At 43.5% G+C, this 57671-nt stretch carries 41 protein-coding genes (1 of these 41 running past the window's edge); 28 read left to right on the forward strand and 13 right to left on the reverse strand.

Annotation, left to right across the window (positions count from 1 at the left end; genetic code table 11):
• Positions 1-227 precede the first annotated feature (227 nt).
• The gene (gene tgt / locus JMX83_RS06225) at positions 228-1379 is read right to left on the reverse strand and encodes a tRNA guanosine(34) transglycosylase Tgt (protein WP_201599723.1); all 1152 of its coding nucleotides are present in this window, start codon (positions 1377-1379) and stop codon (positions 228-230) included.
• Positions 1380-1634: 255 nt separating this feature from the next.
• Here tgt and JMX83_RS06230 point away from each other — a divergent pair, with 255 nt between their 5' ends.
• The gene (locus tag JMX83_RS06230; protein ID WP_201599724.1) at positions 1635-2291 is read left to right on the forward strand and encodes an SOUL family heme-binding protein; all 657 of its coding nucleotides are present in this window, start codon (positions 1635-1637) and stop codon (positions 2289-2291) included.
• Positions 2292-2401: 110 nt separating this feature from the next.
• On the opposite strand, the gene asd is transcribed toward JMX83_RS06230, so the two are convergent.
• Complete coding sequence (gene asd / locus JMX83_RS06235) at positions 2402-3535, reverse strand: aspartate-semialdehyde dehydrogenase (RefSeq protein ID WP_201599725.1); 1134 nt, start codon at positions 3533-3535, stop codon at positions 2402-2404.
• A 450-nt stretch (positions 3536-3985) separates the two neighbouring features.
• On the opposite strand from asd, the gene JMX83_RS06240 reads away from it, so the two are divergent.
• Positions 3986-5116 (forward strand): endonuclease/exonuclease/phosphatase family protein, encoded by a 1131-nt coding sequence (locus tag JMX83_RS06240; RefSeq protein ID WP_201599731.1) that lies wholly within the window; start codon positions 3986-3988, stop codon positions 5114-5116.
• 534 nt (positions 5117-5650) lie between these two features.
• Here the strand turns inward: JMX83_RS06240 and JMX83_RS06245 are convergent.
• The gene (locus JMX83_RS06245; RefSeq protein ID WP_201599733.1) at positions 5651-7045 is read right to left on the reverse strand and encodes a peptidylprolyl isomerase; all 1395 of its coding nucleotides are present in this window, start codon (positions 7043-7045) and stop codon (positions 5651-5653) included.
• Between the two features lie 157 nt (positions 7046-7202).
• Positions 7203-10247 carry an LPS-assembly protein LptD gene (locus tag JMX83_RS06250; protein WP_201599735.1) on the reverse strand — a complete coding sequence of 1015 codons (3045 nt, stop codon included), beginning with the start codon at positions 10245-10247 and terminating at the stop codon, positions 7203-7205.
• 379 nt (positions 10248-10626) lie between these two features.
• Between JMX83_RS06250 and JMX83_RS06255 the strand changes: the two genes are divergently transcribed.
• Positions 10627-11742 (forward strand): aminoglycoside phosphotransferase family protein, encoded by a 1116-nt coding sequence (locus JMX83_RS06255; protein WP_406947618.1) that lies wholly within the window; start codon positions 10627-10629, stop codon positions 11740-11742.
• Positions 11743-11791: 49 nt separating this feature from the next.
• Positions 11792-12535 carry an N-acetylmuramate alpha-1-phosphate uridylyltransferase MurU gene (gene murU / locus JMX83_RS06260; protein WP_201599753.1) on the forward strand — a complete coding sequence of 248 codons (744 nt, stop codon included), beginning with the start codon at positions 11792-11794 and terminating at the stop codon, positions 12533-12535.
• 194 nt (positions 12536-12729) lie between these two features.
• Here the strand turns inward: murU and JMX83_RS15350 are convergent, their stop codons facing one another.
• From JMX83_RS15350 to JMX83_RS06290, 7 genes are all read right to left on the reverse strand, one after another.
• Positions 12730-12861, reverse strand: coding sequence for a hypothetical protein (locus JMX83_RS15350; RefSeq protein WP_263281220.1), 132 nt, complete (start codon positions 12859-12861; stop codon positions 12730-12732).
• Positions 12862-12953: 92 nt separating this feature from the next.
• Positions 12954-13970: a cytochrome d ubiquinol oxidase subunit II gene (gene cydB, locus JMX83_RS06265; RefSeq protein WP_201599754.1), complete on the reverse strand. Its 1017-nt coding sequence runs from the start codon at positions 13968-13970 to the stop codon at positions 12954-12956.
• Complete coding sequence (locus JMX83_RS06270; RefSeq protein WP_406947619.1) at positions 13970-15469, reverse strand: cytochrome ubiquinol oxidase subunit I; 1500 nt, start codon at positions 15467-15469, stop codon at positions 13970-13972. The genes cydB and JMX83_RS06270 overlap by 1 nt, the downstream gene beginning before the upstream one ends.
• Positions 15470-15921: 452 nt before the next feature.
• Positions 15922-18393, reverse strand: a complete 2472-nt coding sequence (locus tag JMX83_RS06275) for an esterase/lipase family protein (protein WP_227675760.1) — start codon at positions 18391-18393, stop codon at positions 15922-15924.
• A gap of 370 nt (positions 18394-18763) precedes the next feature.
• Positions 18764-19942: a tetratricopeptide repeat protein gene (locus JMX83_RS06280; protein ID WP_201599755.1), complete on the reverse strand. Its 1179-nt coding sequence runs from the start codon at positions 19940-19942 to the stop codon at positions 18764-18766.
• 218 nt (positions 19943-20160) lie between these two features.
• Entirely contained in the window at positions 20161-20799 is a 639-nt protein-coding gene (coq7, locus tag JMX83_RS06285; protein WP_201599869.1) for a 2-polyprenyl-3-methyl-6-methoxy-1,4-benzoquinone monooxygenase, read from the reverse strand.
• A 189-nt stretch (positions 20800-20988) separates the two neighbouring features.
• The gene (locus JMX83_RS06290) at positions 20989-22320 is read right to left on the reverse strand and encodes an MFS transporter (RefSeq protein ID WP_201599756.1); all 1332 of its coding nucleotides are present in this window, start codon (positions 22318-22320) and stop codon (positions 20989-20991) included.
• Positions 22321-22774: 454 nt separating this feature from the next.
• Between JMX83_RS06290 and JMX83_RS06295 the strand changes: the two genes are divergently transcribed.
• The gene (locus tag JMX83_RS06295; RefSeq protein ID WP_201599764.1) at positions 22775-26206 is read left to right on the forward strand and encodes a BamA/TamA family outer membrane protein; all 3432 of its coding nucleotides are present in this window, start codon (positions 22775-22777) and stop codon (positions 26204-26206) included.
• A gap of 100 nt (positions 26207-26306) precedes the next feature.
• Positions 26307-31301 (forward strand): translocation/assembly module TamB domain-containing protein, encoded by a 4995-nt coding sequence (locus tag JMX83_RS06300; protein WP_201599767.1) that lies wholly within the window; start codon positions 26307-26309, stop codon positions 31299-31301.
• 129 nt (positions 31302-31430) lie between these two features.
• On the opposite strand, the gene hemP is transcribed toward JMX83_RS06300, so the two are convergent.
• The gene (hemP, locus tag JMX83_RS06305) at positions 31431-31589 is read right to left on the reverse strand and encodes a hemin uptake protein HemP (RefSeq protein ID WP_227672156.1); all 159 of its coding nucleotides are present in this window, start codon (positions 31587-31589) and stop codon (positions 31431-31433) included.
• 314 nt (positions 31590-31903) lie between these two features.
• Between hemP and JMX83_RS06310 the strand changes: the two genes are divergently transcribed.
• From JMX83_RS06310 to JMX83_RS06400, 19 genes are all read left to right on the forward strand, one after another.
• Positions 31904-33016: an NUDIX domain-containing protein gene (locus JMX83_RS06310; protein ID WP_201599769.1), complete on the forward strand. Its 1113-nt coding sequence runs from the start codon at positions 31904-31906 to the stop codon at positions 33014-33016.
• A gap of 432 nt (positions 33017-33448) precedes the next feature.
• Positions 33449-34642, forward strand: a complete 1194-nt coding sequence (locus JMX83_RS06315) for a lipocalin family protein (protein ID WP_201599771.1) — start codon at positions 33449-33451, stop codon at positions 34640-34642.
• 343 nt (positions 34643-34985) lie between these two features.
• A complete protein-coding gene (locus tag JMX83_RS06320) occupies positions 34986-36428 on the forward strand; it encodes a glyceraldehyde-3-phosphate dehydrogenase (protein ID WP_201599773.1) in 1443 nt (480 codons plus the stop codon).
• Between the two features lie 290 nt (positions 36429-36718).
• Positions 36719-37921 (forward strand): Obg family GTPase CgtA, encoded by a 1203-nt coding sequence (gene cgtA / locus JMX83_RS06325; RefSeq protein ID WP_201599774.1) that lies wholly within the window; start codon positions 36719-36721, stop codon positions 37919-37921.
• A gap of 78 nt (positions 37922-37999) precedes the next feature.
• Entirely contained in the window at positions 38000-39172 is a 1173-nt protein-coding gene (gene proB / locus JMX83_RS06330; RefSeq protein ID WP_201599775.1) for a glutamate 5-kinase, read from the forward strand.
• A gap of 204 nt (positions 39173-39376) precedes the next feature.
• Complete coding sequence (hemE, locus tag JMX83_RS06335) at positions 39377-40513, forward strand: uroporphyrinogen decarboxylase (RefSeq protein ID WP_201599776.1); 1137 nt, start codon at positions 39377-39379, stop codon at positions 40511-40513.
• Positions 40514-40661: 148 nt separating this feature from the next.
• The gene (gene argC, locus JMX83_RS06340; RefSeq protein ID WP_201599777.1) at positions 40662-41729 is read left to right on the forward strand and encodes an N-acetyl-gamma-glutamyl-phosphate reductase; all 1068 of its coding nucleotides are present in this window, start codon (positions 40662-40664) and stop codon (positions 41727-41729) included.
• A gap of 103 nt (positions 41730-41832) precedes the next feature.
• On the forward strand, positions 41833-42699 hold the full coding sequence (locus tag JMX83_RS06345; protein ID WP_201599778.1) for a hypothetical protein: 867 nt from the start codon (positions 41833-41835) through the stop codon (positions 42697-42699).
• 160 nt (positions 42700-42859) lie between these two features.
• On the forward strand, positions 42860-43255 hold the full coding sequence (locus JMX83_RS06350) for an ATP-dependent Clp protease adaptor ClpS (protein WP_227675762.1): 396 nt from the start codon (positions 42860-42862) through the stop codon (positions 43253-43255).
• Between the two features lie 628 nt (positions 43256-43883).
• Positions 43884-46430, forward strand: a complete 2547-nt coding sequence (gene clpA / locus JMX83_RS06355; RefSeq protein WP_201599780.1) for an ATP-dependent Clp protease ATP-binding subunit ClpA — start codon at positions 43884-43886, stop codon at positions 46428-46430.
• 167 nt (positions 46431-46597) lie between these two features.
• Positions 46598-47335: a uracil-DNA glycosylase gene (locus tag JMX83_RS06360; protein ID WP_201599781.1), complete on the forward strand. Its 738-nt coding sequence runs from the start codon at positions 46598-46600 to the stop codon at positions 47333-47335.
• 12 nt (positions 47336-47347) lie between these two features.
• Positions 47348-47908 (forward strand): tRNA adenosine(34) deaminase TadA, encoded by a 561-nt coding sequence (gene tadA, locus JMX83_RS06365; RefSeq protein WP_406947620.1) that lies wholly within the window; start codon positions 47348-47350, stop codon positions 47906-47908.
• A gap of 188 nt (positions 47909-48096) precedes the next feature.
• A complete protein-coding gene (gene cmk / locus JMX83_RS06370) occupies positions 48097-48864 on the forward strand; it encodes a (d)CMP kinase (RefSeq protein WP_201599783.1) in 768 nt (255 codons plus the stop codon).
• 290 nt (positions 48865-49154) lie between these two features.
• A complete protein-coding gene (rpsA, locus tag JMX83_RS06375; protein WP_201599784.1) occupies positions 49155-50843 on the forward strand; it encodes a 30S ribosomal protein S1 in 1689 nt (562 codons plus the stop codon).
• A gap of 324 nt (positions 50844-51167) precedes the next feature.
• A complete protein-coding gene (locus tag JMX83_RS06380) occupies positions 51168-51473 on the forward strand; it encodes an integration host factor subunit beta (protein WP_058024195.1) in 306 nt (101 codons plus the stop codon).
• 57 nt (positions 51474-51530) lie between these two features.
• Positions 51531-51938 (forward strand): lipopolysaccharide assembly protein LapA domain-containing protein, encoded by a 408-nt coding sequence (locus tag JMX83_RS06385; protein ID WP_201599785.1) that lies wholly within the window; start codon positions 51531-51533, stop codon positions 51936-51938.
• Between the two features lie 77 nt (positions 51939-52015).
• On the forward strand, positions 52016-52714 hold the full coding sequence (gene pyrF, locus JMX83_RS06390) for an orotidine-5'-phosphate decarboxylase (RefSeq protein WP_201599787.1): 699 nt from the start codon (positions 52016-52018) through the stop codon (positions 52712-52714).
• A 149-nt stretch (positions 52715-52863) separates the two neighbouring features.
• Positions 52864-53661 (forward strand): metallophosphoesterase, encoded by a 798-nt coding sequence (locus JMX83_RS06395; RefSeq protein WP_201599789.1) that lies wholly within the window; start codon positions 52864-52866, stop codon positions 53659-53661.
• 164 nt (positions 53662-53825) lie between these two features.
• Positions 53826-54662 (forward strand): histidine phosphatase family protein, encoded by an 837-nt coding sequence (locus tag JMX83_RS06400; RefSeq protein ID WP_201599872.1) that lies wholly within the window; start codon positions 53826-53828, stop codon positions 54660-54662.
• A 142-nt stretch (positions 54663-54804) separates the two neighbouring features.
• Here JMX83_RS06400 and rpsT read toward each other — a convergent pair whose 3' ends face one another.
• Complete coding sequence (gene rpsT, locus JMX83_RS06405) at positions 54805-55071, reverse strand: 30S ribosomal protein S20 (protein ID WP_058024191.1); 267 nt, start codon at positions 55069-55071, stop codon at positions 54805-54807.
• A gap of 463 nt (positions 55072-55534) precedes the next feature.
• Here rpsT and JMX83_RS06410 point away from each other — a divergent pair, with 463 nt between their 5' ends.
• The 3 genes from JMX83_RS06410 to mfd form a co-directional block, all read left to right on the forward strand.
• A complete protein-coding gene (locus tag JMX83_RS06410; RefSeq protein WP_201599790.1) occupies positions 55535-56236 on the forward strand; it encodes an NAD-dependent epimerase/dehydratase family protein in 702 nt (233 codons plus the stop codon).
• Positions 56237-56332: 96 nt separating this feature from the next.
• Complete coding sequence (rraA, locus tag JMX83_RS06415; protein WP_201599875.1) at positions 56333-56848, forward strand: ribonuclease E activity regulator RraA; 516 nt, start codon at positions 56333-56335, stop codon at positions 56846-56848.
• Positions 56849-57055: 207 nt separating this feature from the next.
• Positions 57056-57671: the beginning of a transcription-repair coupling factor gene (gene mfd / locus JMX83_RS06420; RefSeq protein ID WP_201599791.1), read on the forward strand. Its footprint extends 3095 nt past the window's final position; only the first 616 of its 3711 coding nucleotides appear in the window; its start codon is at positions 57056-57058; its stop codon lies off the right edge, out of view.

The following is a 57671-nucleotide window of genomic DNA, read 5'->3' on the forward strand; positions in this document are numbered from 1 at the left end:
TTAGATGCGTATAGTTCATGGTTGCAATCTCACTTTGGTCGGTGGATAAAGACTTTGATGCTAGCGCATCTAGGTCTTTTTTTCACCTTGCATTTGGTATTGCACTTCATGTGTTAATCTAAGATTTAAATCATTAAGTGATAAAAGCAGCACACATAAAAAAGGGCTTAAGATAATTCTTAAGCCCTTTTCATATTTCTAATAATATCAATAAACACTAAAATGGATTAACGTAAATTTAACTCAGGAACGGTTTGTCCACGCTTACTATAAAATTCGCTAACGAATTCATCAAACCGATCTTGCTCGATAGCATCTCTGATACCTTGCATCAAACGCTGGTAATAGCGTAAGTTGTGAATGGTTGCCAATTGTGCACCCAGCATCTCTTTACATTTATTAAGATGATACAAATAAGCACGGCTAAAGTTTTGGCAGGTGTAGCAGTCACATTCAGGATCTAATGGGCCTTCGTCGTTACGATACTGGCTATTACGAATACGTACCACACCAGCATTGTCTGCATCGCCCGTCACGAAATAATGACCATTACGCGCGTTACGAGTTGGCATCACACAATCGAACATGTCCACACCGCGGCGTACGCCTTCAACTAAATCCTCAGGCTTACCAACGCCCATTAGATAGCGCGGCTTATCTGCTGGCATATCATCAGGGAGATAGTCTAGGACATCTATCATCTCTTCTTTAGGCTCACCAACCGAAAGACCGCCGATGGCATAACCATCAAAGCCAATATCTAGCAGACCTTCGAGTGATTGCTGACGCAAATCAGGATACATACTGCCTTGTACGATACCAAATAATGCGTTGGTGCTGCCCAGTCTATTGTGCTCATCAACGCAGCGTTGTCCCCAGCGTAATGATAGCTCTAGAGACTTTTTCGCTTCATCATGAGTCGCTGGATAAGGCGTACACTCATCGAACTGCATGACGATGTCTGAGTTCAAGCTGTATTGAATTTGCATGGATTTTTCAGGAGAAAGGAATACTTTGGCGCCATCGATAGGCGATTTGAAGTTAACCCCTTCTTCGGTAATTTTACGCATGGCACCCAGACTGAATACTTGGAAACCGCCTGAATCCGTCAAAATAGGCTTGTCCCAATGCATGAACTTATGCAAGCCGCCAAATTTGTCGATCACTTCCGTGCCTGGGCGTAACCAAAGATGAAAAGTGTTGCCTAAAATGATATCAGCACCGATGGCTTCGATATCACGTGGCAGCATACCTTTGACCGTACCATAAGTACCAACAGGCATAAAAGCAGGCGTTTGCACATCGCCATGATTGAGATGAACGGTGCCGCGGCGTGCACGCGTTGCACCGCTGGCTGTTTTATGTAAGACAAATTGCATATGTTAACCGATATATGAGCTATGAAAATGGCGCTAATTATAGCATTGTTAGGGATTTTTTGGATATTGATATTCAGGCCATCAATATAGCCAGTCAGTGCATTTTTTGATTGATGTAATATTGTTATAACCAAAAGACACAGACAGTGCTTCAAAACACACAGACAACCCTTACGTTGCGCTGGTAAAGTAAAAGTCATAATGATGACGTATTTAGAACCATCAGAGCATACTTTAAGAAAATGGAGAGGTTATATGAAAAAGACAGGTTATCTACTATTAGTTGGCGGGATATTATTGATATCAAAAGGGGCAATGGCTGCTGATCCAGAAGAGCCGGAGTATACGTTATTGGCACAATCAGATGACTTTGAGTTACGTCGTTATGATGAGCAGTTAATCGCCCAAACGTGGGTAAGTGGTGATCAACGCGCGGCGAGTCGTGCAGGTTTCAAAATCCTAGCGGATTATATTTTTGGTAATAATACCGCACCAACTGGTGGTAGTAGCAAAATTAGCATGACAGCGCCTGTTACTATGCAGCCTGATAATAAAGGGGATAGTGAGTCACAGAAGATCGCAATGACCGCACCAGTCAGTATGCAACAAGATGACGGAAAGTGGCGCGTACAATTCACGATGCCTAGTAAATACACGATGGAGACGTTACCAAAACCGAATAACCCAGAGGTCGAAATCATCGAAGTACCCGCTCAAAATTATGGCGTTATCAAATTCTCAGGATTTACTGGAAGTGATAAAGTAGATAAGAAGACACAAGAATTGAGAAATTGGATGCAAAGCAAAAATTTAACGCCTACAGGTGATCCAGAATTGGCACGTTACGATGAGCCATGGACATTGCCATTTTTACGTCGTAACGAGGTAATGATTGCGTATGAGCAAAAGTAATACAAGGGTATTAGGGCATATATTCATTGTTCTTAGCCATTTAGATTATTGATCGCAAAAAAAAGACAGCAATGGCTGTCTTTTTTGTATCTGATATTTGGTTATTCGATTTAGTTTTTTTGCTCACGAATGATATTCAGCATACGGCGCAATGGTTCTGCTGCGCCCCACAGTAGCTGATCACCAACGGTAAAGGCACCTAAATACTCAGGGCCCATTTTAAGCTTACGTAAGCGGCCTAATGCAACTGTTAATGTACCAGTCACTGCGACTGGCGTTAAGCGATTCATAGTGGCTTCTTTGTCGTCTTCGACCAAGTCTAACCACTCGTTGCCGCTATTTTTTAGGGCGGCTTCAATCTCTTCTAGAGGGATGTCTTTTTTGAGCTTGATGGTTAGACCTTGCGCGTGGCAACGCATTGCCCCGACACGTACACACATACCATCGATAGGAATCGCGCTAGCTTCGTCATTACCAAGGATTTTATTGGTTTCGACGCCGCCTTTCCACTCTTCTTTTGACTGTTTGTTCTCTAACTGCACATCGATATAAGGAATCAAGCTACCAGCAAGCGGCACACCAAAATATTGTGTAGGGAAGTCTGCTGAACGCTGTGTCAGAGCGATTTTCTTATCAATATCAAGAATGGCGCTAGCAGGGTTGGCCAGTTCATCTTGTACAGCGTCATGCAAAACACCCATACCTGAGATAAGCTCACGCATGTTATTGGCACCAGAGCCACTAGCCGCTTGATATGTCATCGCGCTGACCCATTCGACCCAGCCTTTATTGAATAGCTCACCAATAGCCATCAGCATCAATGATACGGTACAGTTGCCACCGATAAAGTCTTTTTTGCCGTTGGCTAGGGCGTCATCAATGACGCTGCGATTGACTGGATCAAGAATGATGATGCTGTCATCTTTCATACGTAGCGTACTTGCTGCATCAACCCAATAGCCAGTCCAGCCGCTATCACGTAGTGGTTGGTGAACTTTTGAAGTGTAATCACCACCTTGGCAAGTAATAATCACATCACAAGCAGCGAGTGCTTCAATATCATGAGCATCTTTTAGTTGGCCAGTTTCAATACCGTCGAACTTTGGCGCATCACCACCAGCATTACTGGTTGAAAAGAAGACAGGCGTAATACCGTTAAAGTCATTTTCTTCTTGCATACGTTGAATCAATACTGACCCTACCATGCCGCGCCAGCCTACCAAGCCTACTGTTAAGTTACTCATGAAATTCAGTCCTATTTACAATTATTTGTTGCATCACCAACCGATAACAATGCCGTGAATGGTACAAAAAAGCAAGGCGTTTTGGCTATTATTTACTCGTTTTATATATACTATTAACTATGTGTACTATAACTTTACGTTATTATTAGAGTCTCACTTAGGTATTGGCAAAATATATTTGGTTGCCTGTAAAGGATAAGGCTCTCGATAAAATACTTATTATTTTGATTGGGCAGGTATTGTAAATTTTTATGGCAGTTGTTGCAGAATCGCGACTCATATATAGGCGAAAATCTTATGAAATGCTAAAGTAAGCTTCTAGCATTAATACTTGACGTCAGTTCAGTTAGAATTCAGTTCATTTAAAACAATCATGTGTGTTGTCATGGAATGAATGGCATATGTCATCATTGGCCCCATTATCAGCTCAATAAACGGTTATTACATACTATGGATCTCTCACTATTATATTACAGCTTACAATGGCTAGCAGGATTCATCGCATTTGTAACGATTTGGGGTTGGGTGCCCCTTGATAATTGGTGGGTACGTGGCGTCGAATTCCCACGCATTCAGATAATGGTGCTTGGCATTATTGCTTGGATTGGCATGATCATGTTTTTCTCGGAGTGGCAACTGGGTCAATGGTTGTTATTTATAGTGCTTAGTATCACGTTAGCGTTCCAGTTAAGAATGGTATTGCCGTATACCAAGCTATGGAAAAAAGAAGTGCAAAAAGCAAAAGATAAGCCAGAAGGGCAAGTACATCAATTGAAAATCATGGTCTCAAATGTATTAACACCCAATGATGAAACACAAAAATTGGTTGATTTGGTCAAGCATAGACAGCCCGATATTTTAATTACGCTTGAAACTGATAAAAAATGGGAGAAAGCCTTACAGCAAATTGAATCTGATTATCCATACACAGTGAAGGTTCCGCTGGACAATCTATACGGTATGCACCTGTACTCTAAGCTTGAGCTCATAGATCCTGAAGTGAAGTACCTAATGATTGATGACATACCTTCTATTCATACGCAGTTACGTCTGCAAGGTGGTCGAGTGATTTGGCTATACTGCTTGCATCCTATGCCTCCAAGTCCAACTGAGGCTGATAAATCTACCACGCGTGATGCTGAGCTGTTAATGGTTGGCAAGCACATCAAAGAAAATGAGCAAACCGCGATATTGGCTGGTGATCTCAACGATGTGGCATGGTCAAAAACCACGCGCCGCTTTCAGCGTATTTCTGGGCTGCTAGATCCTCGTATTGGTCGACACTTTATCAACACCTTTCATGTCAAATATCCGTTTCTGCGTTGGGCATTAGACCATATTTTTCATAGTGCTTGCTTTACAGTGGTTGATATCAGACGTATGCCGTCTATAGGGTCTGATCATTTTCCTGTAATGACGACTTTACAATATGAGCCAGAAGAAACGAGTAAGCAGGAAGGCAATGCGCCTACTGCAGAAGCAGAAGATGTAGCAGAAGCAGATAGCAAGATTGAAGAAGGTAAAAAAGAAGGCAAGAAAATGTCAGATGAACGCAGAGAAGCGCAAGGCAGTTTTAGTTGAGAAGGAGTGCGACGTATAGGTTAAAGTTTACTCTTATAACGTAAGCATATGCTTACGTCAAATAAGGTTTTTAGCTTCTATTCGTACCAAATTGATTGTCCTATAATACATTCATCAACACAAGGATACGCAAGGATGCAGTGTTGAGACGGTATCAATAAAAGAACAGGTCAGCCCGCTGTCTTATACGTTACTGTTTATGACTTAGGATGAGTCAACATGGAAGAGAGATAATAACAATAACATGAAGCACTGAAGCCCCGAACCAATCGCCCTAGGTTCGGGGCTTTTCTTTGTGCATCATTTGTCGATGTGTAATATTCCTACCATACACAGCTAAATAGATTGGTTTAACCGTCTATTAAGTTAATTGTACTTAGGCGGTTTGCTATCCATTATTCTAATTAACTGGCAGTCAATTTCTAAATAAAAAAAGGGTATATGCATTGGCATATACCCTTTTTCTGTGCAAGCTAATCAGTATTATTAGCGCTCAGTGTATTAAGTTATGACCAAGCAGTTAAACGTAGGTCTTTAACCGAGTACTTGGATGTAAGCACCTGCACGCAATTCTTGCAACCAGTCTTCTTGTGCTTGAGGCGCTAGGCGTTGATATAACGCTTGGCGTGCCATATTGCGACGATATTGCTCGCTGACATCCTGCTGACGCTTACCGTCAACTTTTAGGATATGCCAACCGAACTGAGTTTTGAATGGAGCAGAATAGTCACCAACGGCTGTGTTTTTCATTGTGGCCTCAAACGGACCCACCATATCTTCTTCACTGACCCAATCAAGATCACCACCGCGGCCAGCCGATCCTGGATCGTCTGAATAGGTTGATGCTAGGGCAGCAAAATCAGCGCCATTGCGCAGTTGCTCATACAAATCATTAATTTTCTGTTCAGCCAGTGCATCTGTCTGTAACTCATCGACTTTTACCAAGATATGACGAGTATGCCACTGTGGAATCAGCATGGTATCACTGGCTTTTTTATCAGCCAGCTTAACGATATCAATACCTTCAGGCGTTAGTAGCGGCTCACTGACTGCACCAATATCGAGATTGGTAATTTTGCTTGATAGCTCTGTCGGTAGGGAGGCCGCTTTGTGAAAGCCCATATCGCCACCTTGAATAGGGATAGGATAGCTACCTTGGCTTGCAGCAACAGCTTCAGAGACATTGACATTTGGTGCAAGTAAACGAGTACGCAAATCCTGTGCAACTTTTAGCGCTTCCTCACGTTGAGCTGCTGACAGACGGCTGTAGTCATCTATATAAGGAACGCGTACATGCACAGTTTGGTATTCACTTTGGTTCAAACGTTTTGCTTCAGGCGACGCCAAAAATGCATCAATATCTTGCTCGCTAATGCGTACTCGGCGACTGATTTGACGCTGCTGCAGCTCTTGAATAGCAGCATCTTCGATCAGTTGAGCACGTAATGCGGCATAACTACCAGGACGCGCGGCATCTAAGCGTTGCTGTAATGCTGAGATGCTATTAAGCCCTTGAGATTGAGCAATTTGAGCAAGGCGTTGATTGATCTCGGTTTCATCAGGAGATAAACCGACACGCTTGACCATTGATAGTTGCAATTCACGCAAGATAAGCGCGTTTAGTACCTCTGACTGCAGTTGCGCTGAGTTTGTAATAGGTTCTCCTGCTGCTCGTGCGCGGGCTTGGGTTTGTGTAATGGCATCGACCAATTCACTTTTTAGGATAGCGTTTTCATTGACTAAAGCGACAATACCATCGGTGCTATTGGCAGGTGTCAAGCGACTTACTGCATTCTGATTAGCAGTAGTCGAGGCTTGTGCTGTGGCAGGTTTCACAGTCGCTGCTTGAGCACTTAATGTCAGTGCAAGACTGGCACTCATAGATAGCAGTACAGCGCGGCTGGTTTGACGTAAAGAAAAAAATCTCATGATGCTCCTCATCAATGTCATCGCATCGGATGGTAGTCGGTCAACGCAATCCAATACTTAATAATCAAATATTTGACAGCGTGGCCCATAGTAGGGTTATAGATAATATCTTATAAATATTTGTGCAAATAGTGCTGTAATCTAGCAAAAAATCTCGTTAGTCTTTCCATGCAGTTTGGACAGGTTCGAAGCCTAATATCTTGTCAGAGAGCAACCGTGTTAGGCGGCTACTGCCACTGCCAAGCCCATTTAATCTAATTTCTGCCATAACAGCTTGTGTTGGTTCGTCTTTGACGTTTAAGTCATTATAGTAACGGCGACCGTAAACTGCAAAGCCAAAACAGCAATCTTCATAATCAACGCCGATGAGTGAATCGAGCATCTTGTTACGATTATAGTCATATTGACCTTGAGCCAATATCCGCCAGCTATTATTGATAGGGAAAACGGCAGAGGCGGTAAATGCGGACAATGGCAACTGATCAGTGTTTTCATCACGCTGACGCTTGACATAGCCCACATTGAACAAGCTATTGTCTGATGGCTGATAACGTAACTCAGTCGTGATATAGTTCAAATCATAGTCGTTAGTCAGCGCACCGCTCACATCAACCCAAAAATTGTTATAAGGTTGGGTGCTGGTATCCCATACCATGCCTGAGGAAGAAGAGTTGAATACTCTTTGTTCATCATCAAGCGTGACACGACCATCATCTATATAGAACTGTTCTGCAATGCTACCATCAAAACGTGTCACACCCGTTGCATCGATGTAACGATAATTGACACCAGGCGTGATAGAGTGCAGATCTTGCAAGCGATCATGGCCTAAGAACCAACTGTCTGAAAATAGCTGCTCATAGTTAATAGACGCAATACGAGTATTGAAGTTAGGAATATCATTTTGATTTTTATACGGTGAATAAGTGTATTTCACCCGTGGACTAAGCAGGCGATAGCCACCCATGGTGTCATCAAAAGCACCGAAGGGTGAGCCTGCTTGGTAGAAATTCAGACCTGCATCAATACTGGCTTGCGGAACGAAGACTGATTGGCTACCATCTCCTTCACTAATGTTATTGTCTGCCAAGCTGTCTTCATCATAGGAAGTATAAAGATGCTGTAGGCTTAGCTTCGGTCTGATATAGCCCCAAGACTTCTCCATCGGATAGACGGCACTTATTTTGTTATAAATGCGTGCACCGCTTTTTTCATCCTCAGAGCCATCATCAATAGACTTCTTAAAATAGGCAGAATCATGTACACCAGTGATATCAAAGTTCTTCGCCCACGGCAGTCGATAGTTGAGCTTTAGTTGTGGTAGGCGTGAATAGGGTTTGTCTTTATCCTCTAGAGCCTCACCATTATCAGTAAACGCATCTAACGTTTGAAAGGTTTCTACTTTTAACTCACCATCGACGTAATCATTATAATAATTAACTCGAGCACGCCTTGGTAGATTGATCGTGTTATCTGATAAACCTAAAGTGTCAAAATCGTTAAGATAGTCTGCGTCTGATACATAGCTATATTTGGCATCACCACTTAACCGCGGAATACTTTTGGATGACCAATAATGATCATAAAAAAAGCTTTTACGATCTTCGTCATTATATTCTTTGTCATTGGGCAGGTATGAACCGTTAAAAATGCCTTCTCCATAGTTTTCGGTCAAATAACGGAACTCACCTGAGACCATAGGATTACGGTCGGTGTATACATGCGTATTGAGCGTGGCATCGTAGTTGGGCGCTAGGTTGAAGTAATAAGGAACATCAATCTCAACACCGCTCTCACTACTCACGCTAGCACTTGGTAATAAAAATCCGCTACTACGACGACTGTCTATTGGAAAGTTAAAGTAGGGGAGATAAAAGACGGGCACGTCAGCAATGCGAAAAGTCGTATTATAGGCTTCACCGCGTCCTGTATCAGTATTCAAATCGATACTTTTGGCATCAAATTGCCATTTACGATTCGTGGGTGGACAGGTGCTAAACATCACCTCGTCCAGCTCGTACTCACTATCATTAGGCTTGTTCAAGCGCTTAGCGTAGCCGTGTGCTTGTAGTTCAACACTAGCAAAAGCCACATCGTTGGCTGTTGATTGTCCAGTTTCAGTGTTATAGTTTAAGCTGTCTGCAACCCCAATCAGACCACCTTTTTTTGCTTTCTCATTAAAGCTGGTTTGAGCGTTACTCGGTGCATTGCTACGTGGCAGTGATTGTCCTGTCGCCTGATCGGTAAACATGACTCTACCTTGTGCAGCAGCCACCCCATTGCTTAGATCAATCACAACTTTTTCTGCTTCGATATGCTGGGTGCCTTGATCGACTTTCACATTACCTGATAGCTCAGCATAGTTGATATTATTGTAATAGCCGTAGTCTGACTCTGTGAATAAAGGTGCTTTATTGTTGGGAATACTGTCAACATCAGGCACTGGTTGTCCATTTGCACCGCCAGCCTCATTCACAGCACGCTGATAATTAGGGTTGCTCTTTGGATAGACCCATTGACCTTCACAGCGTTGTGCACTATCTATAGCGTTTGGTAATAATCGTAAGTTCTTACCGACTTTTGGAATAGTCTGCGCTGTAGGCGCTAAAGTACTCTGTATGTTATCTGACTCAGCATTTTCTGTATTATCCACGTCATTTGAGACAGGAGTCTCTGGTGTGAGCTCATAGAATTCTGCCAAACGCACTAAGCTGTCTTGAATGCTCTCATCACTGATATCTAGCTGACGGTTATCCGCTACGGTATCTTGAGACGTGACCATAGCATTAGCGCGTGTGTCGCGGCTTACCTGATCGCTATCCGTCATATTTGATGATTGTATCGAGGCGGTATCAGAAGACTCATTAATCTCTGTGATATTCAAAACATCATCGGAGGCGCTGTCTTCTAACGTAGTATCGCTTGCGAAACCTGTGTCATCAAAATCAGAGGCAGGAGTCGCTCTTTGAGAATTATCGACCTGTGAGCGCGCGTCTTTATAACGTATATCGTTGTAATCACTGCTTTGAGTGACATTACTGTTATTGGTATCAGAGAGGTAGCTGCTCGTACTACCAGCACTTGATGGCTCAGTTGTCTGTGTGTCAGCATCGTTGATGGCAGCACTAACCGTTAGGCTAGATAAGCCTAAGGCACCAAATAAGATCAAACGAATGCTTTGGTAAAGCGGAGAATATAACAAGGGCACACCTATGATTGCAGAGCCTATTGGATTGCGATACTGAATTGCATAGTCGTATTATTCAACAAGACAGAGTTGTTAATGAACGGCTAAAAAATCACTCATCGATAGCGTCATCTCAAGAATTTGGCTGTTTTACATATAATGACGACTAATCATAGTCAAAAAAAACCAAATCAGCTACACTATTTACCAAAATTTATAATATAGCCAAGCTGCTTTTAAATGAGCTAAAAGATTCAGCTTAGCGTTAAATTATTGAATGATATCTTGATATGTCTACTGACGCAGTTGTTGCGGCTTAAGATATGACCATTTTAGCAAGTATTTGCCTGACTTATCACTACTTTAATTATTTATGATTTATATTTAACCTACGATGCCCCTTATGACTGATAAAACCACTATAGAGCCTGACATGACCGATAACAATAACGACAATCGCCAACAACAACTCGAGCATTGGTTGCAGCAAGTATTTGTAGATAAGACCTTTAATCTAGAAAGTTTACCGGGTGATGCGAGTGCACGCCGCTATCATCGTATTCAATTGCTAGAGGCTGATGGGTCAGGAGATACGCGTTATATCGTCATGGATTCTGCTGATGAGCAGGATGCCATGCGGCAGTTCATTAATGTTGCCAAGCTCATGTCGCCTGCAATCAATGTGCCGACGCTCATCGCACAAAATCTAGAAAAAGGTTTTTTGGTGCTACAAGACTTTGGTGTAGTAGAGTTTGCTCATTTGCTGACTGATGCAACACCAGAGCAAATCGATGACTATTATCAGCTTGCCATGCAGACGTTAGTAGCGCTGCAAACGGTGACAGTCGAGACTGCAAAATTTCAGTATCAGCTGCCAGATTACGATACGGCGTTATTAGATCGCGAAATGAACCTGTTTAGCGAGTGGTTTATTCCTTATATCGGCGTAGAGCTGAATGAGAAGGTATGGGAAAACTTGAAATCGGCACTGATGAATGAAATCCTGCTGCAGCCACAAGTCATTGTGCATCGTGACTATCATAGTCGTAACCTCATGCAAGACCAAGCGGACACATCGCGCTTAGGTGTGATTGATTTTCAGGATGCCGTAATCGGCTCTTATACTTATGATTTAGTATCATTGGTACGCGATGCTTATGTTGAATGGCCAGAGCGTCAAGTATCTGCATGGATTAACGACTTTTGGCAGCTACAAAAGCAACAATCGCTAACCACAGCCGATAATGTGGTTCAGCTTGAAAACGACGTCAATGTAATGGGCGTACAGCGTCATTTAAAAGTACTAGGAATTTTTATTCGATTATCTGAACGCGATGGCAAAGATCGCTATTTGGCCGATATTCCCAAAGTCATGCGTGATTTAATTATTGAGTTAAACTGGCTGGCTGAACAAGGTAATGATGAGGTCAAGTATGCCGTCCTACCTTTTAATCAGTGGCTAAAAGATGCTGTCGTACCTGCATACAAAGGTAAGTTTGCTTCAGCCTAGATGATGCTCAATCAAATTAATGATATAAATAATAAAAATAGGAGTAAGCATGTCTAGCTCTACGATTACACAAGCCATGATTTTGGCTGCTGGTAAGGGCACACGTCTGCGACCATTGACACTAGAAACGCCCAAGCCTTTGGTTGAAGTAGGTGGACAGCCACTTATTGTCTGGCATATTAAAGCACTACAAGCCGCAGGTATTACCGATATCACGATCAATGCATCATGGCTGGCGGATAAGCTGATGGATACCTTAGGCGACGGTGCGCAATATGGGGTCAAACTACATTGGTCAATAGAAGGTGATGAACCGTTAGAGACGGCAGGTGGCATTTTTCAGGCATTACAGTCAGGAAAGCTGCGAGACGAGCCATTTATTCTCGTCAACTCTGATGTTTGGACGACCTATGATTTTGCTCAGTTGCGAGACTATACATTAGGAGCAGATCAGCGCGCGCATCTATTGTTGATTGACAATCCAGAGCACAATGATGGTGGTGATTTTGCTATCAATAATGGTCTTGCCAGCGAGCAGCCAGTTGGCAATGCGGACAAATTCACTTTTGCTGGTATTAGCGTGATGTCTCCGACGTTGGTAGAGGGGCTCGTATCAGGACAGCCTGCTGCATTGGCACCATTACTTAAGCAAGCGATGATTAAATTTCAGATTACTGCTGAAGTGATTACCGACAACTGGATCGACGTTGGTACAACTGAGCGCTTGGCACAAGTGAATGCGTTTATTGAAAAAAACGATGCCGATAATCATCAAGGTCGAGTAAGTTCATAAGATAAGCAAAAATACACTGGTAAACACAAAAAAGCAGCGTTGATTATTCAACGCTGCTTTTTTACACAGATGATTTCTATATCGTATCCAATCTTTATCAATAGAAATGAAGAGTGAATACAAGGGCTAGCAAATTGAGAGCGTAGCACATAGGTAACGACATTATCTGGTAACAGTATTGTCTGATAACCGTGTTAAACGCCCATTGCCAGCTTAATCAATTGGGCAATCGTAAAAATCGTCAAAAATCCTGCGGCATATAAGCCCAGGAACCAAGCCCATTGTCTTTGCTTTTTACTCAAATGTTTTTTACTGAGATTTTTCATAAAGACCTCTTGTCTGACAAATTGAGCACAGGTGCCACAAAAATGTGTAGCACCTGCTTATCTCATTACTAGCTGCTTGTCATTTACGATGACTAGTACATATGTTCGTGATCAGTTTTGCCCTTGAACACATAGTACGCATAAGCAGTATAACTTAAGATGATAGGTAACATGATTACCGCACCCACCAACATAAATGATAGCGATGTATCGGCAGCCGCAGCCTCATGTAGAGTCATCTGATAGGGCACGATATAAGGGAACATCGCCACACACACCCCAATATAACCCATCAAAAACAGCGCGACAGTCAATAAGAAAGGACGGTATTCACGCTCTGTAGTCAAATCTTTACGCATGATAAAGAACAATATGAGTGCAATAATCGGCATCGGCGCTAAGTAAGGCAAGCGTGCTAGGGTGAACCAATTTTCAAGCGCTTCAATGTCTGAGAAGTACATAAAGATCGTCACGATAATCATTGCGACAACCAGTGCTGACAATAACCACCCTGAGATTTTTCTTGCCCAGACCTGCAAGTCATGTTCTGTCTTTAAGATCAGCCACGTCGAGCCTAATAGCGCATAACCAATGATGACCGCAATACCACTGACAATCGAAAAGGTCGTGAGCCAGTCAAAGGGACCACCCGTGAACAGACGATTACTGGCATCAAGACCATGTACCAACGAGCCAAGCATCACCCCTTGAAAGAAGGCAGCAGTGATTGAGCCGACAAAAAACAAAGAGTCCCATATGTAGCGATGCGTGCTAGATTTGAAACGAAACTCAAACGCCACGCCACGCAAGATCAGACCAACCAGCATCAAAAATACAGGCAAGTACAGCCCTGTCATGATGATGCCGTAAGCGACTGGGAAAGCTGCGAATAGACCGCCGCCACCCAATACCAGCCACGTCTCATTACCATCCCAGAATGGGGCGATAGAGTTCATCATGCGGCTACGATTTTTGTCTGAGCCTGCAAATGGAAATAAAATACCACAGCCTAAATCAAAGCCATCAAGCAGTACATAAATAAAGACTGCAAGCGCAATCAATCCACCCCAAATTAAGGGTAAGTCTAATACATCACCGAAATTAAACATTAGCGTAACCCTCCATCATCGATGTCATCTGCTGGTGTGTCGATATCTTGCTTGGTAGTGTGACCAGCAGGATCATTATCTCCGCTCAGCGTGCGACCTTGACCTTCGGTTACTGAATGCTCGTAGAAATTATCTTCGGCAGGATCGGTATAAGGTTTTGGCCCTTGACCAATCAAGCGCAAGATATAAAAGCTACCTGCACCAAAAACAAAGGTATAGACGATAATAAAGCCGATCAATGTGGTGGCAACTTGTTGGGCCGCTACAGGTGACATGCTTTCAGCTGTACGGATTACACCATAGACTGTCCATGGCTGACGACCTGTTTCGGTGACAAACCAACCGGCAAGTAGCGCGATAAAGCCAAGCGGCGTCATCATCATCCATGCACGGTGGAACAGCTTGCTGTCAGGATTGAACTGCTGTTTTTTAAAGTATTTATAGACACTAAATAGACCCACAAGCACCATTAACATACCAATGCCAACCATAATACGGAAGGCCCAAAACACAATAATAACGTGTGGTTGGTCTTCTGGTGCCCAGTTTTTGAGACCCTTCACTTCACCATCTAACGAATGGGTGAGGATCAAACCTGTGACATAAGGGATTTTTACTTCGTATTTATTGGTTTGATTTTCTTGATCAGGAATCGCAAAGAGACGTAATGCCGCGCCGCGCTCATCTTCCCAAATACCTTCCATGGCTGCGACTTTGGCAGGCTGATGCTCGAGGGTGTTTAGCCCATGCTCATCACCGATTAATACCTGCGCAGGTGCCACAAAAATCGCCATGATCATCGCCATGCCCAACATCACGCGGCCATGTTTTCGGTGTTCGATGTGTTTTTTGGATTGTAGATAATAAGCACCAATACCACCGACCACAAAAGCAGTCGTCAAGAAAGCAGCGGTCATCATGTGTGCGTAGCGGTAGGGGAATGAGGGGTTAAAAATAATCTCAAGCCAGTTGGTTGGATAGAGCAGACCATCAGCACCGACCATGAAGCCTTGCGGCGTCTGCATAAAGCTGTTGGCGGCCAAAATCCAAAACCCTGAGATCAACGTACCGATAGCGACGGTTGCAGTAGCTACAAAGTGCATGCGCTTACTAACGCGGCCCCAACCGAAGAGCATGATGCCCAAAAAGGAGGCTTCTAAGAAAAATGCAGTCAGTACTTCATAAGCGAGCAGTGGGCCTAAGACGTTACCCGCCTTATCTGAAAAGACTGCCCAGTTGGTCCCGAACTGGTAAGACATTACCACCCCTGAAACCACACCCATACCAAACACCACGGCAAATATTTTTACCCAGTGTTTGTAGACTTCCGCAAAAACAGGATTGCCTGTTTTTAACCAGCGAAACTCAAGTACGGTCAGCCAGCTGGCAAGTCCAATAGAAAAAGCGGGAAAGACGATATGAAAAGAGACAACAAAAGCGAACTGGATGCGCGCGAGGGTCAGCGCATCGAGCTGGTCAATCATAAACGTAGCGAACATAAACGGTTACTCTCATCTGTTAGCTGAATAGCGCTGGCTTCCGTACAACGCTTAAGTAACTGTCCGTAACTGTACATAAATCAAGGTGACAAAGATTACGGGCAATGGCTCAATGACGCAAAACTTTACTTTAGCAACATTAGGCATAAATTGTGGCTAAGCTTGCGACTCACTGTTTAGCTGAATTGAATAATTTATGTCCCTATAAATTCATATATTACAGTCATGTGCTATATATATTATGCGCTTCCCTAGATAGTCACGCAACCCATGCCGTTAGACAGCTACATACCTAGGAGTCATTAAAACAATCATAAAACACCCTTGAAAATAAAATTAACCTTATTAATAACAATGACTTGGGAATAGCGGATATTTTTCATAAAACATCTGTTCTGTTTATCACTTGGTGTCCCATGCATTAAAATGTTCCCCAATAACAAAAACATACATCATTCTTGTAACTGTTTATGCAAAATCCGTCGCAGCGTCAAAATAGTTTGTGGATTGGTTTGAATACTATGACCGCCATTGATAACGGTTTCAGAGGCGGCGCCATCTAGGTGAGCACTGGTATAGGGAACAATGCCATCTGATAAACGTTGGGTTAGGGCCTGACTGATATTTTTATCAACAGTGACGGCAGCGACCAGTGGCTCAGGAGGCAGCTCTGATGTGTCCTCTGACACGCTGACACTTGCGCGCTCGTCTTTAGCGTCTTCTTCTACCGCTTGCGATAAATCAATTTTGGCACCGTCAGGCTGTGCTTGAGCCAGTCCTTTGGTGATATCAGCATCATTGTTGGCAATAATTGAATGATAAGTCACACGGCTATTGATTGTCAGATCTTTGGTTAATTCGATAAAAGAAGACTTGTCACTGAGCTGACTGGCACCATTTTGTAGATATAAAGCGCCTAATGGGTTTTGCGCCAGATCCCCTTGCGTGGCAATCGTCGCTAAGTTATCAGTCACGGTCTTGACCAAACCGACTGGTAAATAAACAATACGGCGCAGCGCCCGCGTAAACCAGCGGTCTGCATAGTCAGTGCCGCGAAAAGGTGCAGATAAAAAGACAGCGGTGTCTACTTGTGGCAAGGATTGTAGCTCAAACCGTTTTTTTAATTCCTTTTCACCAAACGATTCTTTTAGTGCATCGCGGATTTGCCGTTTCTCGCTACTAGAGAGAATGTCTTGATCATCAAGTCTGTCCAAATCATCGACCAAATTGTCATCGGATAGCATCATGCGCGCGATAATGGCTCCCATGCTGTGGCTAATGATCACGCTGTTTTTACTGGCGCGATTTTGTCCTGTTGGGTCCGTCTGCTCGTAGGTCGTGTTGATTAATTGCTGAATCTGATAGCGGTTTTCTAAAATAGGCAAGTTGGTTGGATAAAATATTTGCCAAACTTGGTAATTGTCGCGCAGCTTATCATCATTGAGAATATCGTTGGTGAGATTGACCCACGTGGCTGGGCTAGAGGCCAGACCATGCAGCATAATGATGACACGTTTGTCAGGGTCATAAGGTTCGAGCATAAACAGTTTGGGTAGACGAGCATCTGGCTGGCGCGTGATGAGGTTCAAATAACCCACACTATCCAACTGGTTTTCTGCCAGCCACATTCCATACCCTGCTGAGAAGTTGGCTGCTAATGGATAGTTATCGTTAAGAATATTGACGGTTTCAGTTTGGTATGGATTGTATAGATGGATATCGAGCTGGCGACTGCTCAGCACATCCAGCACGCTATCACCACTTGGTTTGATCAAACCAGTCAGCAGTAGATGACCGGTAGGGTAAATGCGTGAGCTTGGCTCGCTATCCTTTGTATTGTCACTCTCATTGGCTAATCGACCCGATAGTGATGATGACAATAACTGGCGAATCGTGGTGGTGTAACGATCATCCAGAGAAGCAACTAAGCTGATACCTAAACCGGGACGTTTGCTAACAGAGTTCAGCCCAGAGAGACGTAGCTCGTAAGTAGAAACTAAGTCGGCTAGCGCAGAGTCTTGCTTATGAGCATTTTGCAAATAGTTGTTTTCATTGGGCAAATAGATGCCGAGGTCATAATCATCTACTTGTACTTTCATGACCTTGACTTGGTCGATCGCTTTACCTTTTAGCGGGGCTCGGTTGGCAATCGCTGCTTGATCGCTGCTATCGCGCTTGGCAGAAGGGATGGTTAAGTATTCTACTTTTGTGCCATTCATCAGTTTATCTGAGTTTTCGGTCGATCGATAAAGCTGCGTGATGACATCATTGCTGGCAGCGTTGTAGATATCTTGGGTCTGAATATCGTTGTCAGTTGGGATGCGGGTTTGCGTGTGAGCACTACTATAGCTTTCATCAGCACCCTCAAAATCATGAGTCAGACTGTCATAAAACAAATAGGTATAGCTATATTTAACCGCATCAAACAGTCTATCCTGATAGTTGTTTAAGCAAAGATTGGTCTCTTCTTGCTGCGTTTTGGCATCATCGTCGCTCAAAGGCGCATTGGCATAGTATGGGTCAAGTGGTGGACGGGCAAGTGCATTGCGGCAGTTTTGTGAATCAGCAAGCTGGCGCGCCTTTGCGTAGTGCAGTTCTGCAAAAATCGCCAGTGCAGGTCGATAGTGTTTATTTAAAATGCTATCCGTGAGCTGAGTCAAGCACAAGTCGAACTGCTGCATACAAGCTTGCTCGTTAAGACCTGCCGATAGCAAGGCAGATGCCGTATCGCTGCTTAGTTGATTGTCAGTGACGATATTACCGCGCTGTGCTGAGATGGTCTTGGCCGATGCTTGTTTTTCCACCGAGACGACACTACAGGCTGGTAGCAGCATTGCCGCTGTCAGTAATGCGACTGAGGCGATAGGCAGCATTTTTTTATTGGCTTGCGTTACCGTGTTTTTGCTAGTGCTAGCAGAAGTCATAGGTCAGTCCGGTAAAAAAGTAGTTATGAGAAAACCAGCAATGGAAGTGCTCTTGGTTATAATAGAGTTTAGCGTAACTTTTGATATTAGACTATTTTATTTGAAGGGTTATAACCAAGCGTTATGTATCGAATGACTTTTTCAAATGATGGTTATTGTTTTGAAATAGGCTTAAACTTTTGGTTAAAAAGGGCGTTTATTTAGATAAAGTAGAAAAAGACAAGGTTCTGTGCAAGCAGGTTTCTATTAGGCACAAAAAAGCTAGACACAAAAAAGCGCCTTTGCTTTATATTCATAAAAACAAAGGCGCTAGGTATTCTAAGGCTATAAAACTATTTATTCATCTTTAGTATAGACAAACAATATCAATTTAGGCACCTGGTTTGACATTGATATCTGGTGCAGGGATGTCCCAAATGTAGAATTTGCCATCTTCAACCAGTTTGATTTGCTGAGGAATCACGGTGTTGTTAGGGTATTTTGCTTCAAGACGACGTAGGCGCTCTAAAGCGTTAGCACGGCGATCACTAAGTAGGTCTGACTGTGCCAAGCTTTGCTCTGCTTCGGTATAACCTAGCGATACGGCGCGGTCTAGATATTTTTGGCCTTCTTTAAACCCGCCACCTTCTGATAGCATCATGCCATATAAGAAATTGGCTTCACCGCTATCTGGTTGAATTTTGATGGCACGGTCAACATACTGTCCGCCGCGTACCGTGTAGTCTGAGCCTAAGTCTAGATTACGACCCATACCGTTTAGCTTGGCTGCGCGAATCAATACATCGTAAGACGCATTTGGTGATTTGGCGTAAGGCTCGATCCAATCGGCCAATACTTTGATTTTTTCGCGAGTATAATGGCGCTGAGTGCGGTTAGGGAAGTTTGGTGGATAGTGACGAGCATTCGGTGAGACGTCTGCGATGAAATCATCAAGCAAGCTGACGTCGAGCTTGTCAGTACCTAGGCCTTTTTGTTGTGGAATCAAGACGGTTTTGATAAAGCTCACATCTGAGAGCTGTACTTGTGGCGTTGGAATATTCGAGAGCTGACCACTGCGCAGATCAATACCAGTCGCAGTCATCGGGCCTGGCTCGTAGACGCGAGTGGTACCGCTGATCACAGGGGCGTTAGCTGGATTCATCATTTGCGATGCTGGTGGCTGAGCGGCGCTGATGGGTACACGATTTGGTTGAGTACTGTTTGATTGCATCATCTGTGCTGCCTGTGCCGTGCTCAAAGGCGTACGGTTAGGCTGAGTGTTGCTTGACGGCATCATTGGCGGAGTACCAACTGACTGAGCGCTATTAGCAGGCGTAGCATCTGTTGTGCTTTGAGCTGTGCTGGCCGTTGCACCTGGCCTTGCCAGACGAATCACACGTTTGCTGGAATCTATAGCGCTCGGTACAGCAGGTGTTGATGTAGCAGTAGTGTCGGTTTCTGCGGCATTCACAGGCGCAGAAAGCATCATTGCACAGGCGGCTGCAAGCGCAGTCAAGGTTGCAAGCTTCGGTGACTTGGGAGACGCGCTATTAGAGAGAGTTGCTTTCATAAAAATCATTACCTTATTTAATTTATTTAGTCGTTATTTATTCATTAATCGGTTGATAGTCAGGATATATTTTTGCTGCAAAATCGTACAAATTTTTAATACCCTAGCAAATTAAGCTTTGCGCTATCTGTGGTAGGATTGTTACTCGCTGGTGTTGAGCAAATCTAGCAGTGTTAGTTAGACCAGCCATGCCATCGACGAATTTATTATATTTACCTCTACAAATGATAAGCGGTCGCCTTCATACGGTTGGCCATCCAGCGCATCGTCTGACGTACAGGTGGTGACAATGCAGCGCCGCCACTTGCCAGTGCGAGCTCGCGATGGTGTCGCTCTTCGATATCCATTTGTGCCAGTATTTCTCTTGAGCGTTGATCATGTTCGGGCAGTTGATTGATATGATCTTGCAGATGCTCGCTAACTTGTGCTTCTGTCTCTGCGACAAACCCCAAACTAAACTCATTTGAGATGGCGCCTGCAACTGCGCCTAGGCCAAAAGACATCCCATACCAAAGCGGTGTAAACACACTCGCATGGCTACCCAGCTCATTTAAGCGCGTCTCGCACCAGACCAGATGATCGACTTCTTCTTCAGCAGAGTTTTGCATGGCTTGCTTGACGCCACTGTCTTTGGCAGCAAATGCTTGTCCATGGTAGAGACCTTGCGCACACACTTCCCCAGTATGATTGATACGCATCAATCCTGCGACATGACGCGCCTCTGTGATGGTCAGTTCAGGAATCTCGTCACTACTTACTGGCAATGGGCGCGTACTGGGGTTTGAGTTTGGCACGACAGCTCGTAATGCTTTGTCGACCCCAAGCAATAGCTGATCGATTTTGGATAAAGGACGCAGGGCCATGGTTCACTCCTGATGGCGTTAAATTCTATCAATAAAATAAGACTAGTGACTGCTCTAGGGTAATAATCCTATGCACAGATCTTATGCACATTACTATAGCAAACAATCCAAATTATCGGCATCAATATTATTACTTTGATAACGTATCGATTGCTATCGTTATTTAAGCTCGATATGGCTTATTTATATAACCACTTCATCATTGGTTTGGATAACCGCCTGTTTGATATGCCTATTTAGCTTAAGGTATAAGAAGATACCAAAAGCAATATTGAGCACACCTGTTACCAAAAATAGCTGCGGTAGACTTAGCCCTAATGCATTTAAGATGACAATCGCAAAAATCGCTGATGTGACCATAAATATCGCATTGAATATGTTGTTGGCACCCACGATACGCGCGCGATGGCTCTTTGGCGCATAGGCCTGCATTGAGGCATATAAAGGCACAATATATAAACCGCCACTGAATCCCAATAAGAACAAATCAGCAAAGACGCGCCAGCTCCCACTGACACCAAATAAATCACTGATGCCAAGCAATGTGTCATTATTCACGTTTATGTTTAGGCTTGAAAGTGAAAAGTACAAATCAATAGCAAAGATACTCAATCCAGCAATACCAAAAGGCAATAGGCGCAGGCTTACTTGGTTTTTGGTCAATGATTTGCATAATAGTGAGCCTATCGACACGCCTACCGAAAACAGCGTCAACAGAAAAATCACCACCGACTCATCACCATACAAAATGACTTTGCTGAACTCTGGCACTTGGGTCAAAAACGTCGCCCCATAAAACCAAAACCAGCTGTTGCCAAGAATGACAAAAAACAAAAATGGCAAAGAGTAGAGATAGCGCACCGTAGACAAGCTGGTGGTAATAATATTCCAGTTAATCTTAAGATCAGGCTGCATAGCTGGCATGTTAGGAATGTAACGTGCTGCTAGATAACCCAGCACAGCAACGACCAATACGGTGGCGCTAATCCAATACAACGAGTGTGACAGCTGAGTTAAAATGCCAGCGACAATCATACCAACAAGAATAGCTAGAGAAGTACCCATTTGAAACAGACCGTTGGCACCGACCAGCTCATCTTCTTTCATCGCCTGTGGCAGATAAGCGTACTTAATCGGTCCAAAAAAAGTCGAATGCGTGCCCATCAAAAACAACGCGACAAATAAAAGGGTGTACCATTCAAAAACAAAACCAACCGCAGCGATTGCCATGATGACCAGCTCAAGCACTTTGATAAACTGCGTGAGCTTGGATTTTTCATACTTATCAGCGATTTGTCCTGCCAATGCCGAAAACAAAAAGTAGGGCAGTATGAATAACATCGCGGCCAAATTGTTTAAAATACTGACTTCGACGCCCAATTGACTGGCAGCGGTATAAGTCAGAACCAGTATGAGTGCTTGTTTAAAGATATTGTCATTAAACGCACCCAAAAACTGGGTAAAAAACATGGCGCTAAAACGGCGGCGCTTAAATAGCTGAAACTGATTGGACATGAACGTTCCTACAGATGAGACGCGGCTGATAAAGTAAGAAGAGGCGCTAAACGCAGCTTATAATGCGATAGCAATCATCAATATTATCAAAAACTTATCAAAATACAGCATAGGTTTTATCAATATTAAGCCGTATAATAGCAAGGCTTAGGTAAAAATACATGAAACCTGCGCTATGATTTCATAATTAACTAAGTTATGATTTGTAAATTTTATGTGGTTGCATTAAAAGGTGCGAGCGACGGTAAAGGTGAAGGCTTGCTATCAATCAAGACTGTTTGTATGGTGTCACCCATCGAGTGCTGAGATTTAATATGCGCTAGAGACTTCCATCATGACAAGCAACGTAGTAAACCATTAATTTCAGCCCACTGCTATAAGTTTATTCACCGGTCAGACTTGGCGATAATCATCGTTAATAATAGGATGCCGCGTGAAGGGATAGGACGTAAACATGACCCAGCCGCCTTCAACTCGAGCACGCAACATATTAATGAGGCAGCGTGACAGCGTGAGTATTCAGGACGATATCAGCATCAAAAGCACTCATGTCGGTACTCCCCGTATTCATTTTAAGCGCTCAGCGCTCTGTACCGCGCTAGCTACTAGCCTAGTCAGTGTTGCACCTGCGGCATTGGCTGAGACAACCAATACAAATATCACCAATCCATCGACCAGCAATCAAGTCGCTAAGACTCAATCAGCTAACAATCAAACGGCTAATAATACATCAGGCGCACTATCAGATGATGATACCCAGCTCGATGCTGCCCTAGATGCACTACGTCTAAAAAAGGCGGTGGAGCAAGGCATTATTGATCAGTCGGTCTTGGATGACTATAGCGAACAAACACTAGGTATCAAAAAATCAGGTGCTAACTCGTCATCTTCTCAGAATGACAGTGCCCGAAATAATAATCAGAATAGTGGCCTGCAAGATTCAAATCGTTTCGACGAGGATATGTACGCAGAGGGCATGCAGGCAGATCTATCTAACGATGATTTGTTGCAACAAGCAACGATGATACAGCAGCAAGGCTATCAGATGATGACGCCTGAGCAGATTGATCGTGAGTTGGCTGCGATGGATTTGCAAAATGCTCAAGATATCGACAGCATTAACAACGACAGTGCTTTTGATGCGCCAATTGCCACACTAAACGACACAGCGCCGCCCATTGGTCTAGATGTTGAGTTAGATGCGACCGACTTATCTGCACCTAGCAATCTTGACACATTAGGCAAAAGTGAAACAGCAGCAGAGCAGGCAGCCACAGCTGAAATTATGTCACGTCCCATTAACGTGAGTGACTCTGTCAGTAGTGGCAATGTCAATGCAGCAAATGGCATCAATGACGAGATAATAGCGGATAATAGCGATATAACCGATGGCGGTAACATGCCTTCAGATGTGATTGATCCTGAAGACTACCTGCCTGATTATCAGAATGATACTCAGGCTGTCAATCAAAGCATCGAGCAAGCTGACCAGTCAAAGCCACTCGCACGTAATAAAAGCAACATTGTTAAACGTCTTTATAACCGGTTGTTCAATGGCGGCGCAATGGCATTGCCTAGTGTGGAGACCACGGTTTATATACAACAAGCCGCTGGCGAAGACACGGCTAATGGTCAGCCAAAACTCATCAAAGCTGACGACGATATTCAGCCAATGAAAAACATCAAAGCGGCCCTCGATGACACCTCAGTGCGATCGGTCATTGATTTTACAGCGGCGCTGCCACGTCTGCGCCAAACAGCATTGGATGCTGCCAAAGCAGTGGGTTACTATGATGTGACGCTTAGTCTACGTCAGCCTACGCGTGATACGATCAATGTGGTTATCGAAGAGCTGGGCGAGCCTGTTATTGTAGACAGCCGTATCGTTGATATCCGCGGTGAGGGCGGTGAGCAAGAAGAGTTTGTCGCGCTTGAAAAAGAATTACCACCGCAAGAAGGTGATATTTTTAACCACCGTGTCTACAAGAGCAGCAAAGCCGCGCTTGAGTCTTTAAGTAATACTTATGGATATTTCGATCAATATTGGTTGAACAAATCTGTCGATATTATTTTACCAGACAACAAAGCGGATATGTCTTTGGTCTATAACACAGGCGACCGCTACGAGTTTGATGATGTTGTTTTCTTTACCTATGACAAAGAAACCAACACGCTGACACAAGACCCTGACAAACTCCCAGTAGAATTGTCGTTATTGCAGCAGTTGTATGAGTTTGCGCCAGGCGATCCTTTCTATCGTCCGTCAGTGACAAAGTTTAGTAATGACTTATCAGCGACTCGTTATTTTAATATGGTCAATGTCGAATCGATATTACCGCCAGATGACCGGAGTGAGGCCAGTACATTGGCATTTGATAATGCACCTGCCAATAGCAATGCTATATTGGATGAGGATGTTGATAATGATGGCATCTCAGATATGACTGGAGATAATGCTACTCTAGCAGCATCCAATAATCGTTTGGCTAGTACAGAAAATACGGGTAGTAGTACTGGCGTATCTAGTGAAAGTGCGCTTGGTAACGGTAGTGGAGAGACTGTCAATGAAGCTGATATTGCTGCTATCGAGTTTGAGGCTGATGAAGAAACGCTTGATAAGCTACAAGCCGTTAAGCAAAAAGCAGAGCGCCTAAGTAACTTACCTGATAATCGCGTGCTAGATGAAAAAGACCAAGAAGCTGATAACTTATTAGGAAAAATTAGTGATTCAATTAGCAATGTTGCCCAAAAAATATTCCCTGATGATGCAGACTTCACCGTTGATGAGGATTTCGTACCGCCAACGCTGGCAGGACGTAAAACACCGCAAGACGTTGTGACCAGCAAAAAAGTGCCATTATACGTTTTTGTATACGCTGATAAGCCACGTGATGCTCAAGTTGGTTTGGGTTATGGTACTGACACAGGCGTTCGAGCAACCGCCAAGATCGATTATAATTTGCTTAACCGTCAGGGCTATCAAGCAGGCGCAGAAACGGAAGTATCCAGAATCAGCAAAAACGTCGCTGTCTATGCAAGCCGCCCTTGGAATCATCCGCTCAATGATAAATTAGATGGGCGTCTGACTTATGAAGAAGAGGTCATTGACCAAGGCAAAGGTAATTTTGATTTATCTACCACCACATTAAAAGCCGCTCTGGCCCGCAACATCCGTTGTGACAATGGCTGGAATCGTAGCTACTCTGTACGGTATCGTTTGGATGAGCTAGAAACGGGCGTTGACGGCGCCGCGCGTGATGATTTACCTATTCGCTTTACCTCCTCAAATCCTAAGCAGCAAGCATTATTGTTTGGCTATGGTATGAATAAAACCGACACGGATAGTGCGACCAATCCAACGCGCGGTATGCGTCAGTATTATTCGATTGAAGCAGGTGCTGACAAAGCGCTGAGTGATACTGATTTGGCCATCGTGCGTGCTGGCGTGAGCGGACTTTATAGCTTTGGCGATGACAAAAAGCACCAAGTGCTTGGTAGTCTGAATGGTGGTTATATTTGGGCAGATGATTTCTATGATGTGCCTTATAAATTGCGCTTTTTTGCAGGTGGCGACCAAAGCATCCGTGGCTATGACTACGAGAGCTTATCGCCACTAAATGATAAAGGCTATCTGACAGGCGGGCAAGTACTAGCGGTTGGTAGCGCAGAATACAACTATGAGTTCAAACCAGGCTTTCGTGGCGCATTCTTTACCGATGTTGGTAATGCGTACGACAAAGACTTTGATGCTGAAACCAAAGTTGGCGTTGGTGTCGGTGTGCGCTGGGCCTCTCCTGTTGGGATGGTGCGTGTCGATGTCGCCGCAGGTGTGACAGAAGACAATATTCCTGTGCGACTACACTTCTTTATTGGCTCACCGTTGTAGATGCTCGCTTTATCAGTGTATAAATAGATTGCCTAAACCGTTTTATTCATTACTTACCGTACCGATTGCTGGTCATCACTTTTTAACGTAGTTGAGTGTCATGCTGACAGAAAATACCCCGCCTAACAATGCACCAGATGAAGATCCAGCACAGCGCGATGCTCGTGCCGTTAGGCGCTGGTATCCGCTATCATTTTTACTCAAGCTACTGGTACTGATTCTTATCGTACTAGCGATTATGTTTGCGATATTTTTTTATGCCGCAGGCACGGACTCTGGCACCAAGTTTATTTTAGAAAAAATCAGTGCTGAGACGGGTATCGATTTCAAATATGGGCGCGGTAATTTGCGTGATGGTATTTGGTTGACTGATATCGATATAGAGGCAACTGAAGACCTTGAGGTATTAGTAGACAAAGCTTATGTCAAAATAGGCTGGCGCGCGGTATTTGCAAAAGAAGTGCATCTGAGCGATGCCGATATACAGACCATCGAAATTCTCAATAAGAAACCACCGACTGGCGAACCGTTTGATTATAAAACCCTAAAGTTACCAGTCAATCTACGTTTCGATCAAGCAAAAATTAAGAAAATCATTTATAAGCAAGTAACCAAAGATCCTATTGTTATCAATAACATTACGGCTCGTGATCTGACTTGGGTTGGTAGTACCGTCACGGTAGGTCGCGGTGACTTACAGTATGCTGATATCGTCAAAGTCAGTGCCCTACAAGGCGAGATTGACTTGCAAGGCGACTATCCGTTGGATTTGAGTGCGATTGCAGAAGTCAGTGCGCTTGAAAAAGCATACATTGATCCACTGAATATTACGGCAACCGGTACGCTAAAACGTACGGTTGGGCAGGTGCGTAGCCGCTATAACGATAGCGATGTTAGTGGCGATTTTGTCGTTCAGGCGCTGGATACAGGATCACCGTTTCAAGCAAAACTACAGTGGGATGATATTTTGGTCCCTTATGCAGACGACCAAAACATTCGTCTGCAAAGTGGTATGGCGACTGCATCAGGGGTCATCTCTGAGATACGACTTCGCATCAATACGGAATTGACTGCCAAAGACATTCCGTCCGGTCATTATCAAGGGCGCGCGGTCATTGCAGACAGTCAGTTGCGTATTGATCGTTTAGAAGCTGACGTTCCATCTGGGCGTTTGGTAATACAGGGTATATTAGGTTGGAAAGATAGCTTTAATGCGACGCTGCGTGCGGCTGGTAGTAACTTTGATATTCGCCGTGCTATTCCTGATGACTATGCTGATTTTAAAGCGTATGCTCCGCAAACCCTTAATGGCAGGTTATCGCTACGCTATCAGCAGCAGAACAGCAAAGGTAATACACAGATTGATGCAGATTTGCGTCAGCGTGATGGTGAACATATCAATGCCAATATGATCCGTGGTAAAACCTCTGCTAAGTCTAAGCAAGTGGCACCTTGGTACGTTGATGCCACATGGCAAAATTTGATCCGCCGTGATGTGCCCAACATCGGCAATATTGATAGTCCTCGCGGTCAGGCCGATGTCATCGTTCGTGGTTCAAACCTATCCGTTGATGCCAATGCCGTTATCAATGAACTCAATGCTGCACCTAAAGGCAACTATGATGTGCGCTTGCGTAAAGCAGGTGACGTTATTGATATCAACCGACTCAATTATGATGGCATCGTAGGCGATCTGTCAGGCACCGGACAAATTCAACTAGCAAATAAAAACCGCCCACTGACGTGGCAAATCGATGCAGCGACCAAGGGTTTATTACCTAAAAAGTACCGTAGCGATTTACCACTTGAGCGTTTAACAGGGCGCTTGAGTGCTCGTGGTCGATTGCTAAATATCACCAAAAATGGGGTGAGCGGTCAGCGCCATGTGATTACTGTCAATAATACCGACTTACAGACACAGCTTGATGCCACGCAAAACGGTCGCGCAATCGGTATAGCAGGTAGTGGTGATGCCAGTGTCGATATCGTGGGTGGTGAGTTGTCTGTATTTGACGCCCGTTTTGATGGTCAGATCGATACAGCAGACGTACCAAAAGGTCGTCTATCAATCGACGCAGCGGGTACGCCTGATCTGATTAGTATCCGCAAACTAAATTATAATGGTGAGGCTGGTGCAGTGAATGCCAAAGGCGTCATTGATTTACGTAACAATATTGGCTGGACCGTCGATGGTCGCTTTGACAACTTCAATTTAGGTTACTTTTTACCCAATAATCCAGCAATCATCACAGGTGATCTAAAAACCAGTGGTGAATGGCAGGCTGCGCCTAAAAACAGCCCAAATACCGCAGGTACATTACAGCGTTTTGCCGTGAATTTTGATGGGGTCTTGGATGCCGAGCAATTACCAGCAGGTAAGCTCAATGTTGAAGCTAGCGGTGATAGCCAACTGATTCGTATCAAGCGCTTCCGCCACGTGGGTGCAGCAGGTAGTATCGATGCCACAGGAACGGTCGATGTGCGTCAAGGCATCGCGTGGGACATCAATGCGGTGATGGATCGCTTCAATATCGGATATTTCTTAAAGGATACACCAAGCCTTATCACGGGTACTATCGATACGGATGGGCGCTGGGGCGATACACAGCAAACGATCAATATCAAACAAGTCAATCTGAGCGGTATGCTGAAAGGCCAGCCACTTAGTGCTAAAGGTAGTTTGGCCGCAAAACTGCGCTTGCCAAAAGACTTAGCCAGTTACTTCAAACGTCTACAAACACAAGATGCCCAAGCACAGTATAAGCAAGTGAATGCATTGATCGATAGTTTAAATGCTGACAACTTGATACTGCGCTGGGGTGACAACTATGTCACTGCTAATGGCAATGCCAAACAGCTACAAACCAAAATTAATATCACAAGCTTAGATCAGTTGTCGGATAAGCTTGCTGGCAAAGTAACTGGTGGAGCGACTTTGTCTCAACCAGCAGGTCAGGCACTACCAACGATTTATATCGATTTGGTCGGTGAGCGGATTGCACTACCGGGCTTTATTTTGCGTCAAGGTCGTATACGCGGCAAGCTGGTTAATCTAGCCAATAGTCCAAGCCAGCTTATCGTCAGCGCTGAAGGTCTGGATGCTGCGGGACAAAGCTTCGATAGTGTTAAAGCATCATTTAATGGTACTGAAAAATCTCATGTGGTTGATCTCAATGTGGCCAATAAGCAACTGGACATTGGTGCCAGACTAAAAGGTGGGTTCGATCGAAACACACTACGCTGGTCAGGGGTCATCGGTAAAGGCCGCGTTAAATCCAGATACGCTACCTTAAATCAATTACAGCCAGCACAGCTGATTGTGAATTTGCCTAATAATCAAAATGGCAATAATACAGATCTCAAAGTACAGTTGGCTGCACATTGTTGGCAGGCCGCGGACCAAACGGGCAAGCTATGCTTACGCAAGAACTTAGTTGCTTCTCCAGCCAGTGGTGAAGTCGATGTGGCATTGCAGAATTTAGATACGTCATTATTTTCAGTATTCTTACCAAAGGATATTGATTGGCACGGCAAGATTAATGGTAAAGCCATTGTCGGTTGGCAACGTGGTCGTCCGCCAACCATTAACACGACACTATATTCAGATAATGGCAAAATTGGCTTGATTCAAGACGGGGATAGCACGCCTGTGACACTGCCTTATAAGCGTGTTTCACTAATCGCCTTGTCGGTGCCGGAAGGTATCAAGCTGCGTACCGACATCAATACGGGTCGCGGTGCTCGCGGTTATGCTGAGGTCGTTGTTGATCCTTATAAAACACCGAAACCAATCTCTGGTGCACTCGTGTTAAATGAGCTTGATTTGGCCATCTTTAAGCCTTTCTTCCCGGGCATGCGAGTACTAAAAGGCAACGTTACAATGGCAGGAGGACTGGGCGGTACGCTAGATAAGCCGCAGTTTTATGGTGATGTGAAACTTTCTAACGGTCGCATCGCCATGCTAGACTTGCCAGTGAATCTGACCAATGTCAACACACAGGCCAAAATTCGCGGTACGCAGGCGACTATTGATGGGACGTTCAAAAGCGGTACAGGAACAGGCACACTGACTGGCACGGTCAATTGGCAGCAAAAGCTACAAGCCAAATTGAGTGTTGTTGGTGAAGGGCTCGTGATTACGCAGCCGCCTTTACTAGTGGCTGAGATCAATCCTGACATTGACATTATTGTACGCCCAGGCGACCGCTATGTGGACATCAAAGGGGCAGTCAGCGTGCCATCAGCGACCATTCGCCCACCAGAAGCCAGCGAAGACATTGTGACTCAGTCTGAAGATGTAGTTGTGCTGGATCGTCGTTTGATTGGTAACATCGATGACGTATTGGCAATGTCAAAACCTTGGTCTATCAATGCTGATATCGGTGTCGATTTAGGCGATGATATCAACTTCCGTGGTTTTGGTGCCGTCATTCCGTTGGCTGGTGCGATTAACATCAACCAAAATGGCACGGGCATTATGCGCGCAAAAGGAGTGGTTCAGGTCTCGCGTCGTACCAATATTAATGCTTTTGGTCAGAGCCTAGAGCTCAATTATGGTCAAGTGCGCTTCAATGGCGATGTTATGAAGCCCAGCTTGAGTATTGAAGCTGCAAAAACCATCAATGGTAAAACAGTGGGTTTTCGTGTGAAAGGTACGACTGAAAGCCCAAATATCATCGTCTTTAATAATGCAGGATTGACCCAGCAGCAAGCGATGAATGCGCTGGTGACAGGGCGAATCGATAACAAGAGTGCGACTCAAATCAGTGAGCAAGGGTTCAAGTCACAAGTGACCAATAACTTGGCAGCCGCTGGACTGAGCTTTGGTCTTAGTGGAACGCGCAGCCTTACCAATCAAATTGGACAGGTTTTTGGCTTACAGAGTTTGACCGTTGATGCCTCAGGCAGTAGTGAAGATACCAACGTCAATGTCACCGGTTACGTGACTCCTGACTTGTATATTCGCTACGGCGTAGGTGTTTTCAATGCTCAAAACAGTCTGTCTGTTCGCTATCAGTTGACTCGCCGTATTTACGTAGAAGCCAGTTCGGCCGCCGAGAATGCGGTAGACGTGGTCTATAGTTGGCAGTTTTAAATGACGTATTTAGTAGACGGTTAATTTATAACTGACATTATTAGAAAGCGATTTTTATCATTGCTATCCAACAAAAAACGCCTTGTAACGAAGGCGTTTTTTTATAAGTGTATTGAGCTTAGTGTAAAATTATTTGGTCAAAATTAAGCGGTTGTTACGAGTCAGACGTAGTCGATACTCTTCGCCTTCATGCTCGATACGTACTTCTTTGGTCAGGGCAAATAGATGCTGTGACTGTAGCGTTGGCAGACGATTTTCACGGCAGTTTAGATAACGAGAGATAACCATACTCATGGTGAATTCCTTTTGATAAGAAGTGGCTTAATAAATTAGCTATGTTCCAATGAACTTTAACGATAATAATTATCATTTAGATTGAATAAATTTGCAAGGTAATTGATAAAATAAAATGCAGTCATTGTGTAAACTTATATAAGGCTGGCGTCACAAACTGCCACAAAACGTCAATACTTGAATTTTTACCTATATAAAAATATTGAGAGACTGGCTGGAATGATATGAAATCCATGCAGGCTCATCAGAATATACAAGCAAACAATTAAAAAGTAGCAAAAACAGACTTAACAGTAGAGGACAATGCTATGCTGAGTGAAACCAACAATCAGGCAAAAATTAAAAACATCACCATCGTTAATGTTGCGGTTGCCGTTATTCATTATGAAGACAAGTATTTACTGGGGTTCCGAGATGCGGCCCAGCATCAAGGCAATCGCTATGAGTTCGTAGGCGGTAAGATAGAGGCTGATGAGTCAGCAGAGCAGGCATTGATTCGAGAGGTCGTTGAAGAAACAGGTATTAGTATTGCTCAAAATATTATCGTCAAGCTTGGGCGTTTGCATCACGACTATGGTGACAAGCAGGTAAGCTTGCAGGTGTACAAAATTGAGCTAACCGCACAGCAGTATGATCAGCACAAAGACTGTGAATATGGCCTAGAAGGGCAGGCAATGACTTGGGTTGATAAGTCTAAGTTACTAGCAGGAGAGTATCATCTGCCCGCTGCCAATAAAACTATTTTGGAGTGGCTAAAGCTTCCTACAAAAATAGCGATTACGTATCCACTTGCGCATTTTTCTGCACAGCCAAATTCAGCAGCAGCATGGGTGCACTATCATCGAGAACAGTTGGCACCAGAGTCTTGGGTTTATATCCGACTAAAAGCGTCTGAGTCAGAATATATTGCCGAGCAGCTAATGGATGTGCGTCCAGATATCCTAGCGATTTTGCCGTACGACAATGACTACCAGCACTCCAAAACGACAAGTACAGATGCAGTGGTAGAGGCAAAAACCAATCGTTCGATTGTCGCTAGACACCTGACGCATTCGGTATTAATGGAATGGTTCAATGTTACTCAAGATATTACAGAGTCTGAGCAGTTGCTCTGTATCTCAAGTGAGTATCCATTGATAGTCAGCTGTCACGATATTACCAGCATTCTTGCCGCTAATAAACTTGCGAGTATGCGCATACAGCAGCAGTTGCCGCCAGTGATTGGCGCTTTTTTGTCTCCTGTACTTACAACTCAGACGCATCCTGATACGGTACCACTTGGCTGGGAGGCGTGGTCAGCTTTGGCGCAGTTAGCTGACATGCCAGTCATTGGTCTAGGCGGCTTGGCCCCTGTCATGATTGACCAGACATTAGCGCACGGCGGTGTCAGTGTCGCAGGTATTCGTCAGTTCCACGAATAAAAAACCAGAAATGAGTGCCAATTAAGCAGCAGTACCATTCACTTGACTATGTTTGCTTATTAAAATAAGTAAGTATAAATAACTGATTTTTAAGTTATTTATCCAGTCAGTAACTATGTGATTATGATGTGTGCATACCAATGCATAAACACATAGTTATTTACAAACCGTTGCGTTTCCCTACATTGCACTACTGTTTTAATAGTCCAGCTGCCCTTAACATATATTGCATATCTACAGCACATTGATTCTGATTTTTATCAGTGAACTGATTACTAACGAATTTATCAAAAATTATAATAAAAAAGAGCGTTTGTAGCAGCAGAGTTTGGATCGATAATTAATTCTAAAACTCAGGTTCATTATAGAATCAATTCGGATAAATGATGTAGATAACGTATTTTAACAGTCACTATTAATAATGGTATCCCTATGAAAACCAATAAGTTACCTGATTCAGCATGGTCTGACTCACGGGCAGCTGGTTCTCAATCTCAGCAGCCTATACAGTCAAACAGCTATAACAACGGTCGTCATGCACAACAGACAAAAAATGCTAGTAATGATGCAGACTATAGCCACAAAAAACTGAGCAATGAAAACTTGAACGGCGAATATTTGCACCATCTGGCAGAAGATATGTCTTCGCAAGACAGCTATTTTGGATACAAAAGCGCCGACAAAAGCCTTACTAAGGCAAAAGAGTCCGCTATGAGTAACAGCAAAACAAATCAACATCTGAAAAATAGCGATAAAGAACAATTCAACATTGCTAATGGCTACAAGCGATCAGCAATGCTGAATAAAGACGAGCCGCTAATCTCTGAGCTTGTAGACGACCAAGCAAGTAATTTGCAAGACAGCGCTAAGCAAATCCTCGATACATCATCAACCACTATCAACTCGTCATATAAAGACATACCGGAGCGTATATTTATGAATGGACTTATCAAGCATACAGGCATTGCGTTAGCGATCATCATACCGCTAGCGGCATTTTCAGCCTATGCTGCAACGCCGCCCACTAATATGGCTACTGCTAGTAATATGCAAGATAATGCGATGAGTAGTGAGACAACGACGCAAATGTTATCTGTTAAGCCAAGCGATATTATCTATAAGTCTGCAAGCACGCCAACGACAGTGGATAGTGTCGATCTCAATGAATACGCTGGGACATGGTATGAGATCGGACGTTTACCGATGTATTTTCAACGTAAATGCGCAGGCGATGTAACGGCAAACTATACGCAAAAGACTGATGGCTCAGGCATTGTCGTCACTAACAAATGCGTGAGCGAGGATGGTTCAGGTATTACGGCAGAAGGTTTGGCAAAGCCAGTAGATGAAAGTGGCAGCAAACTAAAAGTGACGTTCTTACCGAAATGGATACGCTGGATTCCAGTGGGCCGTGCTGACTATTGGGTGCTAGCACGTGATGCAGATTATAAAACTGCACTAGTAGGGACACCTGATAAAAAATACTTATGGTTATTAGCACGTTCGCCAAATATCAGTCAGGAAACGTATACTAAATATCGTCAGATTGCCCAGCAACAAGGATATGATTTGAAAGAGTTTACATTGACGTCTCAGAGCAACCAAACGGTGAACTTAGCTCAATAATAGATACAATGAAAATTATTGCTTCAATTAATTAAGCGCTATGGCAATTATCATTTAAATAACGTTCTAATAAGGCAGCATATATGGCTGCCTTTATTTTTATCTTTGTCTATATATGAGTCTGTATATAACAACAAAACCTATTATGCACACTAGCTAATCGGTTACTACTGGCAAAATGAGGCATTTTAGGCTAAAATCTAGGCGATTTGAATACTCTGACGTCAAGAACTGATATTGATAGTGGTTGATTATCCTATTAAAGTCACCACTTAGAGCATACACGACCTATCTTATTTATATTTCTTCATATTTTATCGATCATACATTACTGACCATAAGGATGTTTCTCGTGAGCAACGCTGATACCTTACGCCAATTACATCAAGACCACTTAAAAAACTACAACAATCAAGAGCAACAAGCCATTGAGCTTATGGGGCTATTGAGCAAGCTCTATAATGAGCAAGACGTACAAGTGACTTTGTTTGGCGAAACGCTAGACGCTACTTCAGTTGGTCAAATACTTGCACTACATCAAAAAGCAGCATTACGCGACAACGATGCCAAAGCTATCGATATCGCTGATACTCTAGCTATGGTGAAGGCGATCGCAGAGAACAAAGATATCCAAGCTACTCGTATCGATGTTGGTCAATTGATTGCTAATGATACCGATGTACAAGCCGCTCTACAGTCTATAAACAACGCTGGTGCGGTGAATGGCGCAACGGACGTTGTACTATATGGCTTTGGTCGTATCGGTCGTATTTTAACCCGTCTACTATTGTCGCAAGCGTCAAGCGCGAAAGGTCTACAACTAAAGGCAATCGTTGTACGTCCAGCCGCTGCTGGTGACTTGGCTAAGCGTATCTCATTGCTTGAGCGCGACTCAATCCATGGTAGATTCTTAGGCGGCATCACTATCGATGAGGATAATAACGGCATGATCGTTAATGGTCGTTTTGTACAAGTCATCTATGCTAAAGACCCAAGTGAAATCGATTATACTGCTTATGGTATCGACAATGCGCTAGTTATCGACAACACCGGTATTTGGAAAGACGAAGCGGGCCTTGGCAAGCATTTACAGTCTACTGGCGTGAAAAAAGTACTATTGACTGCACCTGCTGGCGGCGATATTAAAAACGTCGTTTATGGTGTGAACAATGATACCGTTGGTGACGATACGATTGTTAGTGCTGCGAGCTGTACGACCAACGCCATTACACCGACACTAAATGTATTAAATGATGAGTACGGTATCGTAAACGGTCATGTAGAGACGATTCACTCATTTACCAATGATCAGAACCTAGTTGATAACTATCACAAAGCAGACCGCCGTGGCCGTAGTGCGGTGATGAACATGGTTATCACCAGTACTGGTGCGGCAAAAGCCGTTGGTAAAGCATTACCAGAATTGAACGGTAAGCTAACGGGTAACGCTATCCGTGTACCGACACCAAATGTCAGCCTAGCCATCTTGAACTTGAATCTAAAAACAGCACCAGCAAGCGCTGATGCGTTGAATGAGTTCTTGCGTAAGATTGCTAACAGCAGCACGTGGCAGTCGCAAATTGCGTATACCGATTCTACAGAAGCCGTATCTACTGACTTTGTTGGTACCACCCATGTCGGTATCGTTGATGCCCAAGCGACTATTTTGACTGATAACCAAGCTATCGTCTATGTTTGGTATGATAATGAAGTCGGTTATAGTACTCAGGTGTTGCGTTTGGCGACGCAGATGGCAGGAATCAGCTACGCTCAGATTCCAGCATAAAACTCTAAATACAGTAGAGCAATAACGTCATACTAAGCTTCTCAAAGCATAATCACTTTAAAGATTATGCTGCAATAGACTCTACTTTGCATAGCTTGGTATCACTTTAACTGTCATACTTAAACACCCGATAGTCCGATTGATTATCGGGTGTTATTGTCATCATGGGCACTAAGTAAAATTACTATTTATAAAGTGTTCGTTGTGCCGCAACAATATAGCAAAACCCTAAAATACAACCGTTGGTTGTAACCAGTTTATAGACTGGATTGTGAATTAAGGAACGTAAGATGCGATTTATTGATGAAGCCGTCGTAACGGTAAAAGCAGGTGACGGTGGTAACGGAATCGCCAGTTTTCGCCGAGAAAAATATGTCCCACGTGGTGGACCTGATGGTGGCGATGGCGGTAAGGGCGGTGACGTCTATGTCATTGCAGAGGATAACACCAATACTCTAGTTGACTATCGCTATACCCGTCGTCATGACGCTATGCGAGCCGAGAATGGCCACAGCAGAAACTGCTCAGGCAAGGGCTCTGATGATCTTTATTTACCAGTACCAGTTGGTACGACGGTCGTTGATACCGAGACAGACGAAGTATTGGGTGATTTGATTGAGATCGGCCAGACACTACTGATTGCCAAAGGTGGTGATGGTGGTCTGGGTAATACCCATTTCAAAAGCTCGACCAACCAAGCACCTCGTAAAGCCACGTCTGGTTTTGAAGGTGAGTTAAAAGTTCTTAAGTTTGAGCTAAAAGTTGTGGCTGATGTTGGCTTGATTGGTTTGCCTAATGCTGGTAAATCGACCTTTATCCGCCAAGTCTCTGCTGCTAGACCAAAAGTGGCTGATTATCCATTTACCACGCTAGTACCAAACTTGGGTGTGGTTGATATTGGTCGCCATCGTTCGTTCGTGATGGCAGATATTCCTGGATTGATTGAAGGCGCATCAGAAGGCGCAGGACTTGGTATTCGCTTCTTAAAACATGTTGCGCGTACGCGTCGTCTGCTACACTTGGTCGATGTTAAGCCTGTTGATGGTAGCGACCCGGTTGAAAACGCCCGCGTTATCCTAAATGAGCTTGAGCGTTTTTCACCTGAATTGGCCAACTTACCGCAGATTTTGGTATTAAACAAAATCGATCAGGTCAATGATGAAGACTTGAACGCGCTTTGTACACATATCGTCGCAGAGCTTGGTTGGACAGGTATGGTCTTCCGTACAGCAACGCTGACTGGTGAAGGTGTTGATGCGGTAAAATATCATTTAATGAATGATATTGAACTTGAGCGCGAGCGTGAAATAGAAGATCCTATATTCGCTGAAGCACAGAAAGAGCGATTTGAGCGTTTAGAAGCCGAAGTGCGTCTAAACACCGAAGCACAGCGTGAAGCGTATCGTGCCGCTCGTAAAGCTGCGCGTGAAGGCTTAGATTTGTCCGATTTGGATGATGACGACGATGGTGTTGAGGTAATGTATGTTCCTTAAGCTAGTATGCTTAAGCGGTTATACTTGAATTGTGAATTTAATCCCTACAATCAATTGATATGAAAAAAAGGAGTTTATATGGCAGATGGCATAGCAAACACGACCGAAGAAGCAAGATTTGTTAAAAAATCTCGCAACTTTGATATTCAGCGCGTTATTGTCAAGATTGGCTCATCGTTATTGACGAATAATGGTCGAGGGTTGGATCGTACTGCCATATATGAGTGGGCAAAGCAGATTGCTAAGCTGCACAAAAAAGGTGTTGAAGTGCTGCTGGTATCGTCAGGTGCCGTTGCTGAAGGTGTGGTACGTATGGACCTTGAGGAACGCCCTAAAAAACTGGCAGCATTACAAGCCTGCGCTTCTATTGGTCAAATGGGACTGATTGAAACATGGTGGTCAGCATTGATTCAGCATGGTATTCAAAGCTCACAGCTCTTATTGACACATGATGACTTATCCAATCGTAGCCGTTATCTCAATACCACAGGCGCGCTGACGCAACTATTAGAATGGCGTGTACTACCGGTTATTAACGAAAATGACACCATTACCATTGATGAGATTAAATTTGGCGATAATGACACGTTGGGTGCGATGGCAGCCGCGATGGTTAATGCAGATTTGTACATTATCTTAACGGATCAAGAAGGTGTGTTCACTGATAACCCACGTGACAATCCTGATGCTAAGATGATTCGTCAAGAACGTGCCATGGCTGATTATTTATTTGATATCGCAGGTGACGGTGGCAAGCTTGGACGCGGTGGTATGTTAACTAAGATCCGTGCTGGTCGCCTTGCCGCGATGGGTGGTTGCCCAACCGTTATTGTGAGCGGTGCTATCGATGATGTGATCACTCGTGTTGTCTCAGGTGAGGCAGTCGGTACACTACTGACGACTAATGAAGAAGATAAAATCATTGCTCGGAAGCAATGGCTTGCCGCGCATTTGCGTATGTCAGGTAGCTTGGTCGTTGATGCAGGTGCCGCAAAAGCATTGACTGAACATAACAGAAGCTTGCTACCAGTAGGTGTTGTAGAAGTTCGTGGCGGCTTTGATGAAGGTGATGTGGTAGAAATTGTTCATCAAGACACTGGTGAGCGTATAGCCGTTGGTCAGGTAAATTTCTCATCGCATGAGGCGCATCGTGTTGCCCGTGAGCGTACAGAGAAGTTTGACAAAATCTTTGGTAGTAACGAAGACCGTGTGGTGATGGTGCATCGTGATAATCTCGCGATAACCGTATAACGTATTCATGATATAGCACAGCTGTTGCTTTTATAGCTTATCTATGATTTTAGGTAAGCTATAAAAGGCTTTTGAGATTTGCTTCAAGCTTAAGCAAGACTGTTTATACTTTATAAATATTTATTGTTATTTTATTCAACCTATTTTATCCAGCACAATATCCATCAATAAATATGGATACTGTGTTGTTTTGGAGATTTGTACATGAGTGCTTCAGACAAGAGTGACTCGATTCAGCAGCAATTTGCACCGCTAAAAAATGACAGGCTGCTACGTGCATTACGCTTTGAGCCCATCGATATCACGCCAGTTTGGATGATGCGCCAAGCTGGTCGTTACTTACCAGAGTACAAAGCCACTCGCGCTGAAGCCGGCGACTTTATGAGCCTGTGCAAAGATACAGATCGTGCTACTGAAGTGACGCTCCAACCGTTACGTCGTTATGATTTAGATGCTGCTATCTTGTTTAGTGATATCTTGACCATTCCTGATGCCATGGGCTTGGGTTTATATTTTGAGACTGGCGAAGGTCCTAAGTTTAAGCATCCGATTCGCGAACAGGCCGATCTTGATAGATTGCCAGTACTTGAGCCTAATGATTCTCTTGACTATGTGATGCGTGCTGTGACCAGCATTCGTAAAGCATTGAATGGTCAAGTGCCTTTATTTGGATTTTCTGGTAGTCCATGGACGCTTGCTACGTATATGATAGAAGGTGGTAGTTCAAAGGATTATCGTTATACCAAAGGCTTTTTGTATAGCAATCCTGATTTTTTACATCAGCTATTAGACAAGCTTGCGACTTCGGTCATTGACTATCTTGATGCACAAATCGTAGCTGGTGCTCAGATCGTACAAATATTTGACAGTTGGGGCGGGGCGCTTGGTCATCGTCAATTTATCGAGTTTTCGCACAATTACAACAAGCGTATCGTGGCTGAACTAAAGCAACGCCATCCACAAGTACCAGTGGTATTATTTACCAAAGGTGGCGGGTTATGGCTTGATATTCAGGCTGATAGCGAAGCTGACGCTTTAGGTCTAGATTGGACGATGCCGCTTGACCGCGCACGTCAAGTACTGACTGAGAGCCAGCGTGAGTTGACCAAAAAGCATAAGAAGCTACAAAGCAGCAAAGCCATTCAAGGCAATTTAGATCCAGCAACGTTATACGGATCACCTGCCACCATCCGCTCTGAAGTGAATGCGATGCTTGATCGCGCCTATGCTAATGGCGAAAAAACTGGCTACATTGCAAACTTAGGTCATGGTATTACCCAGTGGGTGAATCCTGACAATGCCAAAGTATTTGTCGATGCGGTACATGACTACAAGATCTAAAAGCCACGGTATTCAAAGCTATGGTATTCAAAGCCATAGTATTCAGAGACGGTAGGATTGACAGACTGTCTATATGGCTTTGCGAGCTAGATAAAAATATAGAATTTATTAGATATAATGAGTGCTTACTAAGAATAAAGGATAATTTATGATTTCAGCAGCGATTGTCGGTGGTACAGGTTACACAGGTATTGAGCTTATTCGCTTATTATCTGCTCATCCTGAAGTGTCTATTGATTTGCTAACCTCGCGTAGCGAAGCTGGTACTCGCGCTGATGAAATATTCCCAAGCTTACGTGGTATCTCAGATATCGTTTTTAGTGACTTAGGTGACAACACGCTTGCGGCATTACAAAAATGTGATGTTGTATTTTTTGCGACCCCGCATGGTGTTGCGATGAAGCAAGCAGAGGCGTTGACCCAAGCTGGCGTGAAAGTCATCGATTTGGCAGCTGATTTTCGCTTACAGTCATTGACGGAGTTCGAACACTGGTACAAACAATCTCATGCTTGTCCTGAGCTATTAAAGACAGCGGTTTACGGTTTGCCTGAAATCAATCGTGATAAGCTTGCCAGCGCTTTATTAGTCGGTAACCCTGGCTGCTATCCGACTACTGCGATTTTGGGTTTGAAACCTGTTGTTGAAGCACAAAATGAGCAAGCAGAAAGACTAGTCGAGTCTCGTATTGTCATCGATGCCAAATCTGGTGTGTCAGGTGCTGGTCGTCAAGCGTCACTGGCACTTAATTATGCGGAAACAACGGATAATTTTAAAGCCTATAGTGTAGAAGGTCATCGCCACTTGCCTGAGATTGAGCAGGGTGTGGCGCAGTTATTGGGTAGCCAATTTACACACCGTATTCGCTTCTTACCGCACTTAGTGCCGATGATACGCGGTATGCTGAGCTCGATTCATATGGAGCTGACTGACGCAGGTGCGGCTATCGATTGGCAGCAAGCGTTCGAGGACAGCTATGCATCAGAAGGTTTCGTTGATGTGATGCCAAAAGGTATTTATCCAGACACGCGCAGTGTGCGTGCTAGTAATCGCTTACGTATCGCGGTACATCAGAACAATGAGCGCGCTGAGCTGACGGTCATTGTGGTGCAAGATAATTTGGTAAAAGGTGCCGCAGGGCAGGCTGTCCAAAACATGAATGTGATGTTTGGATTTGATGAATCGATGGGACTCAATTTTGCACCTATCGTACCTTAACGCCGGCTTTTTTGCCGTTAAGTCATTCATATTTATGGTACTAGGTATTGATTATAAATTCCGCTATAATAACTTGCCTTTACTCTTAAGAGATACCATCTAAATGCGTGTTAAGCTTGAACGACGCTTTTTTTTAAAGTCATCACGTCTATCGTGTCAAGATTCTGTTCTATATGGTTTGGCGTGCAAAACGCATTCCGACAAGAATAGAGATGGTTTTATAAGTGATATCGGTAGCACTCAACGAGGCGCGTCTACATTAGTATTGGCCCTATTTGTCGTGGTGATATTAGTGACTGCCGTGGCTGGATTGCTATTCGGACATAAGCTGGGCTATCAACGTGGTTTTCATTCAATGGAAACGCAAGCCCAGCAAGCGATTATTGATGGTACCGAAGCGACAAAAGCGCTAGAAGACTTGCGTCTTAGTAATAAAATCGCGACCAATCAAGCCGCAACAGCCAAGCAAGAGCTGGCCATAAGTCTCGCAAACCTAAAAGAGCTGCGTGAAAACCAGCAATCATTGACAGTAGAAAACAGGCAGGTCTCACAGCTTAATGAGATATATGCTGATGTGATTGCTGAAAAAGGTGGCATGCCGCTACAAGTATTGGGCGCTAAGATTGAGCCGCTGCCCGAAAATGCTTTTGAGTATGGTTTTGATATTGGTATGCTCAGTAGCGACGGTCAAGCCAAACGACTCCAGCCAACTTTGACGTTACTCAATAATGATGACCTTGTAGAAGTGCCTTTAGATCCTGCAAGTTATGTGATCGAAGGTATTGTTCGTATACGCGGTCGTTTTATGATGCCCTCAGGTTTTAAACCTTTACAAGCAAAGCTGAGCTTGCAAGCAGGTGGTCAAACAGTAGAGCAGTTGTACGATTGGAAGCTCGGTGATAATGTTGATAACATGCTACCATCACTTTTAGACTTGCCAGAAGTTGATGAAAGCCCAATTGTTCCCTAGCAAATACAAGTCTTAACAAATACCAAACAGCGATGATGTAGTTGAAAACAAAGCACCATGGCTATATATAGTCATAGTGCTTAATGTTTCATCGCCTGCCTAGCTAACCTCTCTTATTCCAAACTTACCTTATAATTATACTTTGATTATGATGAAAAAAATGATATTACAAGCTACGCCAACGGTTGCTGATTGGCATTTTCCAAATATGCCTGCCCATCGCGCACAGGACGGTGACACAGAGGGTGAAACGTCGCCGCAAGCAGATGTGCTGGTTGCTGAGCCAGAAGTTGCTAAACCGCCTATGTATGCGGTGGTTATGTATAATGACAACTACACGCCGATGGAGTTTGTCGTCTATATTTTGCAGTCAGAATTCCGCCATAGTATGGACTCTGCGGTAGAAATTATGCTGACTATTCACAATAGTAGCAAAGGTATTGCTGGTATTTATCCCAAGGATATTGCTGAGACTAAGGCCAAAAAAGTAAATAGTCTGGCACATCGTGAGGGCTATCCACTATTGACCCAAATCGAGCCACATCAAGGCGAGTAAAAAGAGAGTAAGACACCATATCTTGTTCTCACATCAGCTCTCACTGCCATACCTAATAATTTTTTGTTCTCATCTAATCGTTATAGCAGCTCACTCTCAAAGTGAGCTAAGCCATCTATTTTTACAGCCTTGCTTTATATACCCATATTTGATTAAGCATGTCAGCAAGTATATCGCTCTTATAGTCTTGATTTTATTATAATATATCCTTATATACTAACTAGTCTTCTCAATAATTTTTACAACCTTTCGAACACTCGTTATTAATACCCTAGTTCATCTACTTACCTTTTATCCACATTAGCTCTTTAAGCTTTGATCGTTGCTCTCACATTCTTCTTTATGTGTTCATAGTATGCTTTGATACACTTTAGTCTGTGTTAATAGATTGACTCTGTCGAAGTATCGTGTTGATATAAAGAAAAGCGACTATGAATTATCACAATCACTGCTCACTGATAGATAGATTACAGCATTCGTCAAACAGTCTATGGTCCAAATGATATATCCATGATTTTTAATTATACGAATCTTACCCTTGAACAATCAATCTATCGCCCTGATTTACTTACTAACTCATTCATAAAACTATCAATTATAAAGATAGATATAACCGTAGGAAGTTGTTATGTTAAGTCGTCATCTCGAAGTTTCTCTACGTTTAGCAATGACGCTTGCGCGCCAAAAATCGCATGAGTATCTTACTGTTGAACATTTATTATTGGCGCTATTAGAAAATACTCACGCTGCCAATACCCTGACTGCCTGTAATGCCAATGTATCGGCACTGCGGTCTGAGCTTGAAGCGTATATCAATAAGCATACGCCAACCGTCGATGTAGACACGGAGCAGTCACCGCAGCCAACTCAAAGTTTTGATCGTATCTTGCAACGCGCTATTTTTCATGTGCAGTCTATAGGTGGTGGTCGATTGGTAGAAGGCTCTGATATTTTAGTTTCTATGTTTTCAGAGCATGATACTTACGCGGTTTATCTGCTTAAAAAACAGGGTATTAGCCGTCTTGAGCTGACCCAATATCTATCGCATGGCCAGGATAAAGAAGAGCCATCTGAGCAACGTGCTTCTATGACTGGTGAACGTCGCAGTGCGTCTGAAAAAACCAGCAAAGATCCACTGGTTGAGTTTGCAACCAATCTAAACCAACGTGCTGCTGAAGGCAAAACAGACCCATTGATTGGACGCGCTTCTGAAATTGAACGTGCCGCTCAAGTTTTATGCCGCCGCCGCAAAAACAACCCATTGTTAGTAGGCGAGCCTGGCGTTGGTAAAACCTCTATCGCTGAAGGTTTGGCATGGTTGATTATCAATGATAAAGCACCGAAGCCACTTAATGGTTGCGTGATTTATAGCCTTGATATTGGTTCATTGATTGCGGGAACTAAGTATCGCGGTGACTTTGAAAAGCGCATGAAGTCATTGCTTGATGCGCTGAAGAAAAAGCCAAATGCTATTCTTTTTATCGATGAGATTCATATGATCATTGGCGCAGGCTCGTCAATGAGCAGCAATATGGACGTATCGAACTTGATCAAGCCAGCGCTTGCCAACGGTGAGTTACGCTGCATTGGTTCAACGACCTTTACCGAGTACCGTCAAGTGTTTGAAAAAGATCATGCGCTATCACGTCGTTTCCAAAAAATCGATGTGAAAGAACCAAGTGTAGACGATACTATCGATATTTTACGTGGTCTCAAGCCTCGCTATGAGGAATTCCACAATGTTGAATATACAGATGAAGCGTTGGTCACGGCAGTACAATTATCAGCCAAGCACATACACGAGCGTTTTTTACCTGATAAAGCCATTGATGTGATCGATGAAGCAGGTGCGTATAAGCGTTTAGGTGTCGTTCCTGATGTCGATGATATCGAAGCTGAGGAAAGTTTTATTGCGGATTTAGAGCAAGACTTTGATGCACAGATCGATGCTGATGTTGAAGGTATCGATAGCGATGCAGACAGTGATAACGAAATGCAGGACGAAGCAAAAACTGCTAAAGCGAACGATCGTGCCAAGTCTACTGATGGTGCAAAAGCTTTTAAAGCGCAAAAACCGCCGATGAAAATCGATGTGGCAGATATCGAAGCTATCATTGCTAAATTGGCGCGTATTCCACCTAAATCTGTATCGAGTGATGATAAGAGTATTTTAGAGCACTTGGACCGTGATCTTAAGCACTTAGTGTTTGGTCAAGATGAAGCGATTGCAACGCTTGCCGATGCGATAAAACTGTCTCGCGCAGGACTAAAAGCACCGGACAAACCAATTGGTTCGTTTATGTTTGCAGGACCGACGGGTGTGGGTAAGACAGAGGTCTCTCGTCAGCTGGCCAATCTATTAGGTGTAGAGCTAGTACGCTTTGATATGTCAGAGTATATGGAAGCCCATACCGCATCACGTCTAATTGGTGCGCCTCCAGGCTATGTTGGTTATGATCAAGGTGGTTTGCTCACTGAAAAAATCAATCAACATCCGCATTGCGTATTGTTGCTTGATGAGATCGAAAAAGCGCATCCTGATGTCTTCAACTTGCTATTGCAGGTGATGGATCATGGTACGTTGACGGATAATAACGGTCGTGTTGCTATCTTTAAGCAAGTCATCATTATTATGACGACGAACGTTGGTGCGGATAGTATCAGTCGCTCCTCTATGGGCTTTACTCAGCAAGATCATAGCCGTGATAATACCGAGTCGCTGAAGCGAGTCTTTACGCCAGAGTTCCGTAATCGTCTAGACGCAATTATCCAGTTCAATCCACTAGATACCTCAGTGGTCGTATCAGTTGTCGACAAGTTCTTGGTCGAGCTACAAGTACAGCTTGATGATAAGCAAGTGACGTTAGAGATTGATGATGATGTGCGTGATTATCTGGCTGATAAAGGATACGACCGCCTCATGGGTGCACGTCCAATGCAGCGCCTGATTCAGGATGAGATCAAAAAGCCATTGGCAAGTATGATTTTGTTCGGTGACTTGGTAAATGGTGGCGTCGTTCATTTGACCTTGGCGCCTAAAACTGACGATACGCAAGATACTGATACGGTGAAGTTAGATAAATCTTCGCAAAAAGGTTCACCTGATAGTCGGATTGTTTTGACTGTGGTCGAAACTCATGAGCCACGTTCAGACTCTGAGTCAGTGGCTAGCTAAAACATTTAGTTTGAATATAAGAGTAACGGCTATCGTAACATTACGGTAGCCGTTTTTTTGTTGCTATAATTCATCAACAAAGCTCATACGGTTTTTTGTTACTATTAGCCTTTAGAATAAGCCAATCACTGAGCATTCATTTCATAATAAATATAAAAGGATATACCATGGAGTTGTTTGACGAGCCGACAATTAAAACACCAGAGCAAAAACAAGCCATTTTAGACAACGTCCGTCTGCCAGAAGATTGGAAGGCGGCATTAGCAGATGAGTTAACGTCCGAAAATATGGACAATCTACGCGCATTTTTAAAAGAAGCTTATCAGTCAGGGGATAGCATTTATCCACCCGCGCCACTGATGTTCAATGCACTTAATCTCACGCCTTTATCGCAAGTTAAAGTGGTGATTTTAGGTCAGGACCCTTACCATGGGCCAGGGCAGGCCATGGGATTGTCATTCTCTGTTCCTAAAGCGATTCCTAAGCCGCCATCATTGAACAACTTGCTCAAGGAGATGGCAGATGACATCGGTATCGCACCTTCAAAACATGGTGACCTAACTTACTGGGCACAGCAAGGTGTTCTACTACTTAATAGCTCACTAACTGTGCGAGAAGGCGAGCCAAACAGTCATCAAAATAAAGGCTGGGAGCAATTTACCGATGCAGTCATTGACGCGGTCAACGAGCAGACAGAGCATACCGTATTTATTTTGTGGGGCAGTAAAGCGCAAAAGAAAGGTAAGTATATCGATACCGACAAACATCTTATTTTGACCGCCGTGCATCCTTCGCCGTTGGCTGCCAACCGTGGTGGATTTTTTGGCACTAAACCTTTTTCTAAAACAAATGACTACTTGGTGCAATATGGCCAAACGCCCATTGACTGGCAGCTACCGCAATAAATGCTAAATATTATGAATAGAAGTTTAGCATCTTATTTTTTAGCGCCGAGCGAACTTGAGGGTATACCATTTGCATCTCTTATGTTTTGGACATTGCAAGATAGTAAATGGATGCAAGAAGCGCTTAGACTAGCGAGCCAAGGCGCTAAGCTGGGTGAAGTGCCGGTAGGTGCTATATTGGTGCATGATCAGCAGATCATTGGTCAAGGGTTCAATCAACCGATTGGCTGCCATGATGCGACGGCACATGCTGAGATAGTTGCGTTGAGAGAGGCCTGTCAGCGTCTACAAAATTATCGACTGCCACTACAGACAACTTTGTACGTGACACTAGAGCCTTGTACGATGTGTATTGGCGCGCTCATTCACGCACGTGTTGATAGGCTAGTGTACGCGGCGAGTGAGCCACGCGCTGGTATGGTAGGCAGCCAGATGGACTTATCAATGCAGCCTTTTTATAATCACAATATCCAAGTTCATAGAGGGTTGTGCGGCGAGCATAGTAGTCAATTGCTAAAGACGTTCTTTCGTGAGCGTAGGCGATTAGCGAAACAGAATAAAAACAGCGCTTAATTCAAAATGATTAATAAATAAGATATCAGTCTGGGCGCTAGTGATAGCGATGATTTTTTGCTATAATATCGCCCTATTTGGTAGCGAATCTTTTAGCCTGCTGTCAAGCATTTGATATACCAGTAAATATCGCTTCATTGCTACTGCATGACAGCTATATGGGTAACAACTATTATTGAGTAAGTATTATGACCGTCTCCGTATCTGATAACGATCTACTCAATAAAAATGATAGTGCAGACCATTTAGCACGCTATCCGGTTATCTGTATCGATGGGCCTAGTGGCGCTGGTAAAGGTACGGTCACATGGCGCTTAGCTCAAATATTGGGCTATCAGCTATTAGACTCTGGGGCGCTATATAGAATTGTAGGACTCAAAGCATTTGAAGCTGGATTGATCACAGCAGATGCTAGCCAACCAATCGATGAGTCGGCAGTGTTAGCATTGACGAAAAGTTTGGAAATAGCCTTTGTACCAAATAATGATTCTGGGCGTGTAGACATCATTGTGAATGGACAAGCGGTAGGTGATCAAGTACGCAACGAGACAGTAGGCGGCTATGCGTCGCAGATCGCAGTATTTCCAAAAGTTCGTGAGGCTTTGCTTACGTTACAACAGGATATGGCGACACGTTCAGGACTCGTCGCTGATGGTCGCGATATGGGGACGGTTGTGTTTCCAGATGCGGATGTTAAGGTATATCTGACCGCTAGCGCTGAAGCACGTGCTGAGCGCCGCGTAGCCCAGCTAATTAACGCTGGGCAAGCAGCAGATTTTGACGCGATTTTGGCGACGATTAAAGAACGTGACGATCGTGATGAGAACCGTAGCACCGCACCATCAAAACCTGCAGCAGATGCTTTGTTACTTGATAGCTCAATGCTCGATGCTGATGCGGTTTACGAACAAGTAAAAAGACATTGCCAAGATCAAGGGCTGTTTTTTAATAGTTAATAAAAACAACATATTAAGTACTAAAAAATTTCCTATAGTCCCTGTTTTTAATGTAGAATTATACAGTTGGAAGTTAGTATTTTTTGACGATTAATCATTTATTAGGCTCAGTTGATAAAATGAATTAAATTAAGACAGTTGTTGTTAGCAAGTTTAAATATGCGCTTATTAACAACAAACGTTTTTATATATGATTGCATAAGATATAAAACCAGTATTCTCGTTTTATGCAATCATAAATTTGATCCGTACTGTGCTGGACAGGATACGGCTATACAAAGGTAGACATAATGGAATCATTTGCTGAACTATTTGAAGCGAGCATCGAAGAAACAGGCCTAGATATCGAGCGTGGCTCGGTTATCAACGGTACTGTTGTGGCCATCGATAGCGATTGGATCACAGTAGATACTGGTCTGAAATCTGAAGGTATCGTCGCTCGTGAAGAGTTTTTAAGCGAAGAAGGCGAACTTGAAGTTGAAGTTGGCGATAGTGTTGATGTCGTAGTTGAAGCGGTTGATAACGGCATGGGTCAAACCTTGCTGTCACGTGAAAAAGCTAAGCGTGTTGAAACTTGGAACTTCCTTGAAAAAATCGCTGACAATGATGAGATCGTAAAAGGTATCATTTCAAGCAAAGTTAAAGGCGGTTTCACTGTAGATATCGGTTCAGTACGCGCGTTCTTACCAGGTTCATTGGTAGATGTACGTCCTATCCGTGATACGACTCATCTTGAAGGCAAAGAGCTAGAATTCAAAGTCATCAAACTTGATCAAAAGCGTAATAACGTTGTTGTTAGCCGCCGTGCAGTTATGGAAGCTGAAAACTCAGCTGAGCGCGAAGAGCTATTGAACAAGCTTGAAGAAGGCATCGAGATCGAAGGTATCGTTAAGAACCTTACTGATTACGGCGCGTTCGTTGATCTAGGTGGTATCGATGGTCTATTGCACATCACTGATATGGCATGGCGCCGTATCAAGCATCCATCTGAAGTTGTTGAAGTTGGTCAAGACCTAAAAGTTAAAGTATTGAAGTTTGACCGTGAGCGCAATCGCGTAAGCCTAGGTCTAAAACAACTTGGTACTGATCCTTGGGACAACGTTGGCGGTACTTACCCAGTGGGTAGTGTTGTTAAAGCTCGCGTAACTAACTTGACTGATTATGGTTGTTTCGCTGAGATTTCTGAAGGTATCGAAGGTCTAGTACACGTATCAGAAATGGATCACACCAACAAAAACATCCACCCATCTAAAGTAGTTCAAGTGGGCGATGAAGTTGAAGTAATGATTCTTGATATCGACGAAGAACGTCGTCGTATCAGCCTAGGTATCAAACAAACTCTAGCTAACCCATGGGATGAGTTTGATAAGAAACATGAGCGCGGTGATAAGATCACTGGTACGATCAAATCAATCACTGACTTCGGTATCTTTATCGGTCTAGACGGTGGTATTGATGGTCTGGTTCATCTTTCTGATATCTCTTGGAACGAAACTGGCGAAGATGCTATCCGTAACTACAACAAAGGCGACACTGTAGAAGCTATGGTATTGTCTGTAGATGCAGAAGCTAACCGTATCAGCCTAGGCGTTAAGCAGTTGAGCTCTGATCCATTCAACGAATACCTAGTCGGTAACGACCGTGGTGCTATCGTTAATGGTAAAGTAAAAGAAGTAGACGCTAAAGGCGCTACTATTGAGCTTGCTGACGAAGTTGAAGCCTATCTACGCGCTTCTGAGATTCAACGTGACCGCGTTGAAGATGCAACTAAGCATCTATCTGTTGGTGATGACGTTGAAGCAAAAATCATCAGCGTTGATCGTAAAACACGCAACATCAACTTGTCTATCAAAGCGAAAGACGAAGCTGAAGAGCGTCAAGCGATCAAAGATCTTGGCAGCACGAACACAACTGCCGCTGCAGGTTCTGATGCACAGCCAAAAACGATTGGTGATTTGATCAAAGAGCAAATGCAGTAAGTTGTAAGTTATTGATATAAAAGTAATATAAAGAAAGCGACTTCGGTCGCTTTTTTTTATGATTAAGTTTTGATATTTGTATTAATAGGTAAGGTTTTTGGCTAAATAAGGAAACTCTTATTCCTATTTTCCTCAATATCCGCTATCATTTGCAACATTGAGTAACGAGATGTGAGCGACAGTGTATTTAGAGTTGCGATATAACTTTTGTAAGTAGACTATTCTGATATAAGCTATTATTGATTTAGCTATTAGAGTTTCTATTGATAACACTGTTTTAACTTACTATCAGTTTATCCATCAATCAACAAGGCAAGCGTAATAATGCAGCAAGCGATTAACAAATCCGAATTTATCAGTAATTTGAGTGCGAATTGTGACAACATGGCAGATACCATCGTTGATGACGCCGTTCGCGAAATATTAAATTTGATGACCCATACTTTAGCTAATGATGGCCGAGTCGAGGTTCGTGGGTTTGGCAGTTTTTGTCTACATCATCGCCGCGCTCGTGTCGGACGCAATCCTAAAACGGGTGAGAGCGTACCAGTTCCTGCCAAAGCGATTCCACACTTTAAGCCAGGCAAAGCATTACGTGAAGCAGTCAATGATAAAGTAGCACATAGCTAATACTCATTAATGATTGACTGACCAAAAACTATCATTCCAACCTGAGGTAACTGTCTCATGCGCTTTTTATTATTCGTATTGCTGTTTTTGAGCTTTGCTTACTCGCTTGGTCTGGTATTGGCAAATAATACCGAGGTCGGGGTCAATTTACTGTTTTCGCAAGCACCTACAATGAATTTGGGGCTACTGCTCATTCTATGTCTAATACTCGGCATTATTATTGGTATTTTATTGTCATTGCTCATATTCCGTGTACTACAGAATAAGTGGGAAATCTCACGTTTGCAAAAGGCAAATACCAACTTGCAAGAGCAGCTGACTCAAGCTAATGTTGTCATTGACCGTCAAGCAACTGCGCCGACGGTAGAAGAAGCCGTTTATGGTGCGACTGCTACTAATGTGCAAGACACCACAGAATCTCACTTAAGTAAAGGTGGTACGCTGTCTAAGCGTAAGCGAGATTAATCTGCTAGGCGATGGCTATTGGCTACATTGTCGACCTCAAAAATAATGCTCTGATAATTATGATAGATGGCAAAACCATGAATAATGTGATTAATTCTCCCGTCGTTGTTGCTTTAGACAACATGACTCTGCAAGCATCGTTGGCATTAGCTGATCAATTAGATCCGACGTCATGTCGACTAAAAGTAGGTAAAGAGCTGTTTACGCGCTGTGGCCCTGACATCGTTAAGGCGCTACATCAGCGTAACTTTGAAGTATTCTTAGACTTAAAGTTTCATGACATTCCTAACACTACCGCTCAAGCGGTAGTAGCTGCTGCCGAGCTTGGTGTATGGATGGTGAATGTTCATGCTAGTGCAGGTCTAGAGGCTATGTCGTTGGCAAAACAGCGTTTAATAGATAGAGACCTTGATACATTACTCATCGCGGTGACTGTATTGACCTCTATGGACAGTGACGCATTGATGCAAACGGGTATCACTGATAGCTTAGACGCACAGGTGAGCCGATTGGCGCAATTGACCAAGCAAGCTGGGTTAGATGGGGTAGTATGTTCTGCTCAAGAAGCGAAAACGCTTAAAGCGTTATGTGGTCAAGATTTTAAATTGGTCACGCCAGGCATTCGACTAGCAGAAGACAATGCTGATGATCAAAAACGCATCTGTACGCCGAGCCAGGCATTGACAGACGGTTCTGATTATTTGGTCATTGGACGCTCCATTACTCAGGCTACAGACCCTGCGGCTAAATTGCAGACAATACTGCAAAGTATTTAAGTTTTGATATTAAAAAGTAAAAAGACAGCCTAAACCGCTGTCTTTTTACTTTTTGACGGTAGAGAAAAAGCTGATACACTACTTTAGCGCTTGCTCACGCTTACGACTCAAATTATTGATAATGATACTATTGGACGATATTGGATAATATGAAATTACAAATATTAAGTGACTTGCATATTGATAGTTATGCACGCCAGTCACACCCTATTGGGCATATTCCTAAAACTGATGCAGATATCGTGTTGGTAGCAGGGGATACTGCCAATAGTGATAGAGGTATGCCGTGGTTACAAGAGCAGGCAGCACGGTTACAAGTTCCTCTGATCACAATCTCAGGTAATCACGAATATTTTGACGAAGATGTGCTTAATTTTGACCAAAAGTTAGCGACTTGGGACAATTATGATGCTGCTTCTAACAAAGGGGTTTGTGTCTTACAGTGCCAGCATATTGATATTGGTGATACACGAATCTTAGGTTGCACACTGTGGACGGACTATCAGTATCATGCCAATGAAGATACCATGGCTGCTGCTAGGCATTTTATGCGTGATTATAAGCAGATATATGCAGGTAAGGAGATGTTCTCACCTGAAGTTTCCATGCAAATCCACTCAGAGCATCGTCAGTGGTTGCAGCAAGCACTAATCACTGCCAAAGCACTAGGCAAAAAAACGGTCGTCATGAGTCATCATAGTGTCAGTGCATTATCCGTGTCTGAAAAATATGCCAATTTACCAAGCAATGCTGCCTTTGTCAGTGATTTATCTGGTTGGATGCATGAGGACTGGGCACCAACGCTATGGGTGCATGGACACACGCACGAAGCATTCGATTATCGGATAGGCAATACGCGGGTGATCGTTAATCCAAGGGCTTACCCTAACGAGATTAGCAGTACTGCACTGGAGTTTGCGTGGGATAAAGTCGTTGATATTGGTTAGCCAAGATTTTGCGCATGTAAGTAATAGTGATGGCTGTCTGTTACAGCTTGCCATTCTCAAAAGTTAGATACCCATTTCACATATAACAGGATATTTACAAGATATATTGCAACTGGATTTGTATGTTGTTCATTCCTGTCAAAAAATCTGCTACGCTTGCTACCATGAGTAAATATCTTAATAGCACCTTATCAAAAGTCTCTGCTGACAAGCTTGCGAGTCACACACCAAGTGCGCCTGCGCCTTCACATCTGCCAGATAGTATGATCCCTTCGGTCAGACTATTACCTGAGAATGAGCGGCTGATTTTATTTACCAGACACTCTTTGCGTGAGCGTTCTGACGGCAATGGTTTTGCCAGTTATCAGTTGCCGTTAACGCCTAAAGGCCGTGTATTAGCAAAGTCTTGGGGTCGTTGGTTAGCAGGTCATCTTCCATACTCACTTGATGTTGATAGCATCTCAAGCCCGATTAAACGCTGTATTGATACGGCGCAGCTCATGCAGGAAGGAGCAGGTCTAAAGCGTGATATTACGCATCAGTCACTACTGGTTGAGCCTGGCAGCCTCGTTACTGAACCTGAAATAGCCAACCCAATATTCAAAGAGATTGGTGTACTGAATTTTATCAATCGCTTTTTACAAGGCAATCTTGAAGGTACCAAAAATGCTTATCAAGGTGGCCTTGATATTCTTTCGCTCTTTTATCAAAACCAGCCGCAGCATGGACATCTTATGCTGGCTGTCAGCCATGATACATTACTGTCTGCATTCTTAGCCGTGATGTTCGATGTGGAAGAGATCGATTGGAATGATTGGCCAAAAATGATGGAAGGGGTGTTTTTGTGGTTTGATGATAAACCTTTTGATCAGGCAAATGCGCATTTTATCTGGCGTGGCCAAGTATATACGCGTCCGATTAGTTCATTGTTGAATGGGTATCGTGCAGCAGGGTATCACCCAAGTAAACTGCTATTACCACCAGAGGTGCAATGGACATAAAATTTCATCAAAAAATGGCAATGATGATTCACTAGATATATATCGAGCAGGCATAAAAAAACCTTGCTCCAGTATTAGAACCAGTAGCAAGGTTTTAGTCATGACGCTATAAAAGCGTAATGCGGTCTAGACAATACAATTCTTAAGCTTGTAGGCCTTTGATTGTTTTGTTTAGGCGGCTCTTACGACGAGCAGCTTTATTCTTATGAATAATACCTTTGTCAGCCATACGATCAATAACTGGTACCGCTTTTTTGTAAGCTTCGGTAGCCGCGTCATAATCTTTAGCTTCGATAGCCGCATCAACACGTTTTAAGTAAGTACGAACCATAGAGCGTTGTGACGCAGAGTTCTGACGACGTTTGGTGTTTTGACGGGCGCGTTTACGAGCTTGTGCAGTATTAGCCACGCGTATCTCCTTGATAAAGACAGATAAAAATATGAATGTTGATTGCAATAATGGGTTTAACAATCATCGGTGACGAGCAGCCTCTCGCCAAACATGATGTCGATGTCTAATATTAAAGTATCTAATATGAATAGATCATCGCAAGCGCCAGAACTGTTTGGAATAATTAAACAGCGTTGACGTGTAAAGCCGGTTATCTTAGCAAATTATTGCGCTAAGGACAATATATTTGATGATTAATGCGCAAAGAAGTGCTGTAAACTCATGAATTTTGGCCTATTTAGGTATCTAAATCAATAGCAGACATCAATAGGCGCAACTGATTGATAAAATCTCTTACAATATATCCTACATAATAGCGTCAGTTATTCATGAATTTAGGTATGATATCCTAATGATAGGCCTTGATATAGGTCACTTTTCATCAATATAGAACCTCTAACGTTATATAAGTGGATAGGGTATGCAGCGAAAAGCAATTGTGATTGGCGCAACAGGATTGGTAGGGCAGCATTTGGTAAAACAGCTGAGTGAGCTCTATGATACATTGATTGTGATCGCTCGGCGCCCGCCACGCTATATTAATGCCAGCATGCGTTTTTATCAGGTTAATGACTTTGATAATCTCTCAGAAGTGTTTGCGAGTGTTGGTGCGGATCGAACGACAGATGCCTTTAGTTGTCTTGGCACCACTAAAAAACAAGCTGGCAGTGATGAGGCTTTTCGAAAGATAGACCATGATTACAATTTTAACTTTGCTAAGCTATGCCGTGATAAAGGGGTAGAAAACTTTTTTCTACTTTCATCCATGAATGCCGATATTGACAGCCGCTTTTTGTACAATCGAGTCAAGGCAGAGACTGAGCAATCTATTATGGCACTAGGCTTTGGCCAACTGGTAATATTTCGACCGTCGTTATTATTAGGCAAGCATAAAGGGCGTCCGCTTGAGAGCATTGGTCAAAAAGCATTTAAGCTTATTTCGCCTTTAGTCTCAGAGTCACTCTCATTACATCCTATCTCGGCTAAGCGCGTCGCTAGTGCTATGGCGATGAGTGCGCATGATATTTATCATCGTCGTAAATACCGTACAGAACCTCAGATTGAACATACAGAGATCATTGAAAATAAGAAGATGCTTGCGATGACTCGCGTGAAAAAATAAAGCATTATTTTTGAGTCAAGACTACAGCTAAGTATGAACAAGTATTACACGATCAAGCAGCTTAATCATTCATAATAAGGAGTAAAAACGATGGAGATGAATAAAGATAACTTTGTCACATGTGATTTACTGGACGCCAATCCTAAGTTGCAAGTATGTCTACCAAATATTGAAGGTAAGTCATTTCGTCGTTTTGGTGCAAAAGATAAATTCTGCGGTGAAATCGTGACGGTGAAGTGTTTTGAAGACAATAGCCGCGTCAAATCACTATTGAATAGTGATGGTAAAGACAAAGCCGGTAATGGTAAAGTGTTGGTCGTCGATGGCGGTGGCTCTATGCGCTGTGCATTGCTAGGCGATATGATTGCACAATCAGCTATCGATAATGGCTGGGCTGGGGTCATCGTATATGGCTGTGTACGCGATGTCGACGACATGGCAGCGATGGATATTGGTGTCATGGCACTTGGTTGTATTCCGCGCAAGTCTACTCGCCGCGATGAAGGTCAAACGGATATTGAAATCAGCTTTGGTGATTTAACGTTGAACTCGGGAATGTTTGTCTATGCTGACAACAATGGCATTATCGCTAGTGATAAGCCGTTAATTTAAACTTGGTTTAACCAGTGTGAATGAGGACCTCAGCTGATAAGTTGGGGTTTTTTTATGTAATGATAGTTAAAGCTTAATAATCGTTATCAATCCTCGATCATGAATGAGTAAACTTTTACGTGACAAACCGTTACGGCATAAGTTTTGGTAATTGCTCAAATATTCGTATAATAGCTTTCTGACTCCTTAACTTTGATCCTATTCTTTATGCCTATCACTGCTTTGACTGACGCGTTTGATCCCATTAACCAGCAGTTGTTCCCTATACAAAATGCCGAGCGGCGTTGGCTAGCACCTGTCCATGGTGCGGTCAGTAGCTTGTGGTTGGCAAGCTTGGTTCAAACGCCTATGTGGAATGTTGCCAAGCGCCTAAAGGTCGTGGTGGCACGTGACCAAAACCAACTCAATCAGATAGAGACCGAGCTTGCATTTTGCGGCGTCGATGCTTACGTATTCCCTGACTGGGAGACACTAACGTATGATGAGCTGTCTCCGCACCAAGACATCGTTAGTGAACGTATCAATTTGCTGACAGATATGCCAAAAACGGGTGTGCTACTCATCTCAGTACAGGCTCTGATGCATCGTGTTGCGCCGCCAAGTTGGCTGATTGGGCAGCATTTTGATCTAAGCGTCGGTGATCGTTTTGATATCAATACGCAACGTGGGCTTTTGGCAAAGGCGGGTTATAGAGCGGTTGAAAATGTCTTTGAACCCGGTGAGTTTGCGGTACGTGGCAGCATTATCGATATCTTTGCTATGGGTCAGCCTTTTCCGCTGCGTCTAGATTTATTTGATGACGAAATTGAGACGATTCGCTTTT

The sequence above is a fragment of the Psychrobacter piscatorii genome (assembly GCF_904846415.1).
Lineage (GTDB): Bacteria > Pseudomonadota > Gammaproteobacteria > Pseudomonadales > Moraxellaceae > Psychrobacter > Psychrobacter piscatorii.

Excerpts from the sequence above, each read along its gene's own strand:
- JMX83_RS06275 (WP_227675760.1), bottom strand. The coding sequence starts at position 18,393 with ATGACTTCTGCTAGCACTAGCAAAAACACGGTAACGCAAGCCAATAAA.
- pyrF (WP_201599787.1), top strand. The coding sequence starts at position 52,016 with ATGAATAATGTGATTAATTCTCCCGTCGTTGTTGCTTTAGACAACATG.
- JMX83_RS06400 (WP_201599872.1), top strand. The coding sequence starts at position 53,826 with ATGAGTAAATATCTTAATAGCACCTTATCAAAAGTCTCTGCTGACAAG.
- JMX83_RS06315 (WP_201599771.1), top strand. The coding sequence starts at position 33,449 with ATGAAAACCAATAAGTTACCTGATTCAGCATGGTCTGACTCACGGGCA.
- hemE (WP_201599776.1), top strand. The coding sequence starts at position 39,377 with ATGAGTGCTTCAGACAAGAGTGACTCGATTCAGCAGCAATTTGCACCG.
- hemP (WP_227672156.1), bottom strand. The coding sequence starts at position 31,589 with ATGGTTATCTCTCGTTATCTAAACTGCCGTGAAAATCGTCTGCCAACG.
- JMX83_RS06360 (WP_201599781.1), top strand. The coding sequence starts at position 46,598 with ATGGAGTTGTTTGACGAGCCGACAATTAAAACACCAGAGCAAAAACAA.
- JMX83_RS06320 (WP_201599773.1), top strand. The coding sequence starts at position 34,986 with ATGTTTCTCGTGAGCAACGCTGATACCTTACGCCAATTACATCAAGAC.
- JMX83_RS06240 (WP_201599731.1), top strand. The coding sequence starts at position 3,986 with ATGGATCTCTCACTATTATATTACAGCTTACAATGGCTAGCAGGATTC.
- proB (WP_201599775.1), top strand. The coding sequence starts at position 38,000 with ATGGCAGATGGCATAGCAAACACGACCGAAGAAGCAAGATTTGTTAAA.
- JMX83_RS06270 (WP_406947619.1), bottom strand. The coding sequence starts at position 15,469 with ATGTTCGCTACGTTTATGATTGACCAGCTCGATGCGCTGACCCTCGCG.
- JMX83_RS06230 (WP_201599724.1), top strand. The coding sequence starts at position 1,635 with ATGAAAAAGACAGGTTATCTACTATTAGTTGGCGGGATATTATTGATA.
- rpsA (WP_201599784.1), top strand. The coding sequence starts at position 49,155 with ATGGAATCATTTGCTGAACTATTTGAAGCGAGCATCGAAGAAACAGGC.
- tadA (WP_406947620.1), top strand. The coding sequence starts at position 47,348 with ATGAATAGAAGTTTAGCATCTTATTTTTTAGCGCCGAGCGAACTTGAG.
- JMX83_RS06295 (WP_201599764.1), top strand. The coding sequence starts at position 22,775 with ATGACCCAGCCGCCTTCAACTCGAGCACGCAACATATTAATGAGGCAG.
- cgtA (WP_201599774.1), top strand. The coding sequence starts at position 36,719 with ATGCGATTTATTGATGAAGCCGTCGTAACGGTAAAAGCAGGTGACGGT.
- JMX83_RS06245 (WP_201599733.1), bottom strand. The coding sequence starts at position 7,045 with ATGAGATTTTTTTCTTTACGTCAAACCAGCCGCGCTGTACTGCTATCT.
- JMX83_RS06290 (WP_201599756.1), bottom strand. The coding sequence starts at position 22,320 with ATGTCCAATCAGTTTCAGCTATTTAAGCGCCGCCGTTTTAGCGCCATG.
- clpA (WP_201599780.1), top strand. The coding sequence starts at position 43,884 with ATGTTAAGTCGTCATCTCGAAGTTTCTCTACGTTTAGCAATGACGCTT.
- JMX83_RS06380 (WP_058024195.1), top strand. The coding sequence starts at position 51,168 with ATGCAGCAAGCGATTAACAAATCCGAATTTATCAGTAATTTGAGTGCG.
- JMX83_RS06410 (WP_201599790.1), top strand. The coding sequence starts at position 55,535 with ATGCAGCGAAAAGCAATTGTGATTGGCGCAACAGGATTGGTAGGGCAG.
- JMX83_RS06255 (WP_406947618.1), top strand. The coding sequence starts at position 10,627 with ATGCCCCTTATGACTGATAAAACCACTATAGAGCCTGACATGACCGAT.
- JMX83_RS06395 (WP_201599789.1), top strand. The coding sequence starts at position 52,864 with ATGAAATTACAAATATTAAGTGACTTGCATATTGATAGTTATGCACGC.
- JMX83_RS15350 (WP_263281220.1), bottom strand. The coding sequence starts at position 12,861 with ATGAAAAATCTCAGTAAAAAACATTTGAGTAAAAAGCAAAGACAATGG.
- JMX83_RS06385 (WP_201599785.1), top strand. The coding sequence starts at position 51,531 with ATGCGCTTTTTATTATTCGTATTGCTGTTTTTGAGCTTTGCTTACTCG.
- rraA (WP_201599875.1), top strand. The coding sequence starts at position 56,333 with ATGAATAAAGATAACTTTGTCACATGTGATTTACTGGACGCCAATCCT.
- argC (WP_201599777.1), top strand. The coding sequence starts at position 40,662 with ATGATTTCAGCAGCGATTGTCGGTGGTACAGGTTACACAGGTATTGAG.
- cydB (WP_201599754.1), bottom strand. The coding sequence starts at position 13,970 with ATGTTTAATTTCGGTGATGTATTAGACTTACCCTTAATTTGGGGTGGA.
- JMX83_RS06280 (WP_201599755.1), bottom strand. The coding sequence starts at position 19,942 with ATGAAAGCAACTCTCTCTAATAGCGCGTCTCCCAAGTCACCGAAGCTT.
- JMX83_RS06345 (WP_201599778.1), top strand. The coding sequence starts at position 41,833 with ATGCGTGTTAAGCTTGAACGACGCTTTTTTTTAAAGTCATCACGTCTA.
- JMX83_RS06300 (WP_201599767.1), top strand. The coding sequence starts at position 26,307 with ATGCTGACAGAAAATACCCCGCCTAACAATGCACCAGATGAAGATCCA.
- asd (WP_201599725.1), bottom strand. The coding sequence starts at position 3,535 with ATGAGTAACTTAACAGTAGGCTTGGTAGGCTGGCGCGGCATGGTAGGG.
- murU (WP_201599753.1), top strand. The coding sequence starts at position 11,792 with ATGTCTAGCTCTACGATTACACAAGCCATGATTTTGGCTGCTGGTAAG.
- cmk (WP_201599783.1), top strand. The coding sequence starts at position 48,097 with ATGACCGTCTCCGTATCTGATAACGATCTACTCAATAAAAATGATAGT.
- JMX83_RS06350 (WP_227675762.1), top strand. The coding sequence starts at position 42,860 with ATGATATTACAAGCTACGCCAACGGTTGCTGATTGGCATTTTCCAAAT.
- JMX83_RS06310 (WP_201599769.1), top strand. The coding sequence starts at position 31,904 with ATGCTGAGTGAAACCAACAATCAGGCAAAAATTAAAAACATCACCATC.
- tgt (WP_201599723.1), bottom strand. The coding sequence starts at position 1,379 with ATGCAATTTGTCTTACATAAAACAGCCAGCGGTGCAACGCGTGCACGC.